This is a genomic window from Tenacibaculum sp. 190130A14a (genome assembly GCF_964048965.1).
GTDB lineage: Bacteria > Bacteroidota > Bacteroidia > Flavobacteriales > Flavobacteriaceae > Polaribacter > Polaribacter polynesiense.
On record NZ_OZ040189.1, the window covers coordinates 57,672 to 115,342 of the forward strand.

Here is a 57,671-nt window from a genome sequence, read left to right on the forward strand (position 1 = left end):
ATGAAATTGTTGATGAACAAGTTGCAGGAGGGTTAGTTCCTCCACCACCACTACCAGCTTTATCAGATAAAGCTAAAGCGCGTCTTGCTCCACCAGCAGCTAAGTAAGTTTGCATTCTATCTCTTTGACCTGCTGTAAATAAATTCATACAAGAATCATCAGAGTAATCCATATAGTTTTGTACCATATCTTCAGATCCACAAGAGTTATGACCTGTTGCACAACCATAGTTTGCAGCGTCAGATGCTGGAGTATCAGATACAAAATCATCAACACTACATCCTCCATCACCCCAAATGTGACGTAATCCGAAGAAGTGACCTACCTCATGCGTAGTAGTTCTACCACCATCAAAAGGAGCCTGAGCTGTTCCAGTAGTACCAAAATATTGATCTGCCATTACAACTCCATCAGTAGACTTATCAGTATCCCAAGGGAACTGTGCATATCCTAAGATTGTTCTTCCTCCACTACTTAAAGCATCAACAATCCACATATTTAAATACTCAGCAGTATCCCATGGATCAACTCCTCCTTGAGAAGATTTCTTCATAGAATCATCTGTTGCCCAAGTAGCTTTCGATACTTGTTTTCTGGTAATACCAGTAGTAGCGTTACCATTAGGATCAACTTGTGCTAAATAAAATTCAATTTTAGTATCTGCAGCCTGAGACCACTTATTATTTGCATCAGAGTTTGTTCTACGGAAATCTGCATTCAATACGTCTAACTGAGATTGAATTTGCGCATTACTAATGTTGTTTGTAGAATTTGTATATAAGATATGTACAACAACTGGAATTTTATAAACTCCATTTTCTATCTTACCTTGTAAGTTTTTCATTTCCTGTACTCTCTTTTGAGTATAGGATTCCATTTCCAGCATGTACTTTTTAGCTTCTGGATTGTTCTTTTGACGTTTTTTCATTACAACGTCTGCATCACATGAACGTTTTACTAGGGTCGTTTTTTGCTGAGCGAATGCAGCGGTACCCACAAATAAGCACGAAAGTGCAAGAGTAATTGTTCTTTTCATGAACGAAGGGTTTTTAGTTAAATTATTTGACTTAGTTAATACTTAAACAAAAGAGAGTTTTTATTGATTTTTATTCGATAAAAACCCATTTTTTTTGTTGAAAACGCGTCAAATATATAAAAAAGATGTAATAACCAAAATCACCACTTCCTCAAAACCACGAATATAAGGGGGTAAAAAATCAAATAAGCCCAGTGAGTCACTGGGCTTATAAATAATCTTAAAAAAAGTTAAAATTTTTATTTTTTAACAAATTTTCGTGTAATTTTTTCATCTATTTCATTTATTTCAAACAAATAAACACCAGATTGTAAATTTCCTACATCTATTTGTTTTGATAACCTTCCTTTTTTAACAACTTGACCAAGCATATTGATAATTCTATAGTCTGCATTCGATCTTTCTAAAGTCTTTACAAATAATGTATTTCCTTTAACTGGATTAGGATAAATAGCAAATTCTTCGTCTAAAGTACCTCCTTCTCTCGTGGTGTCTAAACTTCTTATTGCAACTAGCGTATCTCCTCCTGTATTTCTTGCTCCTGATCCGATTCCTGTAATTTTTACCTTATCTATATATACATGATCCGCATTTCCACTCGCATCACATTGGAATCTGAATTGTGCATTATTCGCAAAATTAACATCTGAAGCATTTATCGTTACCGTAGCCGAATAGAATGTATTATTGTTAAAGTCAGTACCTCTACTCCATGCTTTTAATGTTGACCAACTTGATCCGTTATAATAACGCAACCAGAAATCTTCATTGTTTTCCATACTATAAGCATAGAACTCGAATGATACTTCTACTTGATTAAATGATGATAAGTTAAACGTTTCTGATGTCATCGCTGATGCTGTACCAGAATTATCTCTAATTCTTATTGAGTAGCTTCCTTCACTTGATCTTGAGCCTGAGTAACGGTAACAATCGCTACCTCCATCAGACCATCCATCCCATCCTGACTCGAAGTTTCCTTCATGTAATACGGTATTTCCACCACCGTTGTCACATGGAGCACATGAAGAACCTCCACAGTCAACTCCCGTTTCGTCTCCATTTTGAATTCCATCAGAACATGTAGGTGGAGCAGAACCTCCTACACAAAACTGTTTAGACTCTGAGCTTCCAAAAGAACCACCTGAAGCTAAACTACCGCTGGCGTCTGTTATTGAATATGAACCATTTCCGTAAGAACAGCAAATTCCATCTCCGTATGAATCGTTAATTGTAAATGTGTAACAACCATCAGGTAAACATAAATTTTCTGTAATAGTTGTTCCATTATTTCCACTTCCATAACCACTTCCAGAAGCAACTGTTGAACCAGAAGCATTGGTAATAGTCCAAGAAGTTTCTGAAGCGTAATTATCAAATGTTAAACTAAAAGTTACTTCATTATCTGTACATGAAGTTTGACATGGAGCACAAGATGAACCTCCACAATCAATCCCTGTTTCATCTCCATTCTGAATTCCATCTGAACACGTTGGTGTAGATCCTCCTCCAAATTTATCTGACAAAGCTAAACTTCTACGAGAACCTCCTGATTCCAATACTGCACGCATTCTATTCTTTTGTCCAGTTGTAAACAAATTCATACAAGAATCATCTGAATAATCCATATAGTTCTCTACCATATCTTCGCTACCACATGAATTATGTCCTGTTGCACAACCATAATTAGCTGCGTCTGATGTTGGGGTATCAGAAACAAAATCATCAACACTACATCCTCCATCACCCCAAATGTGACGTAAGTTTAAAAAGTGACCAACCTCATGCGTTGTAGTACGTCCTTTATCAAATGGTGCCGATAAATAGAATCCTGATCCTTTATCTGAACTACCAAAATATTGAGGACTCATTACTACCCCATCTGTCGAAGCACTTCCTCCAGGAAATTGCGCATATCCTAAAATTCCACCTCCAATATTACATACCCACATGTTTAAATACTCTCCAGCATTCCATGGGTCTACTCCTCCTTGAGAAGATTTTTTCATTGCATCATTGGTTCCCCAAGAAGTTCTAGTAGATGATTTTCTGGTAACACCTGTAGTTGCATTTCCGTTTGGATCAACCGTTGCTAACTGGAACTCTATTTGAGTATCTGCTGCCTGTGACCACTTATTGGTAGCATCTGAATTTGTTCTTCGGAAGTCTTCGTTTAACACATCAATCTGAGATTGAATTTGTGCCATACTAATATTTTCTTGTGAATTACTGTAAATTACATGGATAACTACTGGAATAGTAATAATTTGCCCATTGATTTTACCTTGAAGGTTTTCTAATTGTTTTACCTTTTTTCTAGTAAAAGATTCAATTTCATCCATCCTTTCTTTCAAAGTTGGATCTAAAGATTGTCGGTACTCTAAATTGTTCATCGAATGACAATTCCTTTTTTCTTGAGAGAGTAATGTACTACTAACAAAAATGAGTGAAAGGAAAAATAAAGTAATTTTTCTCATTGTTAAAAGTTTTGGTTATAGTTAATACTTATGTTAATATTCTAACATTTAATCATAAATTATATTAAAATATTATCAAATCGGTAACGAAAATAATTCTTAATCTCTAGAAATCAAAAAATTAAGTGAAAAATATTTTTAATTACTTTTACATTATATGCTAATTATTAAAAATTTAAACATCTCTTTTTTTGATAAACAGGTTACCTACGACCTTAATTTCTCTGTTCAGAAAAACGAGATTTTAGGAATTGTAGGCGAAAGTGGAAGTGGAAAATCAATAAGCACACTTGCTATTTTAGGGTTACTTCCTAAAAGTGCACATATAAAGGGAGATATTCTGTTTAATCAAATTCCAATTCTTAATTATACCGAAAAAGAGTTTCAAAAAATTAGAGGCAACAAAATAGCAATGATTTTCCAAGAGCCTATGAGCTCTCTTAATCCAACATTAAGTTGTGGGTATCAAGTTGCTGAGATTTTAAAAATTCATACAGACTTATCTCAAAAAGAAATAAAAAAAGAAGTCCTTTCACTTTTTACCAAAGTAAAATTACCTAGACCAGAACAAATTTTCAACGCATATCCGCATGAAATTAGCGGTGGACAAAAGCAGCGTGTTATGATTGCCATGGCAATTGCTTGTAAACCTCAACTATTAATTGCTGATGAGCCAACTACTGCTTTAGATGTAACTGTACAAAAGGAAATTATTTACTTGTTAAAAGAACTACAACAAGAGACAAAAATGAGTATTATTTTCATTTCTCATGATTTGTCTTTGGTATCTGAAATAGCCGATAGAGTAGTGGTTATGTATCAGGGAAATATTATTGAACAAGGAACAAGTAAAGAGATCTTTTTAACTCCTCAAAAAGAATACACACAAGCACTTATTAAATCGAAACCTAACATTTCAGAACGTTTAAAAAACTTACCAACAGTTACAAATTTTATTGAAAACACCGTTGATCATACTGTGTATACATCAGAAGAACGAAAAGCTTTTCATGAAAAACTCTACAATCAACCTCCTTTATTAGAAGTGGTTGATCTTAAAAAGGAATTTGTTGCTGGTGGATTTTGGTTTCAAAAGCAAAAAGTAGTTAAAGCGGTAGATACGGTTTCTTTTAAAATTTATGAAGGAGAAACTTTAGGTCTAGTAGGAGAGAGCGGATGTGGAAAAACAACTTTAAGTAGAACTATATTACAGCTTGAAAAAGCAACTTCTGGTAGCATTTTTTATAAAAACAAAGACATTACTAAAGTGTCTAAAAAAGAACTAAAGCTATTAAGAAAAGAGATTCAAATTATATTTCAAGATCCTTTTTCTTCTTTAAACCCAAGAATTACTGTTGGTAACGCTATTTTAGAGCCGATGAAAGTTCACAATATCTTTAATTCAAATTCTGAAAGAATTGAGTATGTGATGAATTTACTAGAAAAGGTAGGGCTTTCTAAAGAACATTTTTATCGTTATCCACACGAGTTTTCTGGAGGACAACGTCAAAGAATTGGTATTGCACGTACTATTGCATTACAACCAAAACTAATTATTTGTGATGAATCTGTTTCTGCTCTTGATGTTTCTATACAAGCACAAGTTTTAAACTTATTAAACAGTTTAAAATCAGAATACAACTTTACTTATATTTTTATATCTCATGATTTATCCGTTGTAAAATACATGGCAGATCAACTTATTGTAATGAACCAAGGAAAAATAGAAGAAATGGCAGACGCAGATGAAGTATATAACAATCCTAAAACCAGCTACACACAAACTTTAATCAATGCTATTCCGAAAGGAATTTAACTTTTTTCTATACTACAATAAGTAGTATATTGCACTGTTAAAAAAACTGAAGAAAAGATTATGAAGATTATTGTACCAATGGCAGGAATTGGGTCGCGTTTAAGACCACATACATTAACAACTCCGAAGCCATTAACGGTTATTGCAGGTAAATCAATCGTGCAGCGTTTAGTAGAAGATATAGCTTCTGTAGTAAAGCAACCTATTGAAGAGATTGCATTCATTATTGGGCCTATTGCCAAGGGGTTTCCTACAAATACTAAGGATAAATTAATCAAGATAGCTGAAAGCTTAGGAGCGAAAGGATCTGTATATGTGCAAGAACAAGCTTTAGGAACAGCTCATGCTATTTACTGTGCTAAAGATTCTCTTTCTGGACCATGCGTTGTAGCTTATGCCGATACATTATTCAAAGCTGATTTTACTTTAGACACCAATGCAGATGGCGCTATTTGGGTAAAACAAGTTGAGGATCCGAGTGCTTTTGGTGTTGTTAAATTAGATAATGGAATTATTACTGATTTCGTTGAAAAACCAAAAGATTTTGTTTCAGATTTAGCAATTATTGGTATTTATTATTTTAAAGATGGTGATAAAGTTAAAGATGAAATTCAATATTTAATTGACAACGATTTAAAAGAAAACGGAGAATATCAATTAACCAATGTTTTAGAGTCATTAAAACAACAAGGAGCTCAATTTATTCCTGGTAAAGTAGATGCTTGGATGGATTGTGGTAAAAAAGATCCTACAGTTGACACAAATAAACAAGTACTAGGTTTTGAACAAACGGAAGGTAACAACTTAGTCTCAGAAGATGTTGTTTTAGAAAACGCTGAAATTATTCAACCTTGTTATATTGGCAAGAATGTTGTTCTAAAAAACACTAAAATAGGACCTTATGTATCTATTGGAGAAAATAGTATTGTAGAAAACTCTACTATTGTTAATTCTTTAATTCAAACAAACGTACAGGTTTCTAATGCTAATTTAGACAATGCTATGATTGGTAATCATGCAAAATATAATGGTAATTATACATCAGTAAGTATAGGTGATTATACAGAACTTACATAAAGAAAGTTTAAAAAAACAATCGAAAAGAATAAAGACAATTTTGTCTTTGTTCTTTGTGTTTTGTTCAATAGTTATCTATGCTCAAGATAGCATTCAAATAAAATCTTCTGTTGGGGAAGAAAAGAATATAAAATTTCAACAGTTCTTCTTTAAAGCACTTTCTGAAAAAGCTAAAAAAGAACCTCAAAAAGCTATTGAAGCTTTGGATGAGTGCAACGTTTTAATTCCAAACAACAAAGCTGTTTTGTTTGAGCTTTCAAAAAACTATTTTAGTTTAAACAGAACTTTTGAAGCTCTAGAGTATGCTAATTTAGCGCTACAGCAAGAAATTGATAATTTATGGATACTTGAACATATCGTAGCCATTCATAAAAGAATGAATTCTTTTCCTGAAGCTATTGAAATTCAAGAAAAAATTGCATCACTTTTTCCAAAGAAAAAAAGAGCATTAGTCTATTTACACTTACAAAACAGAGATTTACCAAAGGCTAAACAAGTCTTAAACGAATTAGATGAAGCCAAATTATTAAACGCCAGATTACGAAGAATTCAAGAAAAGCTTAATGATAACTCCGAAAGAGAAACTTCTACATCAAAAAGTAATACCTCAATTGCTGGTAATACTTCAAATGTAAATTTGAAAACTCAATTTGCCAAAGAGAAAAGTTTCGCTATACTGCAAAGTTTGTTACTTCAGCTTTATAAAAATAACGATACTGATTTGTTATCTTTCAGTGAACAAGGACTTGCTCTTTTCCCTGCACAACCATTGGTATACCTAATGAACGGAAGAGCCTTAATAATCAACAACCAACACAAAAAAGCCATTAGTAGTCTACAGAATGGTATTGATTTTGTTATAGATAATCCAACAATGGAATCTGATTTTTATAAAGAGTTGATTAAAGCTTATAAAAAACTAGGAGACCAAAAGAATATAAATAAATTTCAAAAAAAGCTTAAAGCTTTATAAAAGTACCTTATAAATTGATGAGAATATTTAAATTTCTTTTAGTAAGTATCTTATTATTTGCTTCTTGTAAATCTACCAAAACGATTACTTCTGATAATGTCGTTTTAGAAAATTTATCGGCTAGGAGAGTAGCAAAAAAGCATAAAAATGTGTCTTTTGATAAGAAAACAGTTGATGCTAGACTTAAGGTTAATTATAAAGACAATAAAGAAAACGTAGGTTTTTCAGTACATATGAAGCTGAAAAAAGATGAAGTTATTTGGTTAAAAGGAACTAAGTTTATTACTGTTTTTAAAGCTAAAATTACCCCTCAGAAAGTACGTTTTTATTCTCCTTATAAGAAAAATTACTTCGACGGTGATTTTTCTATGCTAAAAGAACTTTTAGGTGTTGATGTTACTTTTGAACAATTACAAAATATGTTGCTTGGTCAAGCAAGTTTAGATCTAACTTCTCAAAAACAAGAAGTTGAAATAATCAATGCTTCTTACAGGTTATCACCTAAAAAGCAATCAACTTTATTTGATGTCTTTTTCGACATCAACCCAACTCATTTTAAACTTAACCAGCAATCAGTAGTAAATTCAATAAAAGAACAACGTTTAGATATTAAATACCCTAGTTATAGCGTTAAGAATAAAGTAGTTTTTCCTAAAAAGGTGGTTATTCATGGGAAAAACAAACTAAAATTCACAAAGATTGATATTACTTACAGATCTGTAGAATTTAACAAAAATCTAAATTTCGATTTTAGAATACCTTCTGGATATAAAGAAATTAAACTATAATGACTAAAAAGTTTTTTTACATATCATTTTTGTCCTTTTTTTTAATTGGAGTGTCATCATATGGTCAATCTCGAAAAGAGCTTGAAAATAGGCGTAAAAAGATTAAAAAAGAGATTAAACAAATGAACTCTCTTCTTTTCAACACCAAAAAGAAAAAAGACAATGCTTTAGATGATTTAAAAGACTTAAATCAAAAAATTAGTGCTCGTGAACGCTTGATTGAAACTATTGATTTAGAAGCTCAAGAGTTAGCTACAGAGATTAAGGGTAATGAGCGAGAAATTAAAAAGAATAACAAGGAGTTAAGCACGTTAAAAAAAGATTATTCAGACATGGTTGTGAAAACTTATAAAAGTAAGTCTCAACAAAGTAAAACCATGTTTTTACTCTCTTCTAAGAATTTTTATCAAGCATATAAGCGCTTAAAGTATATGCAACAATACAGTGATTTCAGAAAAAAGCAAGGTGAGGAAATCATGTTGAAGATTGCACTTATTGAAAAATTAAACGACTCTTTAGCTAAAAGAAAAAAAGCTAAGGAAAGCCTTTTAGCTGACGAAAAAGATCAAAAAGATGCCATAGAAAAAGACAAGAAAAGTCAAGAAAGTTTAGTTACCAAGATCAAAAAACAGGAACGTAAGTACAAAAGAAGCTTACAAAATAAACTGAAAGAAGAAAAACGTATCACCGCCCGAATTGATAAACTTATTAGGGCAGCTATTGCTCGTGCAAACAAAAATAAAAAAGGAGCTAAGAAATCATCCGGATTTGTATTAAATGCAGCTGAAAAGAAATTATTGGCCAACTTTGAACAAAACAAAGGAAACTTGCCTTGGCCTGTAAATGGTATTATAACTCGTAAATTTGGTGTACAACCGCACCCTACATTTCCAGGAATAAAAATAAACAGCCCTGGTTTACATATCGTAACCAAATCAAAAGCAAATGCTCAAAGTATTTTTAATGGTAAAGTACTAACCATTCAAGCTAATAATGATGGAAAAAAATCTGTTTTAATACAACATGGTAACTACATTTCTGCTTATAATAATTTAGAATCTGTTTCTGTTAAAAAAGGAGATGTCGTAAAAACTGGAGATACTGTAGGAAAAGTGTTTACCGATAAAGTTTCAGGTAAAACTCGACTTGGATTTATTTTATATAAAAATTTAACACGTTTAAATCCGCAACATTGGATTCGAAAAAATTAGTACCTTCCACACATGAAGAATGCAGCTAACTTTATTATTGTTGCCATAGCAGTAATAACTACTTTAGTGATTGGAAAAGGAATATTGATTCCTTTTGTTTTTGCTTTAATTTTTTGGTTTTTAACACGGGAAATACGTAAAAGTATCTACAAATTACCGTTCGCAAAAAGGTTTATTCCTCATTGGTTAAGCAATATTTTAGTATTTACGCTTATTATTTTAGGTTTCGGTTTTATTTCTGAAATTATAAGTAACAGTATCGCTGATTTATCTACTTCGTATTCTAAATACGAACCTAATGTAGATGCTATTATTAAGAAGTTAAATGCCTATTTTCATATCGATATTATCAAGTCGGTAAAATCAGTAGTTGGTAATTTTAATTACGGTACAGTTTTAGGCAATATCGCTAATGGAATAAGTGGAATACTAGGCGATACTTTTATGATTGTTATATACGCTTTATTTATCTTTTTAGAGGAAGCTAGTTTTAAAAGAAAACTCCGCAACGTTATTTTTAAAGAAAACTCACAAATTCAACCAATTTTAGTCAAAATTGAAAGCTCTATTTCTAGTTACTTACGTTTAAAAACTTATGTAAGCTTACTTACAGGTATTTTAAGTTACATTGTATTGGTATTGGTAGGGGTGGACAGTGCTCCTTTCTGGGCTTTTTTAATTTTCTTATTAAATTATATTCCAACTATTGGTTCTTTAATAGCTACTGTATTTCCAGCCATTTTTAGTTTGATACAGTTTGGTGAGTTTACACCCTTTTTAATTGTACTAATTGCGGTAGGAGCAGTTCAAGTAGTTGTGGGTAATATTATAGAGCCTAAAGTGTTTGGAAAATCCTTGAATTTAAGCCCTCTAGTTACCATATTATCTTTAGCAATTTGGGGTAAAATTTGGGGTATTACAGGTATGATTCTTTCCGTGCCTATTACGGTTATTATGATTATCATATTTTCTCAATTTGAAAAAACAAAGACCATTGCCGTTTTTCTTTCTGAAAATGGTGAGTTAGAACAATAAAAAAAAAGGAAGCTTTTCAGCTTCCTTTTTCGTTATATAAATACACATTTTTTTACTCTGTAAATAATGCTTTTAATTCTGTAGCATCCTTAGGTTCCATTTTACCTGCTAAAACTAAACTTAGTTGTTTTCTACGCAAAGCACCATCGTAACGTTTCTTTTCTAATTCCGTTTCTGGTTCTATTTGTGGAATTGGTACAGGCTTTCCTGTTTCATCTACAGCTACAAAGGTATAAATACCTTCATTTACCTGTGTTCTTTCTCCAGATTGACGATCTTCTATCCAAACATCTACATATACTTCCATAGACGATTTAAATGCACGTGAAACCTTCGCTTCTACAGATACCACACTTCCTACGGGTACCGATTTAGAAAAGGCAACATGGTTAACTGAAGCTGTAACAACAATTCTACGTGAATGACGACGTGCAGCAATACTACAAGCTCTATCCATACGAGCTAATAATTCACCTCCAAAAAGATTATCTAAATAGTTAGTTTCACCTGGTAAAACTAAATCTGTAAGTATGGTTAATGACTCTTTAGGTGTCTTTGTACTCATTGTTAAATTTTGAGGCAAAGATACGCAAACCTTCAAAAAAGGCACTCATGAAATCTTCTTAAAAAAAGGGCTTATTTTTCAAGCAACCAAGCGTCTTTGCTTATTAAGTTTTTAATCTGCACTAATTCTGTTCTAGCCTCTTCTCTTGAACTAAAACTAGCAAAAGCAACCTGTATTAAACCTAATCCATTTTTTCCAACAACATGTGCATCAAAACCAGCTTCTTTTAGTTGATTTACCTTGTTTGTTGCATTTTCTTCTAATTGAAAAGCACCAGCAATAATATGGAAATTCTTCGTTTCCTCTTTCGAAACGTTTAAGTTGATAGTTGGCAACGGATTGTCTATTACAAAAGTTGCTGACTGAATCTTCTTATCAGCAGCTTTATTTTGCGCAGCAATTTCTTTTTGTTCTAGGTTGTTATTAATCATATTCCAACCTAAATATCCAACTCCTAATACTACCGCAGCAGCAACTGCTCTCTTTGCAAACATAGGAATTACAATAGTTTTACGATCTTCTTCTTCAGTAGTAACAACTGTTGGTTCATTAGCAACAACCTCTTGCATTCTTCCAACTGCAGGTGAAGTAACCTCAGCCAAACCAAATGATTCCGTTAAGAAGTTACTTTGTTTATTAGGTTCAAAAGTAATTTGATTTTCATCATTTAATGACAAAGTTCCTACAGCCGAAACTTCAACTGATCCTTCTTTTAAAGCTTCTTCCCACTTTGTTACTTCTTCCTGTATTTTTGACACTGCTTGCTGAAATGTTATTTTCTCGCTAGAAGCAACATAATTAGCTAACAAACCATCATTGTGCTTTAAATAAGTATTGAAAGTGATTTGCTTTTTAGGAGGTTGCATAGTATGCGTAAAGTTATTCACTTTTGCACCTATCTTATTGGTTACAAAACCTCCAAAATTAGGAACAATTACACAATCGTATCTGTATAATAAATCGTTGATATAGTTGGCTAATGTCATAGTAACAAAAATAGAAAAATAAAGCTTGGTTTGGTAAAGTTATCAAGATTTTTATCAACAGTTTTTTGTATATTGATAATCAAAAAATTGCATCATGGAAACAGAAAAATTATTGGCTGTTTTACGCTTACAAGCTACTTCTAAAGTAGGTGATATTATTGCTAAAAAGCTTATCAATACCATTGGAAGTGTTGAGCAAATCTTTAAAGAGAGCTCCAATACATTGTCCAAAATATCGGGTATTGGAAGCTTTACTATTCAAAATTTGCTTGATAAAAATAACTTGAGAAGAGCAGAGAAAGAGCTAGCGTATATTTTACAAAACAATATCACCTATTCTTATTTTTTGGATGAAAATTATCCCGAAAAATTAAAACACTGTATTGATGCCCCCATCTTATTTTTTCAAGAAGGAAATATCAACTTCAACAATACCAAAACAATTTCTGTTGTGGGTACTAGAAATATGACCATTTATGGTCGTGATTTCTGCAATCAACTTATTGAAGAATTGCAACCTTACAACCCAATTATTGTTAGTGGTTTTGCTTATGGTGTTGATATTTGTGCTCATAAATCAGCTGTTAAAAACAACCTGCAAACCTTAGCCGTTTTAGCACATGGTTTAGAAGACATTTATCCTAAGTCGCATAAAAAATATATTCATGAAATTCATAAAAACAGCGGATTCATTACAGAGTTTTGGCATCAAGAAAAACCGCAACGTGAAAACTTTCTCAAACGAAATCGTATTGTGGCTGGACTTTCAAAAGCAACCATTATTATTGAATCTGCTAATAAAGGAGGCTCTCTAGTCACTGCTGATATTGCCAATTCTTACCATCGCGATGTCTTTGCTCTTCCTGGAAAAACAACGGATATTTATAGTCAAGGTTGTAATAATTTAATTAAAAATAATCAAGCTCATTTACTCTCTTCTGCACAAGATATTATTGCCATGCTTAATTGGGATATCCCCAAGGTTTCCACTCCTAAACAAGTGGAATTATTTGTAAATCTAACAGATGTCGAACAAAAAATATATGATTACCTTCAAGCAAATAATAAACAACACATAGACACCATAGCTTTATCATGTGAAATACCTATTTATCAACTTTCTTCTATCCTTTTACAAATGGAACTGAAAGGCATAATTAAACCTTTACCAGGTAAACTGTTTGAAACTTAGTTTATTTTAAACGTTATTGGTAATGTGTACTTCACAGATACCTTTTTCCCATCTTTTATAGCTGGGATAAACTGCGGTAATTTTTGTACAATTTCAATCACATGCTTTTCTAATTTGGGGTGAGGTGCTCTTACCTTGATATCAGAAACAACTCCTTTTGCATCTATAATTAGCTGTGTGTAAATTTTATATTTCTGAGTTTTTAAACCAAGATTTTCTGTAAGTTCAATTTGAAACTTTTCTTTTACATGTCCTTTTATTTTCTTTTCAAAACCTTGTTTCGCTTTTTCCTCAGAAAGGTTTTTATCTTCTTTAAATCGCACATAGTTATCTATCACATGAATAGAATATGGTGGACCTTCAACCAATTTAACTTCTCCCTCTATAATAGCTCCCATAATTTCGGTTATTGAAAGACTATCATTTGGTTGTAGTGATAGAGGCTCTTCCAACTCTTCCTCTTCTGGTAATTCCTTTACTTTATCAATATCAAAAGGTTCTACTATTTCACCTTCAACCTCTCCAGTTGATTCAATTACAATTCCTGTGGTAGGTGTGGGTGGTGGTGGAATTTTACACTCTTTTTTAATCGAGTCTTCTTTAGAGATTGGTACAACAAACCCATCCAGCTCAAGACCTTTGATACTATCCAAATCAATAACGCTATCCTGTTTTACGATTATATCAATCAATTCAACCTTTTCTATTTTTTGTGTTTTTCCAGTATCTGTTTTACAACTAAACAACGTTGTTCCCATCACTAATAATAGGGTTAATAGAAAAAGTTTTTGAAAGGATAGAGGTTGTAAAAACGTATTTTCTGGTAACTGAATTACAATACTATCTAATTGCTTTCTATAAAAGTGTCCACATACTCTTTGTCCTCTATTTTCAATCAAATATTCTTGAATTTCTTGAGGAGATTTTTTGGTGAAATCGACCACCGTTTTTGCACAAGAGCTACAAAACTTTCCTTTTTCATTAGGTGTCATTTTTGACCAATCTTCGTGGCAAGGTTTTGGAATGCGTAGTAAATAGTTTTTCATAGTTTATAGTTTCCTTAAAACCAACAAATACTATTCCAAAGAATTCATTTACATTAGTAGCAATAAAACACATCACATGTCTTCAGAAGAAAAATTAATGTCACAAAAAAAGCCTGCTTTTCCAGTAACTGAGCAGTTGCATGTTTATTTATCTGAACATAGTAGAAATATAAAAATCCCTGTGTTTTATGAAGATTTATTGCGTTTCCAAGGCTCTATTGTGGTATATGATAAAAATGATGAAGATACCTTATGGGTTCGTGTATACTATTCTGAATTTGAACGTGAAGAGATTGATTTAAGTCTCAAAAAAGTATATACTATTTTACATTCTAATGGTAATGAAGACACCATTCCGTACTTAAATATTGATGCAGTTGATTACTGTACCTTTGGAAATTCTAAACCTTTTAGAATAAAGGTTCGAAATATTTTAAACGATAATTACACCTATTTCTACGTAAAAAAAACTGATGCTTCTCGTATTTATGGTTTAGAATTAGAGCATATGCTTTCTCCATACAACCTCAACTATTTGGTGTATAAAAACACTTTAATTGAAGAGCATATTGCTGGTATTCCTGGAGATGTTTTTATCAAAGAAATGTTGCCGAATTGTACAGAAATGGAAAAGGCTCAAATAGCCAAAGAGTTTGTAAAATTTAATGAGCGCTGTATGATTCGTTTACTAGGAGACATGCGTTCGTATAACTATGTAATTGTTCCTACGCACGATTTTGATCATGTAGTGTATAAAATCAGAGCAATTGATTTTGATCAGCAGTGTTTTGAAGGAAAGTTTAAAGTATATTATCCGCAGTTTTTTAAAGAAAACCTTCAAATGGTAGCTTTGGTAGGAGAGAAGCTTCAAGAAACTTCTATCAATCAATACAAAATAGAAGAGCGTTCTATTGTTGCCAAACGAATTTTAAGTTCAGGTAAAAGAATAAATGAGCTCGTTTCGTGTATGAAAAATGATGCAATTTCTACACCTAAAAATATTGATATATTAAAACAGCAAATTTTCGATTTTACAAAAGATGTCCCTTTTAAACGAAGCGAAAATATGGGGGGAATACTAGAAAATGCACTTTCTTTTGTGAAGCGAAATTATGAGAACATGCGTGTTTCCTAATTACTCTTTTAACTCACTCACAATAATATCACTCCCAGAATATTCATTATTTAATTCGTACCAATGTTTCATTCTAGGAATTTTTATTCCGTTTGATTCAAATTCTCCTTCAAAAACCAAGCGTTCTCCTTTGTTTGGGTTATCTGGAAAAAACATTTCAACACCCAACACTTTAAAGTCTTTTTGAGAGAAAAACACATACCAATTTTTAGAAAACAACGGTTCTTTTAAAACAATTTCAACCTTATAACTTTGGTGATTATTAAAGTCGACTTTACTAATCTCTTTTATCTCTTGAATGTTTTCTGGTAAAGACATTGGTAAACCTAGCATTACCTTATAAAATCGATGGTAACTTGCATTTCGTTTAGGTTCCAATCTGTATTTTTTTATCAATAAAGAATCGGTAACTATTCCATTATCGAGTAGGGTAGTAGCTTGCCCATTTTTATCAACAATATGAGTAGAAATATGTGTGTCTCTGTTTCGTTGTAATTGAAAAGAACTCTCTTGATTGTTAAGATTGATAACCGAAAATCGTTTAGGGTTTCCAACACGTGGTTCTTGCATATGAACAGCAAGGTTAACAGAGTTCCATTGTTTCTTAGCATCGTGAAACTGAATACTTTTTTCAATGATTTCTTCAGCAGATAAAGGTTCTTTTTTAGGAGCACAACTCAACAAAAAAAGACTACATAGTACAGCAATAATTCTCATGATATTAGTTTGGTTTCTATAAAGTTCGTGAAAATTATACGTGTGTGTGTTATTAATATGCTGTTAAAACTTATTTCTTCTTGCTACGAATACTCTCAATAACTACCGTAGTTAAAATCAAGCTACCTCCAAAAACAGTGTTCAACGTAGGTACTTCGTTTAAAAAGAAAAAGGCTAATATGATTCCGAAAATAGGTTGTACACTACTAATAATACTTGCTGTAGAAGCTGAAAAGAATTGTAAAGAATGTACCATTAAACTATGCCCAATCGCTGTTGTTAACAAAGCCAACATTAGTATATACGGAAATTGACTTTCGAACCCTGAAATGTCCATAAAAAACAACACTGGAAACAAACAAATGGAAATAATAATGGTTTGGTATAACATTAGCATTACTCCGTTATATTGTGTTACATATTGCTTTAAAATTAGAATTCGAATGGAGTAACATAAGGCAGATAACAATCCAAATAAAATCCCTTGAATGCTAGAACTTTCTAAACTAAACTCTGGAGATAGAATATACAATCCGATTAGTACTAAAATTCCTAGTACAATATGCATCGGATTAAACTTCACCTTTAAAAACAAGGGCTCTAAAAAAGCCAACATTACCGGAAATGTATAAAGCGACAGCATTCCAATGGCCACATTAGATAATTTTAATGCATAAAAATAAGTTACCCAATGGGCTGCCATAAAAATACCTCCAATAATAAAAGGAAGGTAGTGCTTGAGCGATTTTATGCGTAAGTCTATTTTTCGATACTTACAAAAAGCATATAAAAAAACTACTGCAAAAGCAGAACGAAACCAAATGATTACTTCAGACGGCATAGCAATATACCTACCCAATACTCCTGAAGTACTGATAAAAAAAGTGGCTAAAACTAATTGAAATAGGTGATTAGAATGGTTCTGCTTCACAAAATTCGTTTTGTGCAATGATAATTAAATTTTGTGTATGTTAGCATCTCTTTTAAAATTATGATTGCTAATTACATCTCTTATTTTCACAAGTGCTATCAGGCCGATAATAAAGAAACTGGAGTCTTAAATTTCTTTTCTTCTAAATATGAGAATCAGTTTATTATAAAAACTGAAGAAGAATTAGTGAATAACAAGTATCCGCTACAATTTATTCCTACCAAACAGGCTAAGGATAAATTACAAACTTTAGAGCTTTTTAAAAACGATAAAGAGCTTTGGTATGGGAGTCTTTTTTGTACAGGAAAACGCAGTAATTTTAGAAAGAAAACTACTTCTGTAGTGGCGCCTTTATTCATTTACAAAGCAGCTATTGAAAAAAAAGACGGAGACTATTTTGTAAGAATTAATCATGAATCAAGGCAATTGAATATTGCTTTTTGTAGAAGTTTGTTATTTAAAACATCTTTTGATGATTTTTTTACGGAGATAGAAATGCTTCTGGAGTACCAACCGTATATCACATTTGGATTTATTGGTCAGTTACAAAGAGTTGTTGAAAAGCACATTGTAAACTTGACTTTTGATACTGATTTTTTACTTTATCCTAAGCTGAAGAATCAAACCTATATAAAAAAACAACTTCAAAACACGAAAGATGTTGAGCAGTTTACAACCATTGCCAGTGCGGGTATTTTTGTGTCAAGTCGTGCTAATAACATCAATTCTGTAGTAAATGAATTGGAAGTTTTAAAGAATAACCCAGATTATTCTCAAGGTTTACAGGCTTTCTTTTCTTCGGAACTACAACAGTTTTCTTTTAAACTCAACGAGCCTATCAAAATTCCGTTGCTATTAAATTCGGCACAAGAACGCATTGTACAAAATGCTTCTAATTACGATAAATCGGTCATTTTTGGGCCACCAGGAACTGGAAAAACCTATACCATCAACGCCATTGCACAAGATTATGTAAGCAAAGGAAAAAGTGTACTGATTGTTACCAAAACAGCACAAGCTTTACAAGTAGTTTCTGATAAGTTAATGAGTTCTAAAATTGGGGATTTCTCAGTAAAAGTAGGAGGGAACTACTACAAGAGAACTTTGTTAGCAAAGCTTAGAAGAATTATCAATGGTAATTATTACAAGGAAAACCATAAAACAGAAGCTTACAAAGCCCGTCTTAAAAAAAACCAATTATATGATAAACTGGTTCAGTTAGAAAAGGATTTTACAGAAAAAACAGAAAGAGATATCAGCCGCATGGAAAAGTACCTTTCGGAGAGTTTTGTTCAAAAAACCTTATCTAAAATAGATATTTTATTTATTCACTCTTTTGAACGAGATGAGTGGAATATTATACAACAGTATTTTGACACTTTAACCTTATTCGAAAAAAGTGCTAAAGATGATTTGTTTAAAAACCTCATCTCAACCATTATTTGGTATTCTAACAAAGAACTACAAAAATTAATAACACTTTCTAACATTATTCAAACAGATGAAAAGTCGTTGGTAAGTAAACAACTGCAAAGCCTTAATGCAAAACCACTAACCCATTTTCTACCTGTTTGGCTAGTGAAAATAGATGAAATTGCCACCAGTCTTCCTTTACAAAAGGAGTTGTTTGATATTGCGATAGTTGATGAAGCTACCCAATGTGATATTGCTTCTTGTTTACCTGTTTTTCAACGTGCTAAAAAAGTAGTAGTGGCGGGTGATACCAATCAATTACGACATATTAGTTTCTTGTCTAAAACGCAGATGTATCGTTTTCAACAACAAGAAGGAATCAACGATGCGGTACGGTTTGATTATCGAAAAAAGAGTTTATTAGATTTCACTTTAGAGCATACGGCAAAAGGAAATCAAATTGTGTTATTAGACGAGCATTACCGATCGCTGCCAGATATTATTCGATTTAGCAATCATTCTTTTTACGGTGAGGCGCTTCGTATTATGACACAAACACCTTCAAATAAAGAAAAACAAGCAGTTTTTTTACATAAAACAAATGGAGTGCAAGATGATATTGGAGTGAATAAAAAAGAAGCTCGAAGGATTGTTCAACACATCCAGAAAATCGTAAAAGCAGAATTAGAAACTCATAAAAATTTGGCAACTAGTATTGGTGTATTGTCTCCTTTCAGACAGCAAACCAACTATTTAACCAAGTTAATCAAAGAAACTTTTGAACTAGCTACCATTAAAAAACACCAGATAAAATTGGGTACTCCTTATCATTTTCAGGGAGAAGAGCGTGATGTAATGCTATTATCAATGGCTGTAAGCAGTCAATCTCATTTTGCTAGCTTAAACTACTTAAACAAAGAAGATGTGTTTAATGTAGCCATCACCAGAGCGCGTAATGAACAGCATATTTTTTATTCAGTAGAACCTAAAGAACTTCCTGAAAAATCTCAATTACGACATTATTTGAGTTCTTTTGAACAGAAAGTGATTCCACAACCAGTTTCAAATGTTATAGATGATAGTTTTAGTAAAGAGATACAAGCCTTTTTAAAGCCATTTAACACTACTATTCATGTTGGATATGTCATTGCAGGGTTGAGCATAGATTTATTACTAGAAAAGGATCATAAATACCTCGGAATTGATTTAATCGGGTATCCTGGAAGTTATACAACAGCTTTTGACATAGAACGCTATCGTATCTTACATCGTGTAGGTATTCAAATTGTTCCTATTTCGTATTTATCTTGGAAGTATAACAAAGAAGATGTGGTTAAGCTTCTTACAACAATGATGAAATCTTTAGCCTAGAATAAGTGTAAAATGTTTAGGAAATCTTTAAAATATCTGGTTGTAGTTTTAGTCAATTTCGTGATATTATGGCTCTTACTTTTAGTATGGTTAGACGACTTTGAATTTGAGTTTAATAAAAACACTTATTCTTTTGAAACCCTTAAACTAATTGGGTTATCGGTTCTTTTTCTTTTGCTATTAAGAATGTTAGTTTTTCTTTTTCGTCATTTTAAAGTTAACTCAAATATTAAGAAAATATTCTTATCAAGTTGCTTCGTTGTTATTTTGAGTAGTTCTTTTTATATAGACTATAGCAAAAAAATTTACAACAATAGATTTATAGACAAAGAATTGCGTGCTCAAATTATTCAAAAAGTAAAACCTTATCAAGGAAATTGGTTTCATGGGAATATTGCCGAAAACTTAACCGAAAAAGAGTATCATGAAATAACTAAAGTTAAATGGTTTCCTAAAGTACCTAAAAGTGCTCATAATATTAGTTATGAATACGGATATGAAGATTTTTTACCAGATTATTCTTTTTCTTTAAGTTATGATTTACCTATAAGCACAAAAGTAGATACCATGCATTTTGAACTAGATACCTTTTCCAAAAGAAAGACTTTTAAGATTGTTAACAACAAAAAAAGAGTAAGCTATTTTGAAAGCCTATGGTAGGTATTACGAACGTTCTATCATTTTCTTTCCTATAATTACAAAAACCATATAGCTTATCGCAGGAATTCCAATCCATAGTAGTTCACTATAAATCACACGTAATCCCCATTCACTAAAAAAGCGACTTGCTCCTATTGGAGATACTTGAATCGGACGCCATGGAAAGAAGTATCGGGTATTATCAAATGGAGCTAATAATGCAACGCCCATTCCGCCATTGGTTAGGGCATCTAATAAGGCATGTGAAATAGTACATAAACTAAAAAACAGGATATACAATAAACCTTTTTTGCTAAAAAGAACCCTACTATAAAACAACAAGGTTATGAGTATTCCAAAAAGCACACTAAAAACAATGGAATGCGAAAATCCACGATGTCCCCAGAAGCTTTCATAAGGGATTCCGTATTGAAACCCCAGTACATCTGCATCGGGTATGATAGCACAAACAATCCCTAGAATCCAGAACTTTTTGTCTTGAATTGTCTTTGAAAAACTAGTTCCGATTGCTACTGCGGTAAGTGCATGTCCGAAGATTGATGCCATGTAATGTTAGGGTTTTAAGTAATTGCAATATAAAACAAAAGGTTAGTATAAGGAGTTAATATTCTTATTAGCAATTCAAAACTAAAAACTGATAATCAAATATGTCAGTTCGAGTGGTTTTTCTGAATAATAATGAAGAAAAAATGTATGGAGAACAACGCTTTTAACATACTTCTCGATACTAAATTATATTCCGCTAATGCTACATCTAATTTCACTCGAAGTGACAACTAGAGAGTCTCATAACTAATAATTCAAAACTAAAAACTACTAATTAGTAAGCTGTTATATCTTCTGTAACGTACTCAACGCTTTTCCTATAGAATCTATTTTAATAAAAGTAATTAATAAGCGTAAACCACTTTTGGTTTCCTTTTCTTTCATCACACAGCTCTTTGGATTCTTTTGTACATACTGTAACATTCTTGTAAATGCTTCTGTTTGATAAAAATCACTTTGCTGATTAGAAACAAAATACCCAATCATACGCTTCTTCTTTAGGATGATTTTTTCCAATCCTAACGACTTTGCTAACCACTTAATACGAACACTATCGAATAAATCTACTACCTGTGTTGGAAACTCTCCAAAACGATCGGTAATATCACTTTCATACGCTAATAATTCTTCTTCTGTGGTTAAAGTAGACAACTTGTTATACAAGATTAAACGTTCACTTACAGAGTTTACATAATCATCTGGGAATAGAATCTCAAAATCGGTATCAATTTGAACCTCTTTTACATATTCTTTTGGTTTACCATTATCTTCTGAAACATATAGGTCTTTAAACTCGTTTTCTTTCAGCTCTTCAATAGCTTCTTGTAAGATTTTCTGATAGGCATCAAACCCGATATCATTGATAAATCCACTTTGTTCGCCTCCTAATAAATCACCAGCACCACGAATTTCAAGATCTTTCATGGCAATATTTAATCCACTTCCTAAATCAGAAAACATTTCCAACGCCTGAATACGTTTACGTGCATCGTCGGTCATATGATGATACGGTGGTGTGATGAAATAACAAAATGCTTTTTTGTTCGAACGTCCTACACGTCCGCGCATTTGATGCAAATCTGATAATCCGAAGTTATTAGCATTATTGATAAAAATGGTGTTTGCATTTGGTACATCTAATCCACTTTCAATAATAGTCGTAGAAATCAGTACATCAAACTCATTGTTCATAAAAGCTAGCATCAATTCTTCTAACTTTTTTCCTTCCATTTGCCCATGACCAATACCAATCTTTGCATCTGGCACTAGTCGTTGTACTAAACCAGCAACTTCCTTGATGTTTTCAATTCGATTATGAATAAAAAACACTTGTCCTCCACGTGAAATCTCATACGAAATGGCATCACGAATAGTTTCTTCAGAAAAACGAATTACATTGGTTTCAATGGGATGACGGTTAGGTGGTGGTGTTTTAATTACCGATAAATCACGTGCCGCCATTAAGCTAAACTGTAAGGTACGTGGAATAGGTGTTGCCGTTAGTGTTAAGGTATCTACGTTTTCCTTAATGGTCTTCAACTTATCTTTCGCTGCTACTCCGAACTTTTGTTCTTCATCAATCACCAACAAACCTAAGTCTTTAAATTTGATGTTTTTATTGGTTAACTGATGTGTTCCTATCACAATATCTACACCTCCATCAGCTACCCCTTCTAAAACTCCTTTACGCTGTTTTGCGGTCCTAAAACGGTTTAGGTAGTCAATTGTAACCGGAAAGTCTTTTAATCGCTTAGAAAAGGTTTTAAAGTGCTGAAACGCTAAAACTGTGGTTGGTACTAAGATGGCAACCTGCTTTCCGTTGTCTACTGCTTTAAATGCAGCACGAATGGCAACTTCTGTTTTACCAAATCCTACATCACCACAAACCAAACGATCCATCGGTTGCTCTTTTTCCATATCAGTTTTTACATCTAGTGTAGCTGTAAACTGATCTGGAGTATCTTCATACAAGAAACTTGCTTCCAACTCGTGTTGCATATGTGTATCTGGTCCGAAGGCATAGCCTTTTTCTAGTTTACGTTTTGCATACAGTTGAATTAGGTTAAAGGCTATTTCCTTAACACGTTTCTTGGTTTTCTGTTTTACTTTCTTCCAAGCATTCGATCCAAGTTTGTAAATCTTCGGTGGTTTTCCGTCTTTTCCGTTAAACTTAGAAATTTTATGCAAGGAGTGTATGCTTACATACAAAATATCACGGTCGCCATAGACTAACTTAATAGCTTCTTGTTTGTTTCCTTCTACATCAATTTTTTGCAGTCCTCCAAACTTTCCAATTCCGTGGTCTATGTGTGTTACATAATCGCCCACTTCTAATTTTGTGAGTTCTTGAAGGGTAATGGATTGCTTTTTAGCATATCCGTTTTTCAATCGGAATTTATGGTAGCGTTCAAAAATTTGATGATCGGTATAACACACAATTTTGTTATCTAAATCAACAAAACCTTGGTATAATGGAAATACAATAGTTTCATAGGAAACCTCTTGTTCGTTATCGTCAAAAATATCCTTAAAACGCTGTGCTTGTTTATCATTGGCACAAAAGATATAGTTGGTAAATCCTTTTGCTGAAAACTCATTGAAATTCTGAATTAACAGGTCGAACTTTTTATTGAAGGAAGGTTGCGGGTGGGTATCAAAAGCTATTTCATTTGCGTCTCCTGTTTGTCCTCTTCCTAAACTTGTCCTGGTAAAACTTTCTAGGTCTTTTCGAATCAATGCTCCATTACAAAACAGCTCTTCCGGTTTTGCATGGTTGATTTCTTTAGATAATTCTTCAAAAGACAACTCTGCTTTGCGATAAAACTTGTCTAGTTTATCAGACAATAGCTCTAAATTCTGATAAAAAACTACGGTCTTTGAAGAGATGTATTTTAAAAAGCTTTCTCTACTTTCTTGCAATGCCTTGTTTTCTACATTCGGCATAATGCTTACTTTCTTCAGCTTGTCTGTAGATAATTGGGTTTCTACATCAAAGGTACGGATGCTGTCTACCTCATCTCCAAAAAACTCAATACGATAAGGTTCATCATTTGAAAATGAAAACACATCAATGATTCCTCCACGTACCGAAAACTCTCCAGGTTCAGTCACAAAATCGACACGATTGAAGTTGTATTCAAACAATACTTCATTCACAAAATCGAGCGATAATTGCTCTCCCATAGACACTTTTAAAGTATTCTTTTCGAGTTCCTTTTTAGTAACTACTTTTTCAAATAGGGCAGTAGGGTAGGTAACAATAATCGCAGGTTTTTTACGAGAGTTGATACGGTTTAATACTTCCGAACGTAAGAGCACGTTGGCATTGTCGGTTTCTTCTATTTGATATGGACGGCGATACGACCCTGGATAAAAGAGTACATTTTTATCACCTAACAACTGCTCTAAATCGTTTAAATAATAGGCTGCTTCTTCCTTATCATTACAGATAAATAAATAAGGTTTATCGGCTTGTTTAAAAGTTTCGGAAATAACAAAAGACAACGAAGAACCGACCAAATTCGATATTTGAAAATGGTTTTGTTCTTGTTGAAGCGCACTAACAATCTTGCTTACTTTAGCAGACTGTTGGTAGTAATTTACAATAGTTTGCTTGCTCAACGTACTAAAAATTTGAGCAAAGATACGGGGTTATTTTTTCTTGTTGGTTTTGATTGAGATAAATTGATACTAAAATTCTATTTCATTAATCAATACGGTATACATCTTGGTTAATTTGCAAACTATTGTAGTGTACTACAATAGTTTGCTCACTTAACAATTATAAAAATCTGAGATAAAATATGGGGTGGTTTTAAATAGAAATAGTAATTCCAGTCATAGTTTATACTTATCTAGTAATTCAACTAATGTTTACGCTTCCATTTAACAAGTATTAAACTTGAATCATTAATAAATATCTCGATGCACACATAGTTATGCATAAATTATGAAACTCACTTACGGCTATCCGTAACTCATTGATTTTTATCTCAAAAAAGGTTTTTACTGATTAATTTTAGTATAGTTCTAATTCAGTAACCTACGTAATTTGTTTTTAGTAATATTTAAAAATTATGATTCGTTTGAGTGATATTAAAGAGCAGTTTTCCCATTTAAACTTTATATGTTAAACTCTCAACCGTAAAAAACAATGAAATAAAAATTTCTTGATTTTATCAAAATGACTTTTTTATTTTTTACTCTTATTTTTTAAATGGACGTTTTAAGAATTTTGGAAACAACTTGATGCGAAAAAATTCGCATTATGACAGAAAAATGTTAGAATTTCAAATTTTGTTCGTAAGATTGATGAAAACTTATTTTAATTACTTTTTTAGATAATTTAAAACTAAAATCAACGAATCTATCTATCCTTTTTTTAAAATTGCTAAAAACACCCTTAAAAAAAGCCTGTTTTATCATGATTTTCTATAATTACAAAAGAGTTTATAAGAAAAACTAATATTGATTTTTTTAACAGATTTGCTTATTTTTCTAAAAAAGTTTTTCGTGACTTTTTGTTCAACCATGCTTCTAATAAAGTACAAGATATTTTAATTATTAAAACATAAAAAACCATGTCAATTTCAGATTTATATTCAAGTGGAAAACACAAACAGGAAATTGGTCATTTTGCAAGCATTGTTAAAATTGCAAAAACCGACCAAATTATTACAGAAGGAGAACAACGGCTTTTAAATCTTGCTGCTAAAAAATTACATATCAGTGATCATGAATATGAAGAAATTTTAAAGTCTCCTGAAAAATTTCCAGTAAATGCACCTGTAAGTTATGATGAACGTATTGAACGATTATATCGTTTAACCAAAATGATTTTTGCGGATGATTCTGTAGATAAAAATGAAGTTACTTTAATGCGAAAAATTGCTGTTGCTTTACAATTTCCTTTAGATAATGTAGAGAAAGTGTGCGATGAAGCTATCCATTTGGTAATGAATGATAATGATTTAGAGGATTTTACTACTGCAATAAAAAAAGTGAATGCTGTGTAAATAAAACATACTAAATTTGCGCTAAACTTGTTATACTATTATAAAACTATTACGATGATAAAAAAAGTTTTCTTTTTCGCCCTTATTTTTTCAATTACAACAAGTGCTATTGCCCAAAATTTAAATGACTCATGGCAAATTGGAGCCGGGATAGCAATTACAAGATTTAGTACAGATGACGCTAATTTTATTGGTGATCAACATATTTTTCAAGCTCCACGTTTAAACATGACAATGCCAGTTGGTGAGCGTTTTTCTATAGACGGAGCAATTTCTTTTAACACTTTTGAACCTGGCTTTATTAAGAATTCTGTAAAGTATTTTTCTATGGATGGATCGGTTCGTTATAATTTTGATCCGTTATTTGAAAACTTTGCTCCTTATGTATTTGCTGGTGGTAGTATTGTAGATTCTGAACTTAAAATGACTCCTACACTGAACATTGGTGCTGGAGGTATTTACTGGATCAATCAAGCTATTGGAATTAACCCTCAATTGTACTATAAACATTCATTTGAAGCTTACAGTAGTATGAGATCTCATATTCAAGGTACATTAGGCGTTGTTTTTAGACTTAATTGGGATAATATTTTTATTGGTGGTAACCATGCCGCAAGATCTTCTAAAGGTAGAATGCACTGTTTTTAAACAGTTAACTATAAAACAAAAAAAGCGGCAATTGAGCCGCTTTTTTTGTTATGATAATGTTGTTATTGCATTGTTTATTCGATTTATCGTGGCTTGTTTGCCAATCATAGCCATAATATCAAATAGGTGAGGGCCTTTTAAAGCTCCTACAAGACTTAAACGAAGTGGTTGCATTACTTTACCAAATCCTATTTCTTTTGCTGTAATCCACTCTTTTACCTTAGTTTCAGTATTTTCTGAACTAAAATCTTCAATACCTTCAATTACAGTTACTAATTCTTTCATTAAATCTGGTGTTCCTTCTTTCCATTGCTTTTTACTAGCTTTTGGATCGTATTCAGAAGGATTTACAAAGAAAAAGTTAGATAGGTCCCAAAAATCAGCTACAAACGTTGCTCTTTCTTTTACTAAACCTACTACTTTTTCTACATATGTACTGTCAGTTTCAATAGTATGATCAGCTAATATAGCTAAGTATAAATCTGCCAATTCCTTGTCAGATTTCTTCTGTAAATATTGTTGATTAAACCATTGTGTTTTTTCAGGACTAAACTTAGCTCCAGATTTACTAACTCTTTGTAAATCAAAACTTTGTATCAATTCTTCTAAACTAAATAGCTCTTGCTCTGTACCTGGATTCCAACCTAATAAAGACAACATATTTACAAATGCCTCGGCAAAATACCCGTCTTCTTTATATCCACGTGAAACATCTCCTGAAGTTTCGTTAGTATATTCTAAAGGAAATACCGGAAATCCTAATTTATCTCCATCACGCTTACTCAATTTCCCTTTTCCTACTGGCTTTAAGATTAATGGTAAATGCGCAAATTTAGGTGCTGTCCAATCAAACGCTCTGTATAACAACACGTGTAATGCCAATGACGGTAACCATTCCTCTCCACGAATTACGTGAGAAATTTCCATTAAATGATCATCTACAATGTTCGCTAAATGATAGGTTGGCATACCATCTGACTTAAATAAAACCTTATCATCCAATAAGTTAGTGTCAATTTTTATTTCTCCACGAATTTCATCTTGTAATACCAAAACTTCATCTTTTGGAGATTTAAAACGTACTACAAATTTCTCACCTGCAGCGATTTTCGCTGTCACTTCTTCAGAAGATAAGGATAATGAGTTTTGTAATTTCTCGCGATTATGCCAATTATAAATAAACGTCTTTCCTTTTTCTTCATGGTCATTTCTATGTGCAGTTAACTCCTCTGCTGTATCAAATGCATAATACGCCCATCCTTTAGCTATTAATTCATCGGCATATTTTTTATATAATTCTTTTCGTTCTGACTGACGATAAGGACCAAACTTTTCATTTCTTCCTGGACCTTCATCAAAAGGTATTTGACACCAATCTAACGAATCAATAATATACTGTTCTGCATTGGCTACGTAACGTGTTTGATCAGTATCTTCAATACGTAATACAAAAGTTCCGTTATGTTTTTTAGCAAATAAATAATTAAACAAGGCAGTTCTAACACCACCCATGTGTAAAGGTCCTGTTGGACTAGGAGCAAAGCGTACTCTTACGTTTTCAGTCATTTTTAAAATTCAATTTGAAAGCGCAAAGATACTTATCATTTTTTCAATTGTAAAGTGGTTTTTATGTAGAAAAGTAGGATGTTAAATCAAAAAGATTCTAATTTAAGAAACGACTATTTATTAATTCTTTTCCTATTGGTAAAAACGTCTTCGATGGTTTTCTTTTGTACAATAAACCTACATTTGGTAGGTCTAATAAAGTATTAAACCAACTACGGCTACAACTATTCTTAAATTTATTCCATAAAAAAAGCGAGTTTAACTCGCTTTAAAATTTTACATGTATTGGCAATAACCATTTAGGCAGAAAGAGTCCCAAGGAGGACAATCCTTTGCAGTAAAGCATCTAATATGCCATCCGCCACCATTAATGTTCTTTTGCTCATCCTTGTTTAGAGTAGATCCTAAACTTGAAATGTTTTTTAACATGATATAAAAATTTTAAGATTAGTTAGTGATTGCAATATATACCATACTTAAAATTTCCTTTTAAAAAACACCGTAAAAAAAGTAAGGATTTCCCTTACTTTTTAGAATTTATGGTATAAACCAAAGCTAATAGCTGGTTTTTTTGGAACATTTCTTCCAGAAAAAGCCCCTCCAAATCCAAGGTTTGCACCAAATTTATCGTTAAATTCTCCGATTAACTTTAAACCAAAAGCAGCATAACTTTGATCATTTACATACAATCCTGTTGCAATATTTTGTATTGGTTGTATTAAATCCCCATTTTTTAATGACATTACTCCGTCTAAAAACCCAGCAATCCATAACCAATCGATAGCTTTATATCCTACTTCACCACCTAGTTTATAGTTGCTACTATAATCGTTTGTTCTAATATCAAATCCTGTAAATGCCTGTACATACCAATTATCAAAACCTCTTCCTGCAATAACCAAAGGTGTAAAACTCCAAGCATCATAACCAGAACGTAAACCTGAAGCAGCTTCATAACTACTGGTATTTGCTTCTACCGTTAATTGCCCTGATAACAACCATTTCTTGTTAATAAAGTTGTGCTTTATTCCTAATTGAATGTTTCCAAGGGTTGTTTTAGACTCTTCTGTAATTATTGGTGTTGTAGCTACAGCATCTCCTGTTTGAATAAGTTTTAAAGGAATATTTCCAATTAAAGTAGTTTTATCAGATAATCCATATTCTGCATACAATTGTAAGGTATTGTCTGTAATTTCTCTTTGCGTAGCATAATCAGGATTTCCGTATAACTGATCGTAATTAGAAATTGTTGTAAAAGATAATTGAACATATCCCTCTCCTTTTTTCTTAGTCCAAGGACTTTGAGCTAATACAGAAAACGATACAAATAGTGCGGTAAAAATGAATAGTTTTTTCATGCCTTTTATATTTAAGTTTAAAAAATCACCTAATTAGTAGTACAACTAAGGTAATACTTACACAATTCTTTAACAAGAAACTTAGATAAAAAGCTGTAATTTTATAGTTATTAACAAAAAAAGGCTCATTTTTGAATAAACGAGAAAGATTTCGAATAAAAATGCTCAAATATAAAAGAAGACTACGAATTCGTGGTCTTATGGAGCGAGATGGAAATTTATTTGCATTTAGATCTCATGGCAGCCCTTGTAGTTGTTTTATTTGCAAATCTGATAGATATAGCCGAAAAATAAAGCATAAGCAAACACAAGATATTAATACACTTCAATAATACTGTATGACTTTTTTAAACAAAATAGAATATAAATTACAACAATTCAGTAAAAAGTTTTATTTAAACGAGTTGATAAAAGGAAGCATTTTATTTGTTTCTTTAGGATTACTTTACTTTTTCTTTACCGTATTTATTGAACATTTCTTATGGTTGCAACCTACCTATAGAACACTTCTTTTTTGGATTTTTATTGCTGTAGAGCTTGTATTATTAGTTCGCTTTATATGTTTTCCTATTTTTAAATTGCTGGGTTTAAAAAACGGTATTTCTCAAGAAGAAGCCTCTAGAATTATTGGAAATCACTTTCCTGAAGTAAAAGACAAACTATTAAATATTCTTCAACTAAAACAAGACAGTAATCAATCTGATTTATTAATCGCAAGTATTGAGCAAAAGTCAACCGAATTACAACCGATTCCATTTTCAAAAGCAATCAATTTTTCAGCAAACAAAAAGTATTTAAAATATGCGCTGATTCCTGTTTTAATTTGGCTAGTTTCTTTAGTTACCGGTTTTAACAAAAACATTAACCAAAGTTTTGATCGAATTGTAAATCACCAAACAGCTTATGCTCCTCCTGCACCTTTTTCATTTTTTCTTACTTCAAACGATTTAAATGTGATTCAAGGTGATCCTTTAACTGTATATATAGAAGCTAAAGGAGAAGTACTTCCGAACGCAGTTAAAATAAACTTTAATAATCAAGAGTATTTTATGCAAAACGAAGGGGTAGGGTTATACTCGTATACTTTTAACAATATTCAAGAGGAAATAACCTTTCATGCATCTTCGAATAATGTTCGTTCTACAACGCATACTATAAACATTATAAAAGCTCCTTCTATACAAAACATAAGCATGGAGTTAATTTACCCACGTTATACAGGTAAGAAAAATGAGCGCTTAGAAAATTCAGGAAATACAATTGTTCCACAAGGAACATTCATAAAATGGAACGTTAAAACGATTGAAACTGATACAGTTAATTTCATTAACAATGAAAAAACTGAAATTTTTACACAAAACGAACGCAATGATTTTTCGTACGAGAAAAAAATTCTTAATCCGCTACAATATCAAATAGCCACTTCTAATTCATTTTTAAAAAACTACGATAATTTACAGTTTAGTGTTGATGTTATAAAAGATGAGTATCCGCAAATTATCGTTAACTCAAATATTGATAGCATTAGTAGAGGAGAGGCTCAATTTGCTGGAAAGATTTCAGACGACTATGGATTTAAAAAATTAGAATTAGTGTACTATGACGTAACTCAACCTCAACTCCTAAACACACACACTATTTCCATTGGAAAAGAAAGTATTCAAACCTTCTTCTATTCTTTTCCAGATAACTTGAATTTAGTTGAAGGAATCAATTACGAACTATTCTTCCAGGTTTTTGATAATGATGCCGTAAATGGAAGCAAAAAAACAGTAAGCAAGAAGTTTTCTTACAGACAGAAGACCAACGAAGAAATAGAACAAGAGTTATTAAATGAACAAAAAGATTATATAGATAACCTTGAGAACTCACTTCAAAACCAGCAAAAAAATAAAAAGGCACTCGAGAAGGTTCAATTTGATATTCAGAATAAAAAGAATATGAATTGGAACGATCAAAAGAAGATTCAAAACTTATTAAAAAGACAAGAGCAGTATCAAAAAATGATGCAGCGTCAAACTGATAAATTACAGGAAAACCTAGAAGAAAAACCTTCTCAAAATGAAAAACTTCAAGAGAAAAAGGAAGATTTAAAGAAACGTATTGAAGAGTTAAAACAACTAGAAAAACAACAGAAAACTTTAGATGAATTAAAAAAGCTTGCAGAAAAATTAAACAAAGACGATTTACTAAAAAAAGCGAAAGAACTAGCTTCTCAAAACAAACAACAAGAACGAAGTTTAGAACGAATTTTAGAACTAACTAAACGTTTTTATGTTGAGCAAAAAACAATGCAAATAGCAGATAAATTAAATGAGTTAGCTAAAAAACAAGAAGAGCTTGCCAATAAAGAAAGTTCGTCAGAAGAACAAAAAGAAATACAAAAGGAGTTTGAACAAGCTAAAAAAGAACTTGACGATTTAAAGAAGGAAAATGAAAAATTAAAACAGCCAATGGACATTCCTTCTATGGAAGAAATGAAAAAGGAAGCTGAAAATGAACTTAACAAGGCACAAGAAAATTTAGACAATAAAAAACAGTCAGACGCAAAAAAGAACCAGAAAAAGGCGGCTGAAAAAATGCAGGAAATGAGTCAGAAGATGCAAAACTCAATGCAATCAATGAGTGCCGAAATGGAAGAAGAAACCATGGAAGGAATGCGTCAAGTATTAGAGAATTTAATCACCTTTTCTTTTGACCAAGAATCGCTAATGAATGTATTTTCTAGTACAAGTTCATCTCATCCAAATTTTGGAAAAAATTTACAAAAACAGCATCAGTTAAAAGCATATTTTGAACACATTGATGATAGTTTATTTGTTCTTTCAATGAAGAACCCAAGAATAAGTTCTAAGATTCAAAATCATTTAGCAGATGCGCATTACAACTTAGATCAATCTTTAGAGAACTTTGCTGATAATAATTTTAGAAATGGTCTTTCTAATCAACAATATGTAATGACTGCTGCAAACAACTTAGCAGATATGTTAAGTAACACCTTAGACGCTATGCAAAACCCTAAACCAGGAAGCGGAAAAGGAAATGGAAAAGGAAAGTCTTTTAGTTTACCAGATATTATTCAGAAGCAAGAATCTCTAATGGAAAAAATGAATCAAGGTATGCAAAAGAAGAACCAAGGTCAACCAAAAGATGGAGAAGGAGGTAAGCAAAAAGGAGAAGGAAAACAACAAAACGGCAAGGATGGACAAGGTGATGATTTAGATGGCGAATTGTATGAGATATATAAAGAGCAATCTGAATTAAGACAACAGTTAGAAAATGCTATAAAAGAAGGAAGAGATGGAAACGGAAAAGCGAAAAATGCATTAAAACAAATGGAGCAATTGGAAAATGAAATCTTAGAAAAAGGTTTTACCCAAGAGACTATTAATAGAATGCAAAGATTAAACTATGAATTATTAAAGTTGGATAAAGCTACATTTGAACAAAACAGAGATAAAAAACGTAAATCTCGTACCAATTTTAATAATTACAAGAATTCCAATGCTAAACAGCTACAATTTAAGAAGTTGTTTTACAACCAAACAGAGATTTTAAATAGACAATCACTACCTTTGCGCCAAAATTACAAAAAGAAGGTGCAGGAGTATTTTAACTCGCCTCAAAAACAGGAATAACTTAATTCTAACATATTTTATTTAATAATCGCTAATGAATACTTTTTTAAAATTTTCATTTGTATTGCTATTTGTATCTATAAGTTATGCAAATAATACAATTACAAGTCTAATTAAATTACCTAAACACTTTAAAGTTGACCATACTTTTTCAGGTGATTTATCTAACACTACCTCTTTCCATCTTATTTTTTCAAAGAATAAAAAGAATAAACTACATACAATTCACCCTTATATTTTTGATGGAAATGATATTACAACCCTAGAGGCTATAACAAATGAATTTGCTTATAATATTGTTTCATTTCATAAAGAAGATACGGTCCTCTCGTTACTTTTAAGTTTTACAAAAGATAAAAAAGAGTTTATTAAAAGAATCGATATTGATTTATCTAGTAATTCAATCAAAGAAAATGAAGCTATAAACCATGAAGATTTTAGCACATCAATAAGAAAGAAAAACAGTTCTATTTTAGTTTATAAGAATAAAAAAGAATTTAAACTTATAGCATTTAAAGGAACCGATAAAGTAAAGACACTAACTTACACTTATGACAAAAACTTTGATAAGTATAGAGATTTTTTTGATTCACATATAGAAGCCGTTAAAACTGATGAATTCGTTGCCAACGGATCTGTAGCTAAATTACGTGCTTATCTAGATGACTCAAAACTTATTTTCACCAAAGAAAATACAATACATGGGTATACTGAATATCTTTCAATCCCACTTAATAAAGAAGAATTGATTCCTTCAAATATTACATCTTTTAAAAACAGAAACTCAGAAGGAGCATATAAAAAAATCACATCATTTTATCACAACAACAAGCTGTATCAATTTGCAAACAATAAAAAAACAGGAAGTATAAAAATACATTCTTTAGACAATGGAAATTCATCTACGATAAACATAGATCAATCACTATTAAAAAGCTTGGTAAAAACAAATCATTTTAATGGCTTTGAAGCTTTCTTAAAAGCAGCTGGAAAGAACAAACATAACACAACGATTACTGTAAATAAAACAAAAGATGATAACGTTAAGGTACGTGTAGATTATGTAGATATTGAATACTCTTATCATTACAATTGGTGGTGGCATCATCATATGATGCATATGAATATGATGCACCAACAAATACAATTTAGTGCTCCAGCAGGTTTTGGTCCCACTCAACCGAATGACATTCATTTTAATAATTATGAGGCCGTAAAAGAAAAAAAGTATTTCGAGTTTGTAATTGATAACGAAAATAAACTTGTAAATAATACGTTATCTGAAACGACTTATAAAGAAGTAGACAAGAAACATTTTATTGATAAATTAGAAGAGATTAGTGATTTCAAACATGAATCTAGTTGTTTCCTTAAAGCTAGTTTTAGGTTTATTGTATATTCAAGAAACTTAAAAGGTTTTATTATTCAAACTAACAATATTTAAGTTATGATTACCTTTAACTACGAGAACGATTTTAAATTAGAAAATGAAGCAAAAACTTCTGAGTGGATACAAAACTGTATCGAAAAAGAGGGGTTTGAATTAGGAGAGCTTACCTATATTTTTTGTAACGATGATTACTTACACAAAATAAATGTTGAGTTTTTAAACCACGATACTTTAACCGACATCATTAGTTTTGATTATACCATGGGAAGTTTAGTAGGAGGAGATATTTTTATTTCCACAGAAAGAGTTGCCGATAATGCTAATGATTTTGACACTACCTTTGCAGATGAATTACATCGTGTAATAATTCACGGCGTGTTACATTACATGAAGTACAAGGATAAAACAAACGAAGAAAAAGAAATTATGCGTTCTAAAGAGAATGCTTGTTTAGAAATATTAAACCAATAAAACCTTAAAGTTCCACGTGGAACTGAAACAAAAAAAATGAGTTTATATAATACAGTTTATGATGTTATTGTAGTAGGAGGAGGGCATGCTGGAAGTGAAGCAGCAGCAGCTAGTGCCAATATGGGTGCACACACATTACTTATTACAATGAACTTACAAAACATTGCCCAAATGAGTTGTAACCCTGCAATGGGTGGAATAGCTAAAGGGCAAATAGTTCGAGAAATTGATGCATTAGGAGGTTATAGCGCCATAGTTACAGACAAGACAGCTATACAATTTAAAATGCTAAACAAATCAAAAGGACCCGCTATGTGGAGTCCAAGGGCACAATCAGATCGTATGCAATTTGCAGAGTGCTGGAGAACCATGTTAGAACAAACCGATAATTTAGACTTCTATCAAGATTCAGTAAACGGATTAATCTTCGATGGGGATAAAATTACAGGTGTTAAAACCGCATTAGGTTTAGAAATAAAAGCTAAAACAGTTATTGTAACTGCAGGTACTTTTTTAAATGGATTAATTCATATTGGTGAAAAAACTTTTGGAGGTGGTAGAGCAGGAGAGGGTGCTTCAACTGGAATTACAGAAGATCTAGTTGCTAAAGGTTTTGAAGCAGGAAGAATGAAAACTGGAACACCACCACGTGTAGATGGACGCTCTTTAGATTATTCTAAAATGACTGAACAACCAGGAGATGATAATCCTGAAAAATTCTCCTACTTACCTATTACAAAAAGTTTAACCAAACAACGTTCTTGTTACTTAACATATACAAATCCTGAAGTACATGATTTACTTAAAGAAGGTTTTGATCGTTCACCAATGTTTAATGGTAGAATCAAATCTACAGGACCACGATATTGCCCTTCTGTTGAAGATAAAATAAATCGTTTTGCAGAAAAGGAACGTCATCAAGTATTTGTTGAACCAGAAGGATGGAATACTGTTGAAATTTACGTAAACGGGTTCTCTACTTCTTTACCTGAAGATATTCAAGACAAAGCGATTCGATCTATACCAGGATTTGAAAAAGTAAAATTCTTCAGATATGGATATGCAATTGAATACGATTATTTTCCACCAACACAATTGAAACATAACCTAGAAACTAAATTAATTGAAAATTTATTTTTTGCAGGTCAAATAAACGGAACTACAGGATATGAAGAAGCCGCAGCACAAGGATTAATGGCCGGAGTAAATGCAGCTCTTAAAACTCAAAATAAAGATCCTTTTATTTTAAAAAGAAGTGAAGCTTATATAGGAGTTTTAATAGATGATTTAATCACAAAAGGTACAGAAGAACCATATAGAATGTTTACATCACGAGCTGAATACAGAACATTGTTAAGACAAGATAATGCAGATATCCGTTTAACAGAAAAATCATATAAAATAGGTTTAGCTAAGCAAAATCGTTTAGATAGAGTTCTTCAAAAGAAAAACAAAACAAATTCTCTAATCAAATTCATTGAAGAGTTAAGCATCAAAAAAGAAGAAGTTAATCCTATTTTAGAAAGAAAAAACTCTGCATCTATTAATCAATCAATGAAGCTGGTAAAGATCGCTTCTCGCCCTCAAATAGAATTATCAGATTTACTTTCTATTGAAAAACTAAATTCTTTTATCACGGAAAACGAAATTGATTCTGAAATTATAGAACAAGTAGAAATACATTTAAAGTACTCTGGATATATTGAAAAAGAGAAAGCAAATGCAGATAAATTAAATAGATTAGAAAGTGTACCTATACCTTCTAATTTTGATTACACCAAAGTAAAATCATTATCATTTGAAGCAAGAGAAAAACTAAGTAAAATACAACCAACAAGTATTTCTCAAGCAAGCAGAATTAGTGGTGTATCTCCAAGCGACATTTCCGTATTACTCGTTTATATGGGTAGGTAATAAAAAGCAATTTTTGCAAAAAAATAAAAACGTTCCATGTGGAACGTTTTTATTTTTTACGTAATATTGTATCGTAATAGAATTATATGTTCCATGTGGAACATTTAAAAAATCAACTCAACTTGAACAACCCAAAAGAGCTCTACAAAGATTTAGAACCTTTGTTGAACTGTATTGATTATACCGTTAGTAAAGAAAGCTACGAAGTGATGTATAATCAAACTTATGATTTATTAGTCACTTCCCCAGTACCCTCTAACCTTGATAAATATTATCAAAGCGAATTATATATATCGCATACTGATAGTAAGAAAACTCTATTTGACAAAATATATCAACTCGTCAAAAATTATTCTCTAAAAAAGAAATTGAAACTAATCAATTCTTTTAATACACAAGAAAAAGATATATTAGATATTGGTGCTGGAACAGGTGATTTTCTCAAAACATGTGTCAACGATAATTGGAATATTACCGGTGTAGAACCTTCAAAAAAAGCAAGAACCATTGCACTTGAAAAAGATATCAACTTAGAGGAAAAACTAACAGATATAGAAAATAAAAAATTCGATGTAATAACTCTATGGCATGTATTAGAACATGTACCTAATTTATTTGAATACATTGAAGTTTTAAAAGAACTACTTAAACCAAATGGCAAATTAATTATCGCTGTACCTAATTACAAAAGTTACGATGCAATTTACTACAAAGAACATTGGGCCGCATTTGATGTTCCAAGACATCTTTGGCATTTTTCTAAAAAGAGTATTCAAAAAATATTTTCACAGTACGGATTTCAACTTGAAAATATTCTACCAATGAAATTTGATTCTTACTATGTTTCTCTATTAAGCGAAAAATATAAAACAGGAAAATCAAACCCTATTAAAGCCTTTTATCTTGGTTTTAAATCAAACTTAAAAGCCAAAAAGACCAAAGAGTACTCTTCACACATTTACATACTTAAAAAATAGGTGAATATTGATTTTAAAAGCTCTTAATAGATTTTTAAGTATTTAAATATCTATATACCTTACATAAAAAATAAAACCTCTTAAATCGCTTATTTAAGAGGTTTTTATATAGTTGTAATTTATTGTTTTATACTTAACAATAAGTTTTACTTATTTAATAAAAATACTGTAAAAATTGAAATTACAAAGTAAACAGCTAAGGTCATTGCACCAGCATAATCTTTAGCCAAACGTTGTCCTACTAATAAAAAAATTAAAGTCACTGCAGAAAGCTCAGCTCCAATTAAAGCCATCTCATGATTACCTGTGGTAGCCAAATGAAAAATTCCAACAAACATTAAAGCACCAGCTAATAATTCTAAAACTAAAATAACAGCCAATAATAACGGTACCATATTTTTTAAAGGTGAGTTTTTAAAATGGTCTTTTATAAAAGATAAGTTTCCATTCCAATCTGTTACCTTATCTATACCTGATTGTAAAAAAGTAACTATTAAAAATAATAAGGCTAAAATTTCAGTAATGTTTTTTTGTATAAGTTCCATATAATCGATTTTTAGCAAATATAAGTTATCTCCTTCTTAGTTGTAACATTTTCTAAAAATTGCGTCTTATACGATATATAAGCTATATATTTAAAGAAAAATTACTAACTATTAAAAATTAACACCATGCCTATTTATTTGTATCCCTTTATTTTCTTCGGAATAATAATCTTACTATCCTCTTTCTTTATTGTAAAACAACAAACCGCGGCTATCATAGAGAGATTTGGTAAATTTCACAGCATAAGACACTCAGGATTACATTTAAAAATTCCATTAGTAGATCGAATTGCAGGAAAACTAAGTTTAAAAATTCAACAATTAGATGTAATTGTTGAAACAAAAACTTTAGATGACGTTTTTGTTAAATTAAAAGTTTCTGTTCAGTACAAAGTTATCAGAGATAAGGTATATGAAGCCTTTTATAAGCTTGATTATCCGCACGACCAGATTACTTCATATGTATTTGACGTTGTGCGTGCAGAAGTACCTAAAATGCGTTTAGATGATGTATTTGTAAAGAAAGATGACATTGCAATTGCAGTAAAATCAGAATTAAATGACGCAATGATGGAGTATGGTTATGATATTATAAAAACATTAGTTACTGATATTGATCCTGATTCTCAAGTAAAAGAAGCTATGAACCGTATTAATGCAGCAGAGCGTGAAAAGGTTGCCGCACAGTATGAAGGTGATGCACAACGTATTTTAATCGTAGAAAAAGCAAAAGCAGAAGCAGAAAGTAAACGTTTACAAGGACAAGGTATTGCTGACCAAAGACGTGAAATTGCTCGCGGATTAGAAGAATCTGTTGAAGTATTGAATAAAGTTGGTATTAACTCTCAAGAAGCTTCTGCTTTAATTGTGGTAACTCAACACTATGATACTTTACAATCTATAGGTTCTGATACAAATAGTAATTTAATATTACTACCTAATTCTCCTCAAGCTGGTAGTCAAATGTTAAACGATATGGTTGCAAGTTTTGCCGCAAGTAATCAAATAGGTGAAGCCATGAAAGAAGCAAAAGCCAAAAAGAAAAATAACGAATAACAATAATTTATATACCTTTTTAAAAACCTGATTTTTCTATTTCAGGTTTTTTTTATTAAATTAATTACCAAAATATGATAATAACAACCACAAACACCATTGAAAACAAACCTGCACAACAATATCTAGGAATTGTTACAGGTGAAACAATTATTGGAGCCAATTTTATTAAAGATTTTTTCGCAGGTATTAGAGACATTGTAGGAGGTAGATCTGCATCCTATGAAAAAGTACTAAGACAAGCTAAAGAAAGTGCCTTAAAAGAAATGCAAGACAGAGCAGAACAACTTGGAGCTGATGCAATTGTTGGGGTTGATTTGGATTATGAAACTGTTGGACCAAATGGTGGAATGCTTATGGTTACGGCATCAGGTACGGCCATTAAATTTTAATACCTCATAAAATGTGATAAATAACATACTAAAATGGTTGAATAAACCCTATTACTCACCAATTTATAGCACTTATAACTTAATTGTAAGTGTTGTATTTGGTTTAATAGTATCCTTATTTCTCATTGTATTTCAACCTTTTAGAATACACCTTCTAGGAGAAAATTTAGTTCTCTTTTGTTTTGGATTTGGTTGCATTTCTACAATATCTATTATTTTAATATTGTATTTCCTACCAAAACTATGTAAAGCTTTTTTTAATCCCGAAACTAGAACGGTTTTTAAACAATTTATTCTATTAAATGTTACGGTAATAACCATTGGTACTATTTCATATCCATACAACATTTATATTCGACAAAGTATTGGACAAGAGCAAATAGCTGGATACCTTCAAATACTGTCTTACTCATATGCTATTGGATTTTTCCCTATTTTATTTTGGCTCTATTTTGATGAAATAGAACTACGTAAAAAAAGAAAAAAAACTACAAAATATATTAATGAGCACAATCATTTTAGTACTAACATAATACATGAAGAATCCCTATTTTCTTTTACTTCATTACAATCTAATAATCAAATAACACTAGATATTAATAAACTTATATATATAAGTTCTGAAGGAAACTATGCTAGTTATTTTATTGATGAACCAACTGGTGTGAAAGAAATTTTATTTAGAACTACTCTATCTAAAATAGAACAAGATTTGAAAGCTTATAAAAATATCATACGTTGTCACAAATCATACATCATAAACACAAGGTATATTAGTGAATATTCTGGCAATGCAAGAGGCTATTTAATAAAAACAACCAAAACAGATTTTAATATTCCTATATCTCGAAGGTTTTCTAAAAACGATTTAAAAGATTTCTTAAGTTACTAAACTTCCCATTCATCACTTTTAAACCAAATTAAATTCCTATTCATAACAAAATCAATTATTTAATTAAATTTATTATTAGTTTAGTTCCAATGAAAAAATAATGGATTTCGGGGGACTTTCATTATCTCTTTAAAAAGACAAAAGCTCAAATCTAAATATTTAGATTTGAGCTTTCTATTTCTTGAATAAGTACAATACTTATTTTTTCTCTTCTATTTTATCGTCTCCTTCAGTTTTACTAGCATCTTTAAATTCTTTAATACCAGAACCTAAACCTCTCATTAATTCAGGAATCTTACGTCCTCCAAATAGTAATAAAACTACTACTAATATGATGATAATTTGATATCCTCCAGGTATTCCTAAAAATATAGTATTTGAAATCATTTTCTTGAGTTTTAACGCTGCAAAGATACAAAATTAACTTCTGTGTTCAATAACTCCGCCAATTACTTTTTTATCTTTTAAAACCTCTGGATTTCCTTTATAGAAAATACTTCCGCCAAAGGAAACTTTAGCATCTAAAGTTTCTCCAGATTGTATTTCTACTTTTGCACCCGATCCTGCTTTTACCACACATACATTTGAGATCATCATGTTATAACCATGATAAGTTCCTCCAAGATTAGCATCTACCGTTTGGTTCTTTGCTTTTCCAGAAAGCTTTATAACACCTCCTGAAGACGTTTTTACTTTTAAATGCTTAGTATTTACCACAAGATTGATAAAAGCTCCTTCCTGAGCTTTAATTTCAATTTTAAGTTGATCAAAACCTTTTCCAGTAATTATAGCTCCCTCATTACCATCAATAATTTTTAATTCTTTTTTGATGTACAATTTCGCTTTTACTTTACCTTCAGCCATAGTTTCAGGAAACCTCAAAGAAATTTTTAAAGTAGTATCATTCTGTTTAATCTTTACCTTTTCAGCTTTTTCTCCAGTAATTACAATTTTCTGTTCTTCAGATTGAATGATCTCTAACTCAATACCATTATATACCTTAAGCTCAGAAAATTCTCCTAATTCTTTTGTTATTGTTGTTTGAGCACTAACCAAAGATGTTAGTAGAAACAAACTTATATAGATTATTTTCTTCATAATTCACATATTTAAATAGTACCATAAGTACTACTACTATAAAGACTATTTTATCTTTTTATTGTTGCAGTTATCAAATATTAATGAGAAATTAATTCAAAATCTAAATGCTTACGTTCTAAATCAGTATGCTTAACCTTAACTACGACTTCATCACCTAATTGAATAATATTCTTATTAGCTTGTCCAACTGCCGCATATTGTTTCTCATCAAAAATATAGTAATCATCCTTTAAATCTTTGATACGAACCATTCCTTCACATTTATTAGATTTAATCTCTACATAAATTCCCCATTCAGTAACACCAGAAACAACTCCTTCAAAATCAATATCTTTATGATCTTGCATATACTTAATTTGCATATACTTAATAGAATCACGTTCTGCCTTAGATGCTAATTCTTCCATTTTAGAAGAATGTTTGCAACGTTCTTCATAAATTTCTGCTTTTGGTGAATTTCCTCCATCTAAATAATGTTGTAGTAATCGATGTGTCATTACATCTGGATAACGTCTGATGGGAGATGTAAAGTGTGAATAATAATCAAAAGCCAATCCGTAATGTCCAATATTCTGCGTAGTATATTCTGCCTTACTCATTGATCGAATAGCCAACGTTTCTACCATATTAGCCTCTGCCTTTCCATGAACATCAGTTAAAAGCTTGTTTAAACTATCAGATGTTTTCTCACGTGTTTCAGTATTAATCTTATAACCAAACTTACTCACAATATTTTGTAATGATTGTAATTTTTCAATATCTGGTTCATCATGCACACGATATACAAAAGTTTTATTTGTAGCCTTTCCAGCCTTAAAACCAATAAATTCAGCTACTTTTCTATTAGCTAATAGCATAAATTCTTCAATCAATTTGTTAGCATCTTTGGCTTCTTTAAAAAAGACTCCTATTGGATTTGCCTCTTCATCTAAATTGAATTTTACTTCCACCTTATCAAAAGAAATAGCACCTGCTTTCATACGTCGCTTACGTAACTTCTTTGCTAGTTCATCCAATTTCAAAATAGCTTCTACTATATTTTCATCAACCACATATTCTTGATCAATTAAAGAAACTTCTTTAGGTACTATATTGTTCTTATTTTCAATAATTGCTTGTGCTTCTTCATAAGCAAAACGTTTATCTGAATAAGTTACAGTTCTACCAAACCATTGATCAATTATTTGCGCTTTTTCATTCATTTCAAATACAGCAGAAAAGGTTAATTTTTCTTCTTCTGGTCTTAATGAACAAACTCCATTACTCAACATTTCTGGCAACATAGGAACTACTCTATCTACTAAATAAACCGAAGTTGCCCTATCATAAGCCTCCTCATCCAATTTAGTTTTAGGTTGCACATAATGCGAAACATCCGCAATATGAATTCCTATTTCATAGTTACCGTTTTCTAATTTTGTAAAAGATAACGCATCATCAAAATCCTTTGCGTCTTTTGGATCTATCGTAAATGTTAGATCTCCACGCATATCGCGTCTTTTACGAACTTCTTCTGGAGTAATTTCTATTGGTAAATGAGAAGCTTCTTCTTCAATTTCTTTAGGAAACTCATAAGGTAAGCCATACTCTAACAAAATTGAATGGATCTCTGTATTATGTTCTCCTGGTTTCCCTAATACCTGTACAATTTTACCAAAAGGATTTTTAGAATTATCAGGCCAATCAGTCAGTTTAGCTAAGACTTTATCACCGTGTTGCGCATCACCAAGTTTACTTTTTGCAATAAAAATATCAGCATACATTTTTTGGTTATCTGGTAATACAAAACCAAAGTTCTTACTCATTTGTAGTGTTCCAACAAATTCATTTTTAGCTCTGTTTAAAACTTCTACTACATCTGCTTCTAATTTCTTACTCTTTCTTTTTGTATAAACATATGCTTTTACAGTATCATTATGTAATCCTCTATTCAAATTAACTGAAGGAACAAAAATATCATGTTCGAAATCGTCGCTCATAAAATATGCATTCCCATTTGAAGTTACATCCAATGTACCAATATGGTAATTTCTTTCTTCATTAATTTGAAACTTTCCTCTATCTATCTCTACTATTTTTTTAGAAGCTGTAAGTTCTACTAGTTTTTGAAGTATTTGGGTTTTTCCATCAGTATCAGAAATTCCCATTTTCGACGCAATTTGTTTGTAGTTGTAAGATTTTTCAGAATTTTCGTTTAAAATCTTGAAAATGTTTCTAGTTAAATCTTTAATTATTTTTCCTTTTTTCTTGTAAATTTTCTTCTTTCTTGTCATTAAATCTTTCGTCTTAAATATTTGGTTAGCAAAGTACAAATAAAATCATTCACTTATCTATTAAATAACTGTTATAAATTCTATTTTGTACATTGGCAAACTTTATATCATTATTTCACTTATGAACAATTCTTGGTTTGTTATTGTAAATCCAAATGCTGGCAATGGAAATTTTAAAAAATTATGGGCACAAATTCAACAAGAATTAACCCATAATAAAATTTCTTTTGAGTTTGAATTTACAACTCACCACAAACATGAAATCGAACTTGTTCATAAAGCCATATCAAATGGTTTTTCTAAAATTATTTCTTGTGGTGGTGATGGTACTTTGCATCATATTGTAAATGGTGTAATGCGTCAAACAATTATCAACAATGATGCCGTTACTATTGGTGTTATTCCTCTCGGAACAGGAAATGATTGGATTAAAACATATCATATTCCAAAAAATACATCAAAAGCAATTCAAATAATCAAAAACCAAAACTCTGTATATCAAGATATTGGGTATTTAAAACTTGAAAATACTTCTTCATATTTTAACAATGTTGCTGGAATAGGATATGATGGTTATGTTGTTAATAAACTAAATAAACTCAAACGCTTTGGACCCATAGCGTACTTATTAAGTGGACTTTCTGGTTTACTTTTTTACAAACGAACACCTTTTAGGCTTGTTGTTAACAATTCAACTGTAACGGATACTTGTTTAATGACACTTTTCGGAATTTGTAAATACTCTGGAGGAGGAATGCAACTTACTAAGTACAAAAAAAGTAATGATGGTTTATTAGATATTACTTTTGCTAAAAACCTGAATATCTTAGATTTAGTTTATAATTTAAACAAACTCTATAACGGCAAAATTACTTCACATAATAAAGTAACAACCTATGTAACAGATAAAATTACTGTTACACCAACAAAACATACAGATCTTCCTTTTATTCAAGCCGATGGTGAACTAATTGGTACTGGAGCAGTTGAAGTTAGTATTATACCAAATGCAATACAGTTTATTATTCCTTAACTCGTAAAAGTTAAAAAAAACTTAAGAAAATTGTAACGTTTGTTAAAATTATTCGTCTTTATTAATAGAAAGGCGTTATAAATGAAAAACTTACGTAAAATAATAGCTTTATTTTTATTCATATTTATAGCAGGTATTGCAGTTACCGCTATAAGTATTAACGCTACTTTGAACAAAAAGAACCCTACGGAGGCAGAAACAGTGAAGGTAAAAGATACCGTACACTTAGTTAAAAGCCTAAAGAAGACCAAATCGGCTTAATCTTAACATTCATACTTTTTAATTTTACCTAACCTTCTCTCTTAAGATCTATTCTATATTTTCTTTTCACTGTACTATATTTTTCATTACGATTAGTAGCGTTACTTTTTTTAAAATTTAAACGTTATTAACATATTATATAATTAATAAAAAAGATTTTAAAAATTTAAAAAAGAATATAGTTGTTATTATAGCTTGTGAATATGTAGAGTAAAAAGTAGAAGTAATATTTGGTTTTATCAGTTATTAAAAAATAATAACAAGTTATCAGTGTAATAAAATCTTAAAAATCAACTAGAAAATGTAGTTATTAACAAAAGTTATAAACATTGTTCAACAGTTTTTATTGAATAGTTAATTTCATTTTTACTGTAAATAAATTGTAAATTTTATGTTGATAAATGTTCATTAAAATCTCAAAAAAAAAGTTGCATAATTAAAATGAGTTCTTGTATTGTAAATTTTATGTAAATAATCAAATCTTTTTTTGAAAACATACAATTAGTTCTTAACAATTTATTTATATTATGTAACCCCTTAAGCTACAGTAGGTTATTAAGAATGCTGAAAAAAGCATTGTTAATTACTGTTGATAACCGTTAATAACTGTATTTTTGTGGTTCACAACTAAATTAAAATCAACAAATTATGACAATTGCTATTGGTAATGACCATGCAGGTACCGAATATAAATTTGAAATTGTTCAACTTTTAGAAGAAATGGGCCATAAAGTAATCAATTTTGGAACAAATACTAATGATAGTATGGATTATCCAGATACGATTCATCCAACTGCTGAAGCTGTTGAAACTGGACAGGCAGAAATGGGAATTATTTTATGTGGTAGTGGAAATGGTGCTCAAATGACTGCTAACAAGCATCAAGGTGTTAGAGCAGCCTTATGTTGGAATAACGAATTGGTTGAATTAACACGTCAACATAATAATGCTAATATATTAACGATTCCAGCTCGTTTTGTGTCTTTACAGCAAGCTTTAGGTTTTGTGAAGTTATTTTTAACTACTGAATTTGAAGGAGGAAGACATGCTAATAGAGTTAATAAAATAGCATGTGATTGTTAATATGAATATAAAAATAAAAACATTTCAAGAATTAACAACTTCAGAACTATATGATTTACTTCAATTGCGTTCTGAAGTTTTTGTTCTAGAGCAAGACTGTGCATATCAAGACGTAGATGGTAAAGATAAAGACGCATTGCATGTTATTGGGTTAAAGGAAGATAAAACGGTGGCTTATACACGTATTTTTGATGGTGGGTATTATTTTGATACACCTAGTATTGGTAGGGTAGTAGTAAAAAAAGAAGAACGTAAGTATGGTTATGGACATGATATTATTAAAGCTTCAATTAAAACTATTGAGGAAGTTTTTAATAATTCTAAGATAACGATATCAGCACAAACTTATTTAAAAAAATTTTATGAATCTCATGGATTTGAGAAGATAGGTGAGGAGTACTTAGAAGATGGAATTCCACATATAAAAATGATAAAAAATAAAGGCTGAGAACATTCTCAGCCTTTATTTTTTTAGGAGCTTATTTTCTTACCAAAGCAAAAGAACCAATTTTTACTTTTCCATTTTTATAAACTACTTGGTACCAGTAAGTATTACTGGCCAATTGTTCTCCATTGTAATAGCCATTCCATCCTGAATCATTCGGATTTATTTTACCTATTTTTTTACCAAATCTATTGTAAATTAAAACTTCGCTAATACCATTTCCTTTAACAATCCAAGTATCATTTTTTCCATCATTATTCGGAGTAAAATATGGTGGTATGTGTATATCATCATCAAATTTTTGGATGGTTATGGTAAAACTACTTTGATTACTACAATTTGTATTTGAATCTATACTATAAATAAATAATGTTTGCGAAGTGTTAATAACGTGTCCAGGATTAAGTTTGGTCCCCATTCCATTTGACTCGGTATAATAGTTTCCATTGGTTATAACAGGTAAAATATAAGAATCATATAAACTGATATCGTTTAGTGTATCAATAATTGGTTTGTTGTTAATAGTAATATTGAAAGAAGACTCATTAGAACAAGTAGTATTTATAGGATCTACATTGTAAATAAATATAGTTTGTGAGGTGTTAATAACGTGCCCAGGGTTAAGTTTAGTTCCCATTCCATTTGCTTGTGTATAGTAGTTACCATTGGTTAAGTTAGGGAGTGTAAAGTTCTCACAAGCTTTTACATCACTGATACTATCTACATTAGGTTTGTTAGTAATAGTAATATCGAAAGAAGACTCATTAGAACATGTTGTATTTATAGGATCTACATTGTAAATAAATATAGTTTGTGAGGTGTTAATAACGTGTCCAGGGTTAAGTTTAGTTCCCATTCCATTTGCTTGCGTATAGTAGTTACCATTGGTTAAGTTAGGGAGTGTAAAGTTCTCACAAGCTTTTACATCACTGACAATATCTACATTAGGTTTGTTAGTAATAGTAATATCGAAAGAAGACTCATTAGAACAAGTAGTATTTATAGGATCTACATTGTAAATAAATATAGTTTGTGAGGTGTTAATAACGTGTCCAGGGTTAAGTTTAGTTCCCATTCCATTTGCTTGCGTATAGTAGTTACCATTGGTTAAGTTAGGGAGTGTAAAGTTCTCACAAGCTTTTACATCACTGACAATATCTACATTAGGTTTGTTAGTAATAGTAATATCGAAAGAAGACTCATTAGAACAAGTAGTATTTATAGGATCTACATTGTAAATAAATATAGTTTGTGAGGTGTTAATAACGTGTCCAGGGTTAAGTTTAGTTCCCATTCCATTTGCTTGCGTATAGTAGTTACCATTGGTTAAGTTAGGGAGTGTAAAGTTCTCACAAGCTTTTACATCACTGATACTATCTACATTAGGTTTGTTAGTAATAGTAATATCGAAAGAAGACTCATTAGAACATGTTGTATTTATAGGATTTACGTTGTAAATAAATATAGTTTGTGAGGTGTTAATAACGTGTCCAGGGTTAAGTTTAGTTCCCATTCCATTTGCTTGCGTATAGTAGTTACCATTGGTTAAGTTAGGGAGTGTAAAGTTCTCACAAGCTTTTACATCACTGATACTATCTACATTAGGTTTGTTAGTAATAGTAATATCGAAAGAAGACTCATTAGAACATGTTGTATTTATAGGATCTACGTTGTAAATAAATATAGTTTGCGAAGTGTTAATAATGTGTCCGGGATTAAGTTTAGTTCCCATTCCATTTGCTTGCGTATAGTAGTTACCATTGGTTAAGTTAGGGAGTGTAAAGTTCTCACAAGCTTTTACATCACTGACAATATCTACATTAGGTTTGTTAGTAATAGTAATATCGAAAGAAGACTCATTAGAACATGTTGTATTTATAGGATCTACATTGTAAATAAATATAGTTTGCGAAGTGTTAATAATGTGTCCGGGATTAAGTTTAGTTCCCATTCCATTTGCTTGCGTATAGTAGTTCCCATTGGTTAAGTTAGGGAGTGTAAAGTTCTCACAAGCTTTTACATCACTGATACTATCTACATTAGGTTTGTTAGTAATAGTAATATTGAAAGAGGATTCATTAGAACAAGTAGTATTTATAGGATCTACGTTGTAAATAAATATAGTTTGCGAAGTGTTAATAATGTGTCCGGGATTAAGTTTAGTTCCCATTCCATTTGCTTGCGTATAGTAGTTCCCATTGGTTAAGTTAGGGAGTGTAAAGTTCTCACAGGCTTTTACATCACTGACAATATCTACATTAGGTTTGTTAGTAATAGTAATATCGAAAGAAGACTCATTAGAACATGTTGTATTTATAGGATCTACATTGTAAATAAATATAGTTTGCGAAGTGTTAATAATGTGTCCGGGATTAAGTTTAGTTCCCATTCCATTTGCTTGCGTATAATAGTTCCCATTGGTTAAGTTAGGTAATGTAAAATTTTCACAGGCTTTTATATCACTAAGTGTTTCAACAGAAATTGAACAAGTTAACACATTACATGCGGCTTCATCTTTTACAAAAACACTTTTAGCATCTTTTGTGATTGCATTTAATGGATCATTATTATAGTAGTCTACATCATCAACATATACACAAATTAGATTAGGTGTATCATGAATTTGTAAAAATGAGGCTGGGTGTGAAATTAAGTTAGATTGTCCTCTTAAATCTAACTCAGAGAGTAAAGTAGAATTAACATGTAAACCATCTAATATATTATTTTTAGGAAGTAATAAACTTGTTAAAGGGTTATTAGAACAATGGAGGTCAAATAATTTAATGTTAGCATTTAAGTCAAGAGAATTTAAATTATTGTTACTACAATATAGAAAAGTTAAATCTAGATTTTGAGAAAGATCTAAATTTGTTATTTCATTTTTATCGCAGTGAATTTCTGTTACTTTAGTATTATTACTTAAATCAAGTAATTCTATTTTGTTGTTAGAAATATTTAATCGTTCTAAACTTATAAAATCTTGAATTCCGGTTAAATCAGAAATGTTTAAGTTGTCAACTTTTAAATTAGTAACTGGACTTATATTATCTGTAGGAACATAATTATCTAATGCACCAGTATCATACCCTAAATCGATTAAAGCTTGTTCAAAATTATCATCAGGTACATATGTTAATTTTTGAAAATTACCACAAGTTTCACTAAAAATTGAACTATCATATACTTTTGTCCAGTTAGCTTTACTGTATGCAACATCATCTACTCTTATACAGTGGATGAAAGCAGATTTAACTGCCGAAAAATCGATTATTTTAGTGTTATTATTATTGTTAAGATTAATACTCATTGCATCGTTACTATCAAAGGATACCATTTCCAATCCAGTACATTTTGATAAATCTAAATCGATATATGATGTTGCTTCTGATTTAAATAACTTAAGCTTTTTGTTGTTGTACAATTTTAAATCTGTAAAATGCATTTGTATAAAATGGATCTCTTCAATTTGAGAATTAGAAGATAAATCTAACTCTGTAAACAGTGTACCACCATTTATAAAAAGTTTTTTAAGATTAATGTTATTTGATAAATCAAGTTCTTTCAAAAGAGATATCATTCTTAATTCTAAGATTTTTAACTCTATATTCTTAGATAGATTAATATGATGCAAAAAGTTAGCATCTACATATAATTCTTCTAGCTTTGTGTTTTCAGATAAATCTAAAGTGGTGGTAAAATAGTTAGAGAAATAATCTAGTGTTAGTTTTTTTAAAGATTTAAACCCACCAATTCCTGTTAAATCTTTAATATCATTTGGAAAAGTTGGTAAAGAAGATTGTCCAGGTAATATTAATTCAGTTACATTTTCAATATTTTTTGTAGGAATATAATCGTCTAAAGGACCAGAATCATAGCCTAAATCAATTAAAACTTGTTCAAAATTATCGTCAGGTACATAGGTGTTTTGTGCATATGAGAATAAACAAAAAGTACAAAGTAGTAGGGTAAAAATTTTTTTCATTTAGCTTTTTTTCAAAGCCGCAAAAATACTTAAATTAAAGTAATTTACTTACTTCTATGACTTCACCAGATTGTAGGTCATTTAAAAGTATGTTTCCTATTCGAATTCTAACTAATCGCAATGTAGGAAAACCAACAGCAGAAGTCATTTTTCGAACCTGTCTAAATTTGCCTTCTGTTAATGTAATAGAAACCCATGAAGTAGGTCCGTGTCTATCATCACGAATTTTTTTTGAACGTTCTTCAAAATTGGGAGTATCTATTAATGTAACTTTACATGGTTTGGTAATGTATTTTTTACCATGTATACCGATTTCCACACCTTGCGATAACTTTTCAATTTCAAAAGAAGAAATAGCTCCATTAACTTGAACATAATATTCTTTTTCAACTTTCCCTCTTGTAGTTATAAAATCACTTACTTTTCCATCGGTTGTTAATAATAATAATCCTTCAGATTTTACATCTAATCTACCAATAGCCATCGTACCATTTGGAAAATTAAAATCTAAATCACCGAGCAACTTCTTTTTCCTTTTAGTTTGATTATTTATGAATTGAGAAAGATATCCGTAAGGTTTATGAATAATAAAGTGGCGGTGCTTTTGCATTAGTAAAAAATAAGGAAAACAAAATTACAAATATTGAGTTGTAAAAAGCTAGTAAATTACCGCGAGTTTTTCATACCTTAGCAACTCTTATTTTAAAAAATAACTAGAACGATTTATGGCAGCAGATAAAGAAAAAGAAGCGAAACTAAAAGCGCTTCAGCTAACACTAGATAAGTTAGACAAAACCTATGGAAAAGGAACTGTAATGAAATTGGGGGATACCCAAGTAGATGATGTAGATGCCATTTCTTCAGGATCTTTAGGATTAGATTTAGCTTTAGGAGTTGGAGGATATCCTAGAGGTAGAATTATAGAAATTTATGGACCAGAATCTTCAGGTAAAACTACTCTAACTATTCATGCAATTGCTGAAGCTCAAAAGGCAGGTGGGATAGCTGCATTTATTGATGCAGAACATGCATTTGATCGTTTTTATGCAGAAAGTTTAGGGGTAGATGTTGACAATTTAATTATATCTCAACCAGATCATGGTGAACAAGCTCTAGAAATTGCAGATAATTTAATCCGTTCTGGAGCAATTGATATTGTAGTTATCGATTCTGTTGCTGCTTTAACACCAAAATCTGAAATTGAAGGGGAAATGGGAGACTCAAAAATGGGACTTCATGCTCGTTTAATGTCACAAGCTTTACGTAAGTTAACAGGTACAATAAGTAAAACAAATTGTACTGTAATATTCATTAACCAATTACGTGAAAAAATTGGTGTAATGTTTGGTAATCCAGAGACTACTACAGGAGGTAACGCATTAAAATTTTATGCTTCTGTTCGTTTAGATATCCGTAGAAGAACGCAAATTAAAGATGGAGATAGAGTTATCGGTAACAGTACAAAAGTTAAGATTGTAAAGAATAAAGTAGCACCTCCATTCCAAACTACAGAATTTGATATTATGTATGGAGCAGGAATTTCGAAAGTAGGAGAGGTTCTTGATATTGGTGTAGAATACGGTATTATAAAGAAAAGTGGATCTTGGTTTAGTTACGGAGATACTAAATTAGGACAGGGTAGAGATGCTGTAAAAGGCTTAATCAAAGATAACCCTGAACTAATGGAAGAATTAGAAAACAAAATAAAAGATGCTATTGAAAATCAAGAATAAGTAATTTTAAATTAAAAGTTAAACTATTACTATTTCAAAAGGCTGTTGATTTTTTCAACAGCTTTTTTTTATGTACTTTAAAAAAGTTGTCAATTTAAGACAAAAGCGAACTAACTTCTTCATTTTACATTTGTGGTATGGAAACAAAAGATTTTTATAAAAACCGGTTGCAACAAGTAGTTTCCTATATAAGAACAGCATACAATGAGAAAATTTCAATAGAAAATTTAGAAGAGCTCTCTAATTTTTCATACAGAAATTTACAGCGTATTTTCAAAGCATACTATAATGAAACAATAGGTGCTTATGTTACAAGAGTTAAAATAGAAAGTAGTGCAAAACTATTGTTATTTACAAATGATGAAATTAAAGAAATAGCCGAAAAAGTAGGTTATTCAGATGTTCAATCTTACAGTAAATCATTTAAAAAACATTTTGGGATTACACCTGCTATCTATAGAACCAAAAAAGAAGAACTGTTTAAAACACATTCAAAAGAAAACACAATCATGCCTTTTTTTGAAGACAGAATAACTGTTTTAGAAACTAAAAAAGTAGTATATAAAACATTTAGAGGAGATTATTACAGTACTAAAATTGATGAAGTTTGGAACCAATTAGTAAATGAGGTTAGTAAAGAAAAAATAGATGTAGATAGCCTTGAATCATTTGGAATTATATGGGATGAACCTATTATTTCTGAAAATATAATTTATAATTATGATGCTTGTTTGATAATAGATGATACACTAAGAATTCCTGACGGAAAATTTAAAATTAAAACAATTCCAAGTCAAAAATATGCAGTTTTTACTCATATAGGAGCGTATCATTCTATAAGTACAACTTATGATAAAATTTTTAGTAACTGGTTATTTTCAACAAATAGAGAAATATCTGAAGCTCCTTTTTTAGAGTTTTATATAAAACACGAAACTCATACTGAGAACCCTGAAGAATACGAAACAGAAATTTATGTACCTTTAAAAGGTTGATTATTAAAATCGACACTAAAATGAAAAAAATGAAATTAGTCGTTATTTTTTTAACTATTATTTTATCTACTAAATCATGTACTAAAAAAGAAGAAATTGGAATACATACACAGTTAAATAGTACTCAAAAAATGTATTACAATGGAAAAATTTATACCGTCAATGATAAACAGCCTTGGGCAGAAGCAATGATAATAGATAAAAATGAAATAATTTTTGTTGGATCAAACGCTGAGGCAGAAAATAAATTAGAAAAAGGAGGAGAAAAGATAAATTTACTAGGGAAATTAGTTCTTCCTGGTTTTCATGATGTTCATATGCACCCTATGGAAGTCGGATCAACCACAACTTCTTTTGAACTTAATGAAGAAGAAGTAAATCCAGAAAATTATATTTCAACTATTAAAAAAGCTGCAAGAGAAAATCCAGATGTAGCTTGGTTAATCGGTTTTGGTCATTCTATTGAAACATTGTTTCAAGCAAAGAGAAACCCATTAAAAATAATAGATGAGGCAGTATCAGATCGTCCTGTGATTATTATGGAGCAAACCTCTCATTCTATGTGGATAAATTCAAAAGGATTAGAATTGGCAGGTATTACAGCAACCACTAAAAATCCTCAAGGAGGAATTATTATGAAAGAAAAAGGGGAGCTGTTAGGTATTCTAATAGATAATGCTGGAGATGTAGTTTTTCAACAAGCTGTTACTGCTTTAAATGATGCTAATGGTGAATATGATGGTATGGTACAATTTGTATTGCCAGAGTTGGCAAAACATGGTATTACGTCGGTTTCAGATGCAAGGACGTATTGGAAAAGAAATCAACATAAAACTTGGGGAAATTTAGCAGCAGATAATAAATTAACAGCACGTTTTAATTTAGGTCTTTGGGCATATCCTGCGGCAAATGATATAGAACAAATAGCAGCTTTAAAAAAGATGTTTTCAAACGATAAAAATAGTTTATTGAAAATCAATCAAATCAAGTTGTATTCAGATGGTATTACTCATAATACAACAGCAGCATTACATTCTAACTATAAAGAGGATTATTTTGGTTTAGCTACTAACAACGGATTAAATTATTTTTCTGAAGCTAGAATTGCTACTTATATTAAAGAATTAGAAAACGTTGGTTTTGATTTTCACATACATGCTATTGGTAATAGAGGAGTTACAGAAGCATTAAATGCCATTGAGCAAAGTGGAACATCTAACGGAAGACATCGATTAACTCATGTGGAAATGGTAGATATTGGCGATTTGAAGAGATTTAAACAACTAAATGTAACAGCAGATGCTCAAGTTGCAGGAACATTTACACAACCTCATCATTGGCATGAAAATGATTATTTAGTAGGAAGCACTTTAGCAAATAATTTGATACCTATAAAATCTTTAAAAGAGGTTGGTGCTAGAGTAACGTTGAGTAGTGATTGGAACGTGAGTTCATTGAATCCCTTTATTGGAATTCAGAATGCCGTTACAAGAGCTCCTCAAAATATTTCTTTATCTGAAGCAATTAAATCGTATACTATCAATGGAGCATATGTTATGAGACAAGAAGATAAAGTAGGATCTTTAGAGGTAGGAAAACTAGCGGATTTTGTGGTAGTAGATAAAAATATTTTTGAAATTCCTTCCAATCAAATAAAAACAGCTAAAATTGTAAAAACCGTTTTTAACGGAAAAGAAATATATAAAAAGTAACCTTGATAACAATTACAGAACATATACAACTAAAAGAGATTTCGGATAAAGATTCGGAGTCTCTTTTTAGCTTAATGAAAGAGGTATATACGGCTGCATATAGTCATTTTTGGAAAGATTCTGGTACTTGGTATTTGAATACGCAATATTCAAGAGAAAACTTAATAAAAGAGCTAAAAGAGAATAATACAGCCTATTATTTTGTAGTATTCAAAAATGAAATTGTAGGGAATTTTAGAGTTTTATGGAACCAAGAGTTAAATGGATTTGAAGGAAAAAAGTGTGTAAAGCTTCACAGAATATATTTACATGCAAAAACTCAAGGAAATGGAATAGGAAAGACTTTATTAAACTGGTTGGAAAACCAAGCAATAAAAAAACAATATGAATTGATTTGGTTAGATGCTATGAATGAAAAACCTCAAGCGTTTGAATTTTATAAAAAACGAGGCTACCAATACAATTCACATTGCTTTTTAGATTTTGAATTATTGTATGATGAGCTCAGAAAAATGAGTCAATTATACAAAATACTTTCTTAAACCCCAGTACTACCAAATCCACCTGCACCGCGTTCGGTTTCATCTAAAACCTGTACTTCTTGCCAAAGCACACGTTCGTGTTTAGCAATTACTAATTGTGCAATGCGTTCTCCATCATTTATGGTAAAATCTTCGTTAGAAAGATTTACTAAAATCACACCAATTTCTCCTCTGTAATCAGCATCTACAGTACCTGGAGCGTTCAGTACAGTAATACCTTTTTTTGCTGCAAGTCCACTACGCGGACGAACTTGAGCTTCATACCCAACAGGAAGAGCTATAAACAATCCAGTTTTTACAATTGCACGTTCTAAAGGTTTTAACACAATTGCTTCATCAATATTAGCACGTAAATCCATTCCAGCTGATCCCTCAGTTTCATAAGCTGGTATTTGGTGTTTTGATTTATTTATTATTTGTACGTTCATAGTCGGAAAATTCATTTTTCAAATATAATAACCTTAAGTTTTAAACCGAGTTTAGTTTTCTTAATTTTGTATTACAAACATTTCTACTATGAATAAACAACCAAAAATAGCGGTACTAGGTGGCGGAAGTTGGGCAACTGCTATTGTTAAAATGTTATCTGAAAATTTAGAGACTATAGGATGGTATATGCGAAGTGTATATGCTATTGAACATATAAAGCGTAATAAACATAACCCGAGTTATTTAAGTTCTGCGGAGTTGCATCCTGAACAATTAGATTTGTCGGATGATATGAATTATATTGTTGATAAGTACGATGTACTCATCTTTGCAATTCCTTCAGCATTTTTAAAAACAGAACTAGAAAAGTTGTCTTTACCCTTAGAAAAGAAGATTGTTTTTTCAGCCATAAAAGGTATTGTTCCTGAAAGCGGATTAATTGTTGGAGAACATTTTCATGATATTCACAATGTACCTTTTGAAAATATTGGGGTAATTACAGGACCATGTCATGCTGAAGAAGTAGCTATGGAACGTTTATCTTATTTAACAATTGCATGTCAAGATGAACAAAAAGCAAAAGATTTAAGTAAATATATAGCAGGAAGGTATATTAAAACTAAAATATCAGATGATATTATTGGTACAGAATATGCTGCCATGTTAAAAAATATTTATGCTATTGCTGCGGGAATTGCTCATGGATTAGGATATGGAGATAATTTCCAATCTGTTTTAATGAGTAATGCCATTAGAGAGATGAAACGTTTTATTAAGAAAGTACATAAAATGAAACGTAATATTAATAACTCAGCTTACCTTGGAGACTTACTAGTTACTGGATATTCTGTTTTTAGTAGAAATAGAATGTTTGGTAATATGATTGGTAAAGGATACACCGTAAAATCGGCAATGTTTGAAATGAGTATGGTAGCAGAAGGATATTATGCCACAAAAAGTGCTTATAATTTGAACAAAAAAAATGGAGCTAAAACTCCTATAATTGATGCAGTATATAATGTACTGTACGATAAAAAAGAAGCGAAAGATGAGTTTTTTAAGTTAACAAATAGATTAGATTAGTTGTTTGCATTTGTACAAATAATCCTTCTTATAAAAGGAAACCTCACCAATCGCTCCTTACTAGTTAGTGTTGTGTAGGTCTTGTAAAAAATTACAATAGCAACAAATTTAACCTAAAATTCTCATTTACAAAGTTTTTTATAAAAGAATAGTATTTTTTGA

At 31.0% G+C, this 57,671-nt stretch carries 47 protein-coding genes (1 of these 47 only partly in view); 29 read left to right on the forward strand and 18 right to left on the reverse strand.

Annotation, left to right across the window (positions count from 1 at the left end):
- On the reverse strand, positions 1–1,036 hold the start of the coding sequence (locus tag ABNT22_RS00275) for a GEVED domain-containing protein (RefSeq protein ID WP_348718261.1). It extends 1,496 nt beyond the left edge of the window; 1,036 of the gene's 2,532 nt are visible here — the first part of the coding sequence; the start codon lies at positions 1,034–1,036; the stop codon falls past the left edge of the window.
- 239 nt (positions 1,037–1,275) lie between these two features.
- A complete protein-coding gene (locus ABNT22_RS00280) occupies positions 1,276–3,513 on the reverse strand; it encodes a M43 family zinc metalloprotease (protein WP_348718262.1) in 2,238 nt (745 codons plus the stop codon).
- Positions 3,514–3,670: 157 nt separating this feature from the next.
- Here ABNT22_RS00280 and ABNT22_RS00285 point away from each other — a divergent pair, with 157 nt between their 5' ends.
- From ABNT22_RS00285 to ABNT22_RS00310, 6 genes are read left to right on the forward strand one after another with little or no spacing between them, the layout of a single operon-like run.
- A complete protein-coding gene (locus ABNT22_RS00285; RefSeq protein ID WP_348718263.1) occupies positions 3,671–5,329 on the forward strand; it encodes an ABC transporter ATP-binding protein in 1,659 nt (552 codons plus the stop codon).
- 60 nt (positions 5,330–5,389) lie between these two features.
- Positions 5,390–6,406, forward strand: a complete 1,017-nt coding sequence (locus tag ABNT22_RS00290) for a sugar phosphate nucleotidyltransferase (protein WP_348718265.1) — start codon at positions 5,390–5,392, stop codon at positions 6,404–6,406.
- 55 nt (positions 6,407–6,461) lie between these two features.
- Entirely contained in the window at positions 6,462–7,379 is a 918-nt protein-coding gene (locus tag ABNT22_RS00295) for a hypothetical protein (RefSeq protein WP_348727193.1), read from the forward strand.
- A gap of 17 nt (positions 7,380–7,396) precedes the next feature.
- The gene (locus ABNT22_RS00300) at positions 7,397–8,167 is read left to right on the forward strand and encodes a DUF4292 domain-containing protein (RefSeq protein ID WP_348718268.1); all 771 of its coding nucleotides are present in this window, start codon (positions 7,397–7,399) and stop codon (positions 8,165–8,167) included.
- A 29-nt stretch (positions 8,168–8,196) separates the two neighbouring features.
- The gene (locus tag ABNT22_RS00305) at positions 8,197–9,378 is read left to right on the forward strand and encodes a murein hydrolase activator EnvC family protein (RefSeq protein ID WP_348718269.1); all 1,182 of its coding nucleotides are present in this window, start codon (positions 8,197–8,199) and stop codon (positions 9,376–9,378) included.
- A gap of 12 nt (positions 9,379–9,390) precedes the next feature.
- On the forward strand, positions 9,391–10,413 hold the full coding sequence (locus ABNT22_RS00310; RefSeq protein ID WP_348718270.1) for an AI-2E family transporter: 1,023 nt from the start codon (positions 9,391–9,393) through the stop codon (positions 10,411–10,413).
- 52 nt (positions 10,414–10,465) lie between these two features.
- Here ABNT22_RS00310 and ABNT22_RS00315 read toward each other — a convergent pair whose 3' ends face one another.
- Together ABNT22_RS00315 and ABNT22_RS00320 are read right to left on the reverse strand one after the other, a co-directional pair.
- Complete coding sequence (locus ABNT22_RS00315) at positions 10,466–10,978, reverse strand: acyl-CoA thioesterase (RefSeq protein WP_348718271.1); 513 nt, start codon at positions 10,976–10,978, stop codon at positions 10,466–10,468.
- 71 nt (positions 10,979–11,049) lie between these two features.
- The gene (locus tag ABNT22_RS00320) at positions 11,050–11,964 is read right to left on the reverse strand and encodes an SPOR domain-containing protein (protein ID WP_348718272.1); all 915 of its coding nucleotides are present in this window, start codon (positions 11,962–11,964) and stop codon (positions 11,050–11,052) included.
- Between the two features lie 94 nt (positions 11,965–12,058).
- Here ABNT22_RS00320 and dprA point away from each other — a divergent pair, with 94 nt between their 5' ends.
- Complete coding sequence (gene dprA / locus ABNT22_RS00325; RefSeq protein WP_348727195.1) at positions 12,059–13,156, forward strand: DNA-processing protein DprA; 1,098 nt, start codon at positions 12,059–12,061, stop codon at positions 13,154–13,156.
- Here the strand turns inward: dprA and ABNT22_RS00330 are convergent.
- On the reverse strand, positions 13,153–14,202 hold the full coding sequence (locus ABNT22_RS00330; protein WP_348718275.1) for an energy transducer TonB: 1,050 nt from the start codon (positions 14,200–14,202) through the stop codon (positions 13,153–13,155). The genes dprA and ABNT22_RS00330 overlap by 4 nt on opposite strands.
- 76 nt (positions 14,203–14,278) lie before the next feature.
- Here ABNT22_RS00330 and ABNT22_RS00335 point away from each other — a divergent pair, with 76 nt between their 5' ends.
- Positions 14,279–15,337, forward strand: coding sequence for a hypothetical protein (locus ABNT22_RS00335; RefSeq protein ID WP_348718276.1), 1,059 nt, complete (start codon positions 14,279–14,281; stop codon positions 15,335–15,337).
- Here ABNT22_RS00335 and ABNT22_RS00340 read toward each other — a convergent pair whose 3' ends face one another.
- Together ABNT22_RS00340 and ABNT22_RS00345 are read right to left on the reverse strand one after the other, a co-directional pair.
- Positions 15,338–16,054 carry a DUF6503 family protein gene (locus ABNT22_RS00340; RefSeq protein ID WP_348718277.1) on the reverse strand — a complete coding sequence of 239 codons (717 nt, stop codon included), beginning with the start codon at positions 16,052–16,054 and terminating at the stop codon, positions 15,338–15,340.
- 70 nt (positions 16,055–16,124) lie between these two features.
- The gene (locus tag ABNT22_RS00345) at positions 16,125–16,985 is read right to left on the reverse strand and encodes a DMT family transporter (RefSeq protein ID WP_348718278.1); all 861 of its coding nucleotides are present in this window, start codon (positions 16,983–16,985) and stop codon (positions 16,125–16,127) included.
- 60 nt (positions 16,986–17,045) lie between these two features.
- Here ABNT22_RS00345 and ABNT22_RS00350 point away from each other — a divergent pair, with 60 nt between their 5' ends.
- Positions 17,046–19,769, forward strand: coding sequence for an AAA domain-containing protein (locus ABNT22_RS00350; RefSeq protein ID WP_348718279.1), 2,724 nt, complete (start codon positions 17,046–17,048; stop codon positions 19,767–19,769).
- 333 nt (positions 19,770–20,102) lie between these two features.
- On the forward strand, positions 20,103–20,429 hold the full coding sequence (locus ABNT22_RS00355) for a hypothetical protein (protein WP_348727197.1): 327 nt from the start codon (positions 20,103–20,105) through the stop codon (positions 20,427–20,429).
- A 3-nt stretch (positions 20,430–20,432) separates the two neighbouring features.
- Here ABNT22_RS00355 and ABNT22_RS00360 read toward each other — a convergent pair whose 3' ends face one another.
- Together ABNT22_RS00360 and mfd are read right to left on the reverse strand one after the other, a co-directional pair.
- Positions 20,433–20,975, reverse strand: coding sequence for a metal-dependent hydrolase (locus ABNT22_RS00360; protein ID WP_348718281.1), 543 nt, complete (start codon positions 20,973–20,975; stop codon positions 20,433–20,435).
- 285 nt (positions 20,976–21,260) lie between these two features.
- Positions 21,261–24,596, reverse strand: a complete 3,336-nt coding sequence (gene mfd, locus ABNT22_RS00365; RefSeq protein WP_348718283.1) for a transcription-repair coupling factor — start codon at positions 24,594–24,596, stop codon at positions 21,261–21,263.
- Between the two features lie 959 nt (positions 24,597–25,555).
- Here mfd and ABNT22_RS00370 point away from each other — a divergent pair.
- A complete protein-coding gene (locus ABNT22_RS00370) occupies positions 25,556–25,990 on the forward strand; it encodes a TerB family tellurite resistance protein (protein ID WP_348718285.1) in 435 nt (144 codons plus the stop codon).
- Between the two features lie 54 nt (positions 25,991–26,044).
- Complete coding sequence (locus ABNT22_RS00375; RefSeq protein WP_348718286.1) at positions 26,045–26,638, forward strand: outer membrane beta-barrel protein; 594 nt, start codon at positions 26,045–26,047, stop codon at positions 26,636–26,638.
- 48 nt (positions 26,639–26,686) lie between these two features.
- Here the strand turns inward: ABNT22_RS00375 and gltX are convergent, their stop codons facing one another.
- Positions 26,687–28,204 carry a glutamate--tRNA ligase gene (gene gltX / locus ABNT22_RS00380; RefSeq protein ID WP_348718287.1) on the reverse strand — a complete coding sequence of 506 codons (1,518 nt, stop codon included), beginning with the start codon at positions 28,202–28,204 and terminating at the stop codon, positions 26,687–26,689.
- Positions 28,205–28,734: 530 nt separating this feature from the next.
- Positions 28,735–29,562, reverse strand: a complete 828-nt coding sequence (locus ABNT22_RS00385) for a hypothetical protein (RefSeq protein ID WP_348718288.1) — start codon at positions 29,560–29,562, stop codon at positions 28,735–28,737.
- Positions 29,563–29,900: 338 nt separating this feature from the next.
- On the opposite strand from ABNT22_RS00385, the gene ABNT22_RS00390 reads away from it, so the two are divergent.
- From ABNT22_RS00390 to ABNT22_RS00410, 5 genes are all read left to right on the forward strand, one after another.
- Positions 29,901–33,200, forward strand: coding sequence for a DUF4175 family protein (locus ABNT22_RS00390; RefSeq protein WP_348718289.1), 3,300 nt, complete (start codon positions 29,901–29,903; stop codon positions 33,198–33,200).
- A gap of 34 nt (positions 33,201–33,234) precedes the next feature.
- Entirely contained in the window at positions 33,235–34,644 is a 1,410-nt protein-coding gene (locus ABNT22_RS00395; RefSeq protein WP_348718290.1) for a hypothetical protein, read from the forward strand.
- Between the two features lie 3 nt (positions 34,645–34,647).
- On the forward strand, positions 34,648–35,061 hold the full coding sequence (gene ybeY, locus ABNT22_RS00400; RefSeq protein ID WP_348718291.1) for an rRNA maturation RNase YbeY: 414 nt from the start codon (positions 34,648–34,650) through the stop codon (positions 35,059–35,061).
- 36 nt (positions 35,062–35,097) lie between these two features.
- Positions 35,098–36,975 (forward strand): tRNA uridine-5-carboxymethylaminomethyl(34) synthesis enzyme MnmG, encoded by a 1,878-nt coding sequence (gene mnmG, locus ABNT22_RS00405; RefSeq protein ID WP_348718292.1) that lies wholly within the window; start codon positions 35,098–35,100, stop codon positions 36,973–36,975.
- A 122-nt stretch (positions 36,976–37,097) separates the two neighbouring features.
- Positions 37,098–37,952, forward strand: coding sequence for a class I SAM-dependent methyltransferase (locus tag ABNT22_RS00410; RefSeq protein WP_348718293.1), 855 nt, complete (start codon positions 37,098–37,100; stop codon positions 37,950–37,952).
- 146 nt (positions 37,953–38,098) lie between these two features.
- Here the strand turns inward: ABNT22_RS00410 and ABNT22_RS00415 are convergent, their stop codons facing one another.
- On the reverse strand, positions 38,099–38,497 hold the full coding sequence (locus ABNT22_RS00415; protein ID WP_348718294.1) for a DoxX family protein: 399 nt from the start codon (positions 38,495–38,497) through the stop codon (positions 38,099–38,101).
- Positions 38,498–38,623: 126 nt separating this feature from the next.
- On the opposite strand from ABNT22_RS00415, the gene ABNT22_RS00420 reads away from it, so the two are divergent.
- The 3 genes from ABNT22_RS00420 (at position 38,624) to ABNT22_RS00430 (ending at position 40,837) form a co-directional block, all read left to right on the forward strand.
- Positions 38,624–39,553: an SPFH domain-containing protein gene (locus ABNT22_RS00420; RefSeq protein WP_348718295.1), complete on the forward strand. Its 930-nt coding sequence runs from the start codon at positions 38,624–38,626 to the stop codon at positions 39,551–39,553.
- 74 nt (positions 39,554–39,627) lie between these two features.
- Complete coding sequence (locus ABNT22_RS00425) at positions 39,628–39,945, forward strand: heavy metal-binding domain-containing protein (protein ID WP_348718296.1); 318 nt, start codon at positions 39,628–39,630, stop codon at positions 39,943–39,945.
- A gap of 13 nt (positions 39,946–39,958) precedes the next feature.
- On the forward strand, positions 39,959–40,837 hold the full coding sequence (locus tag ABNT22_RS00430) for a LytTR family DNA-binding domain-containing protein (protein WP_348721677.1): 879 nt from the start codon (positions 39,959–39,961) through the stop codon (positions 40,835–40,837).
- 198 nt (positions 40,838–41,035) lie between these two features.
- Here the strand turns inward: ABNT22_RS00430 and tatA are convergent, their stop codons facing one another.
- The 3 genes from tatA to rnr all read right to left on the reverse strand — a co-directional run bounded on the left by tatA (position 41,036) and on the right by rnr (position 44,211).
- On the reverse strand, positions 41,036–41,224 hold the full coding sequence (gene tatA / locus ABNT22_RS00435) for a twin-arginine translocase TatA/TatE family subunit (protein WP_348718298.1): 189 nt from the start codon (positions 41,222–41,224) through the stop codon (positions 41,036–41,038).
- Between the two features lie 33 nt (positions 41,225–41,257).
- Positions 41,258–41,935: a head GIN domain-containing protein gene (locus tag ABNT22_RS00440; RefSeq protein WP_348718299.1), complete on the reverse strand. Its 678-nt coding sequence runs from the start codon at positions 41,933–41,935 to the stop codon at positions 41,258–41,260.
- Positions 41,936–42,015: 80 nt separating this feature from the next.
- Entirely contained in the window at positions 42,016–44,211 is a 2,196-nt protein-coding gene (rnr, locus tag ABNT22_RS00445; RefSeq protein ID WP_348718300.1) for a ribonuclease R, read from the reverse strand.
- Between the two features lie 121 nt (positions 44,212–44,332).
- On the opposite strand from rnr, the gene ABNT22_RS00450 reads away from it, so the two are divergent.
- The 4 genes from ABNT22_RS00450 (at position 44,333) to ABNT22_RS00465 (ending at position 47,036) form a co-directional block, all read left to right on the forward strand.
- Positions 44,333–45,244, forward strand: a complete 912-nt coding sequence (locus ABNT22_RS00450) for a diacylglycerol kinase family protein (protein WP_348718301.1) — start codon at positions 44,333–44,335, stop codon at positions 45,242–45,244.
- Positions 45,245–45,325: 81 nt separating this feature from the next.
- On the forward strand, positions 45,326–45,505 hold the full coding sequence (locus ABNT22_RS00455) for a hypothetical protein (RefSeq protein WP_348718303.1): 180 nt from the start codon (positions 45,326–45,328) through the stop codon (positions 45,503–45,505).
- Positions 45,506–46,153: 648 nt separating this feature from the next.
- On the forward strand, positions 46,154–46,588 hold the full coding sequence (rpiB, locus tag ABNT22_RS00460; RefSeq protein ID WP_348718305.1) for a ribose 5-phosphate isomerase B: 435 nt from the start codon (positions 46,154–46,156) through the stop codon (positions 46,586–46,588).
- A 1-nt stretch (position 46,589) separates the two neighbouring features.
- Positions 46,590–47,036, forward strand: coding sequence for a GNAT family N-acetyltransferase (locus ABNT22_RS00465; RefSeq protein WP_348718306.1), 447 nt, complete (start codon positions 46,590–46,592; stop codon positions 47,034–47,036).
- 31 nt (positions 47,037–47,067) lie between these two features.
- Here the strand turns inward: ABNT22_RS00465 and ABNT22_RS00470 are convergent, their stop codons facing one another.
- Complete coding sequence (locus tag ABNT22_RS00470; protein WP_348727200.1) at positions 47,068–51,015, reverse strand: T9SS type B sorting domain-containing protein; 3,948 nt, start codon at positions 51,013–51,015, stop codon at positions 47,068–47,070.
- 34 nt (positions 51,016–51,049) lie between these two features.
- Positions 51,050–51,625 carry a pseudouridine synthase gene (locus ABNT22_RS00475; protein ID WP_348715396.1) on the reverse strand — a complete coding sequence of 192 codons (576 nt, stop codon included), beginning with the start codon at positions 51,623–51,625 and terminating at the stop codon, positions 51,050–51,052.
- Positions 51,626–51,740: 115 nt separating this feature from the next.
- Between ABNT22_RS00475 and recA the strand changes: the two genes are divergently transcribed.
- From recA to ABNT22_RS00495, 4 genes are all read left to right on the forward strand, one after another.
- The gene (recA, locus tag ABNT22_RS00480; RefSeq protein WP_348715397.1) at positions 51,741–52,748 is read left to right on the forward strand and encodes a recombinase RecA; all 1,008 of its coding nucleotides are present in this window, start codon (positions 51,741–51,743) and stop codon (positions 52,746–52,748) included.
- 137 nt (positions 52,749–52,885) lie between these two features.
- Positions 52,886–53,743 carry an AraC family transcriptional regulator gene (locus ABNT22_RS00485; protein ID WP_348715398.1) on the forward strand — a complete coding sequence of 286 codons (858 nt, stop codon included), beginning with the start codon at positions 52,886–52,888 and terminating at the stop codon, positions 53,741–53,743.
- Between the two features lie 20 nt (positions 53,744–53,763).
- Positions 53,764–55,455 (forward strand): amidohydrolase, encoded by a 1,692-nt coding sequence (locus ABNT22_RS00490; protein WP_348715399.1) that lies wholly within the window; start codon positions 53,764–53,766, stop codon positions 55,453–55,455.
- 2 nt (positions 55,456–55,457) lie between these two features.
- A complete protein-coding gene (locus tag ABNT22_RS00495; RefSeq protein WP_348715400.1) occupies positions 55,458–55,997 on the forward strand; it encodes a GNAT family N-acetyltransferase in 540 nt (179 codons plus the stop codon).
- Here the strand turns inward: ABNT22_RS00495 and dut are convergent.
- Entirely contained in the window at positions 55,994–56,425 is a 432-nt protein-coding gene (gene dut / locus ABNT22_RS00500) for a dUTP diphosphatase (RefSeq protein ID WP_348716682.1), read from the reverse strand. The genes ABNT22_RS00495 and dut overlap by 4 nt on opposite strands.
- Before the next feature lie 88 nt (positions 56,426–56,513).
- Between dut and ABNT22_RS00505 the strand changes: the two genes are divergently transcribed.
- On the forward strand, positions 56,514–57,509 hold the full coding sequence (locus tag ABNT22_RS00505) for an NAD(P)H-dependent glycerol-3-phosphate dehydrogenase (RefSeq protein WP_348715401.1): 996 nt from the start codon (positions 56,514–56,516) through the stop codon (positions 57,507–57,509).
- Positions 57,510–57,671: the final 162 nt, after the last annotated feature.

What these genes read in the sequence shown, in the direction of transcription:
- ABNT22_RS00280 (WP_348718262.1), bottom strand. Translation starts at nt 3,513, where the DNA reads ATGAGAAAAATTACTTTATTTTTCCTTTCACTCATTTTTGTTAGTAGT.
- ABNT22_RS00285 (WP_348718263.1), top strand. Translation starts at nt 3,671, where the DNA reads ATGCTAATTATTAAAAATTTAAACATCTCTTTTTTTGATAAACAGGTT.
- ABNT22_RS00290 (WP_348718265.1), top strand. Translation starts at nt 5,390, where the DNA reads ATGAAGATTATTGTACCAATGGCAGGAATTGGGTCGCGTTTAAGACCA.
- ABNT22_RS00300 (WP_348718268.1), top strand. Translation starts at nt 7,397, where the DNA reads ATGAGAATATTTAAATTTCTTTTAGTAAGTATCTTATTATTTGCTTCT.
- ABNT22_RS00310 (WP_348718270.1), top strand. Translation starts at nt 9,391, where the DNA reads ATGAAGAATGCAGCTAACTTTATTATTGTTGCCATAGCAGTAATAACT.
- ABNT22_RS00315 (WP_348718271.1), bottom strand. Translation starts at nt 10,978, where the DNA reads ATGAGTACAAAGACACCTAAAGAGTCATTAACCATACTTACAGATTTA.
- ABNT22_RS00320 (WP_348718272.1), bottom strand. Translation starts at nt 11,964, where the DNA reads ATGACATTAGCCAACTATATCAACGATTTATTATACAGATACGATTGT.
- dprA (WP_348727195.1), top strand. Translation starts at nt 12,059, where the DNA reads ATGGAAACAGAAAAATTATTGGCTGTTTTACGCTTACAAGCTACTTCT.
- ABNT22_RS00330 (WP_348718275.1), bottom strand. Translation starts at nt 14,202, where the DNA reads ATGAAAAACTATTTACTACGCATTCCAAAACCTTGCCACGAAGATTGG.
- ABNT22_RS00335 (WP_348718276.1), top strand. Translation starts at nt 14,279, where the DNA reads ATGTCTTCAGAAGAAAAATTAATGTCACAAAAAAAGCCTGCTTTTCCA.
- ABNT22_RS00340 (WP_348718277.1), bottom strand. Translation starts at nt 16,054, where the DNA reads ATGAGAATTATTGCTGTACTATGTAGTCTTTTTTTGTTGAGTTGTGCT.
- ABNT22_RS00350 (WP_348718279.1), top strand. Translation starts at nt 17,046, where the DNA reads ATGATTGCTAATTACATCTCTTATTTTCACAAGTGCTATCAGGCCGAT.
- ABNT22_RS00360 (WP_348718281.1), bottom strand. Translation starts at nt 20,975, where the DNA reads ATGGCATCAATCTTCGGACATGCACTTACCGCAGTAGCAATCGGAACT.
- ABNT22_RS00370 (WP_348718285.1), top strand. Translation starts at nt 25,556, where the DNA reads ATGTCAATTTCAGATTTATATTCAAGTGGAAAACACAAACAGGAAATT.
- ABNT22_RS00375 (WP_348718286.1), top strand. Translation starts at nt 26,045, where the DNA reads ATGATAAAAAAAGTTTTCTTTTTCGCCCTTATTTTTTCAATTACAACA.
- gltX (WP_348718287.1), bottom strand. Translation starts at nt 28,204, where the DNA reads ATGACTGAAAACGTAAGAGTACGCTTTGCTCCTAGTCCAACAGGACCT.
- ABNT22_RS00385 (WP_348718288.1), bottom strand. Translation starts at nt 29,562, where the DNA reads ATGAAAAAACTATTCATTTTTACCGCACTATTTGTATCGTTTTCTGTA.
- ABNT22_RS00390 (WP_348718289.1), top strand. Translation starts at nt 29,901, where the DNA reads ATGACTTTTTTAAACAAAATAGAATATAAATTACAACAATTCAGTAAA.
- ABNT22_RS00395 (WP_348718290.1), top strand. Translation starts at nt 33,235, where the DNA reads ATGAATACTTTTTTAAAATTTTCATTTGTATTGCTATTTGTATCTATA.
- ybeY (WP_348718291.1), top strand. Translation starts at nt 34,648, where the DNA reads ATGATTACCTTTAACTACGAGAACGATTTTAAATTAGAAAATGAAGCA.
- mnmG (WP_348718292.1), top strand. Translation starts at nt 35,098, where the DNA reads ATGAGTTTATATAATACAGTTTATGATGTTATTGTAGTAGGAGGAGGG.
- ABNT22_RS00415 (WP_348718294.1), bottom strand. Translation starts at nt 38,497, where the DNA reads ATGGAACTTATACAAAAAAACATTACTGAAATTTTAGCCTTATTATTT.
- ABNT22_RS00420 (WP_348718295.1), top strand. Translation starts at nt 38,624, where the DNA reads ATGCCTATTTATTTGTATCCCTTTATTTTCTTCGGAATAATAATCTTA.
- ABNT22_RS00425 (WP_348718296.1), top strand. Translation starts at nt 39,628, where the DNA reads ATGATAATAACAACCACAAACACCATTGAAAACAAACCTGCACAACAA.
- tatA (WP_348718298.1), bottom strand. Translation starts at nt 41,224, where the DNA reads ATGATTTCAAATACTATATTTTTAGGAATACCTGGAGGATATCAAATT.
- ABNT22_RS00440 (WP_348718299.1), bottom strand. Translation starts at nt 41,935, where the DNA reads ATGAAGAAAATAATCTATATAAGTTTGTTTCTACTAACATCTTTGGTT.
- rnr (WP_348718300.1), bottom strand. Translation starts at nt 44,211, where the DNA reads ATGACAAGAAAGAAGAAAATTTACAAGAAAAAAGGAAAAATAATTAAA.
- ABNT22_RS00450 (WP_348718301.1), top strand. Translation starts at nt 44,333, where the DNA reads ATGAACAATTCTTGGTTTGTTATTGTAAATCCAAATGCTGGCAATGGA.
- ABNT22_RS00455 (WP_348718303.1), top strand. Translation starts at nt 45,326, where the DNA reads ATGAAAAACTTACGTAAAATAATAGCTTTATTTTTATTCATATTTATA.
- rpiB (WP_348718305.1), top strand. Translation starts at nt 46,154, where the DNA reads ATGACAATTGCTATTGGTAATGACCATGCAGGTACCGAATATAAATTT.
- ABNT22_RS00465 (WP_348718306.1), top strand. Translation starts at nt 46,590, where the DNA reads ATGAATATAAAAATAAAAACATTTCAAGAATTAACAACTTCAGAACTA.
- ABNT22_RS00470 (WP_348727200.1), bottom strand. Translation starts at nt 51,015, where the DNA reads ATGAAAAAAATTTTTACCCTACTACTTTGTACTTTTTGTTTATTCTCA.
- ABNT22_RS00475 (WP_348715396.1), bottom strand. Translation starts at nt 51,625, where the DNA reads ATGCAAAAGCACCGCCACTTTATTATTCATAAACCTTACGGATATCTT.
- recA (WP_348715397.1), top strand. Translation starts at nt 51,741, where the DNA reads ATGGCAGCAGATAAAGAAAAAGAAGCGAAACTAAAAGCGCTTCAGCTA.
- ABNT22_RS00485 (WP_348715398.1), top strand. Translation starts at nt 52,886, where the DNA reads ATGGAAACAAAAGATTTTTATAAAAACCGGTTGCAACAAGTAGTTTCC.
- ABNT22_RS00490 (WP_348715399.1), top strand. Translation starts at nt 53,764, where the DNA reads ATGAAAAAAATGAAATTAGTCGTTATTTTTTTAACTATTATTTTATCT.
- dut (WP_348716682.1), bottom strand. Translation starts at nt 56,425, where the DNA reads ATGAACGTACAAATAATAAATAAATCAAAACACCAAATACCAGCTTAT.
- ABNT22_RS00505 (WP_348715401.1), top strand. Translation starts at nt 56,514, where the DNA reads ATGAATAAACAACCAAAAATAGCGGTACTAGGTGGCGGAAGTTGGGCA.